A 57,109-nucleotide genomic window follows, 5' to 3' on the forward strand; every position below is an offset into this window, starting at 1 on the left:
GCTCCGCGTGGTCGGTGACCTGAGCGAGGTTGAGCTGGCCGAGCGGGGCGTGCCCGTCGGCTGGCTGATCGAGCTCGAAGCGGCCCGTCGGGTGCTGCGCGTCCGCATCGCCGGCGAGGAACGCTGGGTGGGTGTCGAGGACGCGGCCCGGCTGCGCGACGCGCTCGGTGTCGCGCTGCCGGTCGGGATCGCCGAGGCGTACCTGACACCCGTCGCCGACCCGCTCGCCGACCTGGTGACCCGTTACGCCCGCACCCACGGTCCGTTCGCGGCGGCCAGCTGCGCGGCCCGCTTCGGGCTGGGCGTCGCCGTGGTGGAGCAGGCCCTGCGCCGGCTCGCCGCCACCGGCCGGGTGGTCTCCGGCGAGTTCACCCCGGAGAGCGCGGGCGCGCAGTGGTGCGACGCCGACGTGCTGCGCATGCTGCGGCGCCGTTCCCTGGCCGCGCTGCGCCGCGAGATCGAACCGGTGCCGCCCCGCGCGCTGGCCGCGTTCCTGCCCCGCTGGCAGCAGGTCGGTTCGTCCGCGCGGGGCGTGGAGGCCCTGGCCGCCGCCCTGGAGCAGTTGCAGGGCGTGGCCGTGCCGGCCTCGGCCCTGGAGCGGCTGGTGCTACCCGGCCGGGTCGCCGACTACTCCCCCGCCCAGCTCGACGAGCTGTGCGCCAGCGGCGAGCTGGTGTGGGCCGGCTCCGGCGCGATCTCCGGTGGGGACGGCTGGGTCACCCTGACGTACGCGGACGCCGCGCCGCTGCTGCTCGCCCCGCCGGACGAGGCGCTGGCCGTCACCCCGCTGCACGAGGCGGTGCTCGACGCGCTCGCCGACGGGCAGGCCCTCTTCTTCCGCCCACTCTCGGACCGGGTCGGCTCCACCGACGACGCGGCCCTGAGCAGCGCCATCTGGGACCTGGTCTGGGCGGGGCACCTCACCAACGACACGCTCGCCCCGCTGCGCGCGGTGATCGGCGCCGGTGGCGCACACCGGTCCCGGCCGTCCGCCCCCCGCACCCGCTACCGGCGCCCCGGTCGGGTCGCGATGCCGACCCGGGGCGGGCCGCCCACCGTCGCCGGCCGCTGGTCCCGACTGCCCGACCGCGACCTCGACCCGACCCGGCGCGCCGCCGCGCTCGCCGACGTGCTGCTGGAGCGGCACGGCGTGGTCACCCGCGGCGCGGTGATGGCCGAGCAGGTCACCGGCGGCTTCGCGGCGGTCTACCCGGTGCTGTCCGCGCTGGAGGAGCGCGGCGCGGCCCGGCGCGGCTACTTCGTCGAGGGGCTGGGCGCGGCACAGTTCGCGGTGCCCGGCGCGGTCGACCGCATCCGGGCGCTGGCCGACCCGGCCGACGGAGCCCGGGGCCGAGCCGCCCCCGCGCTGGTGCTCGCCGCGACCGACCCGGCCAACCCGTACGGCGCCGCGCTGCCCTGGCCGGAACGAGCCGTCGACTCGGGCGACGGCGACACCCCGGCGACCGGGCACCGGGCCGGCCGCAAGGCGGGCGCCCTGGTCGTGCTCGTCGACGGCGACCTCGTGCTGTACGTGGAGCGTGGCGGTCGCACCCTGCTGTCCTTCACCGACGACACGGACGCGCTCGCCGCCGCCGGCAAGGCCCTCGCCGACACGGTCCACTCGGGAGCGTTGGGTGCCATCTCGGTGGAGCGTGCCGACGGTGAAGCCGTGCACTCCTCACCGCTGCGGGACGCGCTGACCGCCGCCGGCTTCCGGGCCACCCCGCGCGGCCTCCGCCTCCGCGGCTAACCCACCCACCCCACCCCACCCCATCCCACCCACACCCGCCCCGCCCACCCGCCCACCCGCCCACCCGCCCACCCGCCCACCCGCCCACCCGCCCACCCGCGTCGATCATGCAGTTGTGGTGGTGAATATAAGCGGCATGAGGGGTATGTCAGGCACCACAAGTGCATGATCGACGAGGCGAAGGGGGCGGGGCGGGGGGAGGGGGCGGGGCGGGGGGGGGCGAGGGGAGGGGGCGGGGCGGGCGGGGTCAGGTGAGGGCGGTGAGGACTCGCTCGTAGCGGGGGCGGTCGGCGGCGGGCGTACGGGCCTCCAGGTAGTTGAGCACCACGGCTCCACGCCGGTAGGACTGCCCGGCCCAGATCTCGGCGATCTCGCCCGCGCTCGTGGGGTCGGGGAAGACGTACACGGTCACGCCGTCGGTGGCGATCAACTCGGAGCAGCCCAGGCCGAGGCCGTCGGGGCCGCAGTCGACCGAGCGGTCGCGGGGAGTGCCCACCCTCAACCCGGCGGCCCGGAAGGCGTCGACGACCTGGCGGGCTCCCGGCGCCCCGGCCGGCCGGCGGGGCAGCACCACCGGCGGCGGGCTGCTCGGGCGGCGCTCGGTGGGCTCCTGCACGGCCGGGGCGTCCCCGGCGGGCGGGACCGGCGGGGCGGTCGGGGACGCCGGGGCGTTGGGCGGCGCGGCGACCGTCGACGACGGCGTGGACGGGGTGGACGGGGTGACCCGGGTGGACGGCGGTGCGGCCTCCCGGCGGTCGTCGCCGCCACGGGAGCAGCCTCCGCTCAGGGCGACGACGAGCACCACGACGAGGGACAGGCTCCGACGTGTCACCAGGGCAGTCTGCCGAACCGGCCCGGCCGGAGGCCAGCGGCCACGCGGCCGGCGGCCCTGTCCCATATCCGCCACCGCGGCACCGACTCCGACCCGACGCCGCCTCCACGTCCCGACCGCGCGGGCGAGCCGACGCCGACTCGGCCCCTGCTCGGGACCCCCGGCAGGGGTGTGGCCACTGTGGAGGGACCGGAGAGGTGGCGCGGGTAGCATCCGGCGCCGTCGAGGGGAGGACCACGTGGACGCGATCACCGTGCGGGTGGCCGGGCCGGGTGACCGGGTTGCGGTGGACGCGCTGCACGAACGGGAGTGGGGCGGCCCGTACGTGATCGGCCACGACACGCGGTACGACCTGCGTACGCTGCCGACGCTGGTGGCGGTGGACGGTGCCGGCGCGGTCGTCGGGGCCCTCGCCCACCACCGGGATGGTGACGGGCTGGAGGTCGTGAGCGTGGTGGCCGCGCGACCCGGCGGTGGCGCGGGCACCGCGCTGCTGGACGCGGCGGCCCGGACGGCGCGGGCGGCGGGCCTGGCCCGGCTGTGGCTGATCACGACGAACGACAACCTGCGGGCGCTCCGCTTCTACCAGCGACGCGGGCTGCGGCTGGTCGGGGTGGACCGGGGCGCGGTGGACCGGGCTCGGCGACTCAAGCCGGAGATCCCGCTCATCGGCGAGAACGGCATCCCGCTGCACGACGAGCTGATCCTGGAGCGGCGGCTCGGCCCCGGCGGCGAGGACCAGCTCCCGCCGGACCCGCCACGCATCCAGGTCGGTGCGCCGACGGCGACGACCGCGAGGGTTAGCCTTCCGCCATGCCCGCCGCACCCTGGATCTCACTGACCACCGACTACGGCCTCGCCGACGGCTTCGTCGCCGCCTGCCACGGAGTGATCGCCACGGTCGCGCCGGCCGCCCGGGTCATCGACGTGACGCACCTGGTGCCGCCGGCCGACGTCCGGCGGGGTGCGACCGTGCTCGCCCAGACCGTGCCCTACCTGCCGGTGGGGGTTCACGTGGCGGTGGTCGACCCGGGCGTCGGGACGGCCCGCCGCGGTGTCGCCCTGGCCACCCCGCGCGGGCTGCTGGTGGGCCCCGACAACGGGTTGCTGCTGGACGCCGCCGAGGCGCTGGGCGGGGTGACCGGGGCGGTCGAGCTGACCAACCCGGCGTGGCTGGCCCCGCAGGTGTCCCGGACCTTCCACGGACGGGACATCTTCGCGCCGGTCGCCGCCCGGCTGGCGCTCGGCGCGCCGCTGGTCGATGCCGGCCCGGCGGTCGACCCGGCGGCGCTGGTCCGGCTGCCGGAGCCGGTCGTCCGGGTCGACGCGGACGGTTTCACCGCCGAGGTGCTGACCGTGGACCACTTCGGCAACGTGCAGCTCGCCGCCGCGGCGGACCTGCTGGCCGGGCTGCCGCAGACGGTCCGGGTGACCGCACCGGCGTCGTCAGCCGGCGACGCGACGGCGTCCCGGCCGGGTGTGACCGACCGGGCGGAGCCGCCGACCAGCGACCTGACACCCCGACCGGGAGGGCCCGGTGTCGGCGACGGTGCGGCTGGTTGGTCGGCGGTGCGCGGCCGGACGTTCGGCGACGCGCCGCCCGGCGGCCTGCTTGTCCACACCGACTCGGCCGGCCGGGTGGCGATCGCGGTGAACACCGGCCGGGCGGTCGACCTGCTCGGCGTAGCGGCCGGCGACCTGGTGCGCGTCAGCGGATGACGGGGTCGACGAGGGCCGGTGGGGGTCGCGCGTACCAGCGGCTGGGCGACTCTCGCGGCCCATCCTCGACTGTGGAATGCTGCCCCGGTGGGTGAGCACTCCGTTCCTGTCGCCTGTCCCTGCTGCGCCTCCCGGACCGGTGGTGGCACCTGCCCGGTGTGCTTCTGGACCGACGACGGTCAGACCGACACCGATGCCGACGTGGTCCGGGGCGGGCCCAACGGCGACCTGAGCCTCTCCCACGCCCGGCTCAACTTCGCCGTCTACGGCGCCAGCCACCCGCGCTACCAGGACATGGTGCGCGCGCCGCGCCCGGACGAACTGCCGTGACGTCGACCGTCCGGGGGCGTCGCCGCCCCCGGACGGTCACGCCCGGTCAGCAGCGCGGCACCGCGCCGCCGTAGACCGCCGAGATGTACGCGTGGCTGACGTACTGTCCGGTGGCCAGGCGGTTCCAGCGGTTGGTGGTGCGGTACGGCCCGGTGACCGACTGCCCGGTCACGTAGCACTGGATCGGCACGTTGGCGAGGCGGGCGGCCAGCCCCCGGACCGCGTAGGACGTGCTCGCACCGGTGCGGATGTTGAGCGGTCCGTCACCGACCACGCCGCGCGGCCCGCCGCCGGTCCACAGGTACGCGACGTCGACCCACGCGTTCGTGCTGAGCTGGAGCCCGTCCCAGAACGTCCCGTCGGCCAGGTCGATGCCGGCCGGGTTGAGCACCGTGCGGCCGAACTGGTCGCGGCCCCCGTTGTAGCCGTTCTGGTAGGCGGCCTGCGCCTCGGGGCGGCCCTGCGGCAGGTCCTTCCAGTTCTCCCGGACGGGGCTGGGGTTCCAGTAGTCGTCGCGGGTGTTCCACGGCCCGACGTCCCAGACCGGGGCGTACTCGCAGCGGCTGCCGTTGGTAGTGCAGACCCGGACGGTGTAGTCGCCGGTGTTGAGCGGGGCGAGCCCTCGGCGGGACGGCAGCGCGACGAAGTGGTCGCGGGGCTGGATCTTCCGGCCGTTGGCGGTCACCTCGCCCACCAGCCCGATGCGGGTGGCGAACACGCGGTACGTGAGTCCGGGGGTGGCGGCCGTCACCGCGGCCGCCGAGTCGGCGGTGAGCCGGACCTCGCGAACGGTGGCGGACTGCGCGTCGCGGGCGGTGAGCAGCACCCGGGTCTGCACCCGGGTGACGGGCCGGTCGAAGACGGCATCGGCGCCGCGCCACTCGGTCCAGCCCATCGCGCGCCAGCCGCGTACCTGCACCTCGACGGTGGCGCCCGCCGCGCCCTGGGCGGACACCTCCGCCCGGACCCGGGTGGCGGGGCGCGACAGCGTGCGCGGCGCGCTGACCAGGGTCCCTTCGGCGAGGGCGCTGTGCGGGCTGCGGCCGGAGCGGGCCGCGCTCGGGCGGGCGTCGCGCAGCCGCAGCCCGGCGGCGCCGCGCCGTACGTTGACGTCGTCGCCGTCGACGACGGTGAGATCCGCCCGCCACCGCTCGGCGGAGGCGGCCGGGGCGGAGGCGGGGACGGACGTGACGGTGAGGCCGGTCGTGGCGGCCGGGACGGGGCCGGCGGTGGGCACGAGCGCGACGCTGAGGGCGAGGGTCAGGGTGGCGGCGAGGACGGCGGACCGGATCGGACGATAAGGCAGTGTCATGGGCATTCTCCTCAGAACTCCCTGATACTGCCGGTATCGGTAGATCAATCGGAACCTAGGTACAAATAGCGATACATGCGAATGCTGTTCGGAGGGGGAGAATGGAGGGGTGCCCGAAGGCGACACCGTCTGGAACACCGCCCGCGTCCTGCATCGCGCGTTGGCGGGTGCGACGCTGACCGGCAGCGACTTCCGGGTGCCGCAGCTCGCGACCACCGACCTGACCGGGTGGACCGTGCGCGAGTCGGCCGCTCGCGGCAAGCACCTCCTGCTCCGCCTCGCCGCCCCGACCAGCGCCGCCAACCCCACCCCCACGGTCGGCGGCATCGCGGGGAGCACCGCGCACGACGACACCGCCACGGCCGGCCGCGCGATCGGGGCCGACGCCGCCCACTGGACGCTGCACTCGCACCTGCGGATGGACGGCGCCTGGCGGGCGTACGCGCCGGGAGAACGCTGGGCGGGCCGACCCGCGCACCTGATCCGCGTCGTCCTGCGCAGTCCCGGGGCGGTGGCCGTCGGCTACCACCTGCACGAACTTGCCCTGGTCCCGACCGCCGAGGCGGAGAGGCTGGTCGGCCACCTCGGGCCCGACCTGCTCGGCCCGGACTGGGACGCCGCCGAGGCGGCCCGCCGGTTGGCAGCCCAGCCGGACGCCACCATCGGGGAGGCGCTGCTCGACCAGCGCAGCCTCGCCGGGATCGGCAACCTCTACAAGTGCGAGGTGCTGTTCCTTCGGGGCGTCTCGCCGTGGACGCCGGTGCGCGACGTGCCCGACCTGACCGGTCTGGTGACCCTCGCCCAGCGGCTGCTGGCCGCCAACCGGGGTCGGTGGGCGCAGAGCACCACCGGCTCGCTGCACCGCGGGCAGACCAGCTACGTCTACGGCCGCCGGGCCCAGCCCTGCCGCCGCTGCGGCACCGCCGTGCGCAAGGAGGAGCTGGGCGACCGCGTCACCTACTGGTGCCCGGTCTGCCAGCCGGAACGCCCGGCCGGCTGACCAGCCGCCGTTCCGTCCGCCTGGGACGCAGAAACGGACGATTGGGTAATTCCTAACCGGGCCCTCGGCGTCGCATGCTGCGGTTGGACGCTCACCGATCGTCAGCAGAGCCGGCCCGACCGGGTCGCCACGCCGGGGTGGCGACGGTCGTGCCCCGACCCCGGGGAGAGCCATGGCGATGTTCCGCAGACTCCGGACCACCTGGGCCGACCGCAGCGCGCGCGGCCGCAACGGCCGCACGGCCGAGGCCGACCGTACGGCGACCGTCCCGGTCGCCCGAACCGCGGAGGAGGTGGCCGCCGCACCGGCGAGCCTTGATCCCGCCGCGGTCCCGCGCTGCTTCGGCCCGGTGCCCAACTTCGCCCGCAGCCCGCTTCCGGTCACCGACCCCGACGGTCAGGTGCTGCCCGGCACCGGCCTGCGCAAGTTCGTCGACGCGCTGCCCGGCCCGGGCCCCCTCCGCCGCACCGAACTGGGCGGCTACCTGCCGGTGGCGGTGCCGGACACGATCAGCTATCCGGGGTGCGACTACTACGAGATCGGCCTCCAGCAGTACACCCAGCGCCTGCACCGCGACCTGCCGGCGACCCGGCTGCGCGGCTACCGGCAGCTCAACCTGGGCACCGACGCGGCCGGGCACAACACGGTGGCGCCGCCGGGGCGGCCCTGGCACCTCGGCCCGTTGATCCGGGCCCGGCGGGGGCGCCCGGTGCGGGTCAAGTTCATCAACCAGCTGCCCACCGGCCGGGCCGGCGAGCTCTTCCTGCCCGTCGACGAGACGGTCGAGGGGGCGGGACCGGGGCCGCTGGACGGCCCGGCGCCCTACCCGCAGAACCGCGCGGTGCTGCACCTGGCGGGCGCGCAGACCGGCTGGATCAGCGCGGGCAACCCGTGGCAGTGGGTCACCCCCGCCGGGGAGATCACCCCGTACCCGGCGGGGGTCGGCCTGACCCACGTGCCCGACATGCCGCCGCCGGGTGCCGGCGCGACCACGCTCTACTACCCCAACGAGCAGAGCGGCCGGCTCCTCTGGTTCCACGACAACACGCTCGGGCTGTCCCGGCTGACCGTGTACTCGGGTCAGCTCGCGCTCTACCTGCTCACCGACCCGGCCGAGGAGCAGCTCGTCGCCGATGGGGTGCTGCCCGAGCACGAACTGCCGCTGGTGATCGAGGACAAGACCTTCGTGCCGGACGACGGGCAGCTCGCCGGGGAGGACCCGACGTGGGACCGGGACCGCTGGGGCGCCCGGGGCAGCCTCTGGCATCCGCACGTCTACCAGCCCCGGCAGAACCCGTACCGCAGCGGCGGAACCAACCCGACCGGCCGGTGGGACTACGGCCCGTGGTCGCGTACGGCCGACGGGCCCGATCTGGATGCCCGCCCGGGGGCGGGTGGACCGAACGGGAGCGGCGCCGGTCATCTCGGGCCGGGGCCGGTGCCGAACCCGCACCACGACCCGGTGGCCGCCGTGGAGGAGCCGCCGCTGACCCCGGGCGTGCCGCACCCCAGCGCCGTTCCCGAGGCGTACGGCGACACTCCGCTGGTCAACGGCATCGCGTACCCGTATCTGGAGGTGCAGCCGCGGGCGTACCGGTTCCGGATCCTCAACGCCTGCCTGGACCGCAGCCTCAACCTGCAGCTCTACCGCGCGGCCTCGGACGGTCCGATGTGGGACGACGAGGGTGCCCTGCGCGACGCCGCCGCCGGCGAGGTGCCGATGGTGCCGGCGGTCCGGTCGGCGCAGCGCCCGGCCCAGTGGCCGACCGACGGACGTGAGGGCGGCGTCCCGGACCCGGCCGCCGCCGGGCCGGAGCTGATCCAGGTGGGTAACGACGGTGGGCTGCTGCCCGCGCCCGTGGTGATCCCGAACCGGCCGATCGGCTACCGGTACGACCGGCAGGACCCGACCGTGCTCAACGTCGACGGGCACGCGTTGCTGCTCGCGCCCGGTGAGCGGGCCGACGTGGTGGTGGACTTCTCCGCCGTGCCGCCCGGCGCCACCCTGATCCTCTACAACGACTGCCCCGCACCCCTGCCCGGCTTCGACCCCCGCTACGACCACCACACCGGGGCACCGGACCACAGCGCGGTGGGCGGCGCGCCGCCAACCCGGCCCGGGTACGGCCCGAACACGCGGACACTGCTCCAGTTCCGGGTGAGCGGGGAGCCGGCGCCGCGCTACGACCTGGACCGGCTCCGCGAACGGCTCCCCCGGGCGTACGCGGCCAGCCAGCGCCCGCCGATCGTGCCGCAGCCGGCGTACGACCCGGCGATCGGCACCCGCACGCCCGCCGACACGGTGGTGCCGGTGCACGCCACCACGGTCACCTTCACCCCGGCCGGTGGCGCCGCCCCGGTCACCGTGCCGGTCACGGTGAAGGCGGTGCAGCAGGTCTTCGAGCCCGACTTCGGCCGGCTCACGGGTCGGCTGGGGGTCGCGCACCCGCAGGCCGGCCCGCTCTCCCCCGCCACCCTGCCGCTCGGTCCCACCGACCCGGCGACGGAGATCCTCTTCGCGGCCGACCCGGCCGTGCCGATCGGCGCCCCGGCCGACGGCACGCAGGTGTGGCGGATCGTGGGCAACAGCCGGCAGACCGAGGCGCTCCGCCTGGCCGGGTGCGACCTCCAGGTGGTCAACCGGGTGGGCTGGGACGGGACGATCCGGCCACCGCACGACGGGGAGCTGGGCTGGAAGGAGGTGGTCCGGGTCAACCCCCGGGAGGACCTCGTGGTGGCGCTGCGCCCCGTCGCGCCCATCCTGCCGTTCAAGATCGGCGACAGCGTACGGCTGCTCGACCCCACCCGCCCGGCCGGGACCCGCACCGGTTCGACCCCGGTGAGCCCCGTCGACGGCCGCCCCGCGCTGGTGGTGAACCAGCTGGTCAACCTCGGCTGGGAGTACCGCTGGCACAGCCAGTACGCCGGCCGCCGCGACCAGGGCATGAGCCGTCCGCTCGTGCTCCGCGTGTCGCCCAAGGCCCCCACCGGGCTGACCGCCACACCCGCGCCCGGCTCGTCGACCGCGCTGCCGGCGATCGCGCTGGCCTGGACCGGCAACGGCGGCCGGCCGGCGGCCACCAGCCACCTGCTGCAACGGGCCACCGACCCGACCTTCACCACCGGGGTCACCTCGATCACCGTGGCCGCCGCCGCCACCCGCTACACCGACGCGACGGTCACCCCCGGCGTCACCTACCACTACCGGATCCGGGCCGAGAACGCCGTCAGCTGCTCGTCCTGGTCCAACAGCGTGCCGTCGTCGGTGCAGCTCGCCGCGCCGACCGCGCTCGCCGCGGCGGTGCCACCGGCCGCGCCGCTGCGGATCGCCCTGCGCTGGACGAACCGCTCCTTCGCCACCGGCGTCGACGTGCAGCGGGCCACCAACCCCACCTTCACCAGCGGCCCGGGCACCACGGCGATCGGGGTGGGAGACAACCACCTGGACGCCGCCGTCGCGCCCGACACCACGTACTACTACCGGGTGCGGACCACGTACCTGGGTGCCGCCTCACCCTGGTCGACGGTGGCCACGGTGACCACCCCACCCGTCCCGGCGACGCCGGAGTCGGTGAGCGTCACCGCCGCCGCACCGGGCCCCGACACGGCGACGGTCATCCTCGGCTGGGCGTCGGGCGCGGCGGCCGGGCCGGGTGGCGGCTTCATCGTCCAGCGGGCCCTCGACGCGGACTTCACCCGGGAGCTCGCCACGTTCACCGTGACCGCGCGGGGCTTCACCAACACCGGGCTGGCGCGCGGGGTGACGTACCACTACCGGGTGCGCGCCTTCAACGTGGTCGGCAGCTCCCCGTTCACGGCGGCCGTCGCCGTCGACACCCCACCCTGACCGCGCCGGGCGCGGGGCGCGTGGCTCAGTGGATGCGGGTGGTGCGCAGTGGGTCGCCGACGCCGCGCAGTTCGGCCAGCGCCGACGCCACGCCGTGCAGGAGGTCGGTGGCCTCGGTCAACCGGGACGCGGCCGGGTGGGCGCCGTCCGGCCGCGCGTCCTCCGCCACGTAGCCGGCGGCCGCCACGACCAGCCGCTCGTACGCCGCGACGCCGCTCTCCAGCTGCCCGGCGAGCGCCCGGTGCGCGTCGGCGAGCGGCGGCCGGGCCTCGACCGGGGCCAGCCGCAGCGCCCGCTCCACACCCGCCACCCGGTGCGCCAGGTCCCGCAGCGACTGGTCGGCCGTGGCCGCCTCGGCCGCCGCCGGCTCGGCGAGACCGGTCAGCCGGCTCCGCAGCCCGGCCAGGGTCAGCGCCGCCCGGTCCAGCCGGGCCCACGGCTCGGCCGCGCTGGTGCCCCGCAACGCGACCCGGGCGCGCACCCGGCGTACCTCCGCCAGCACGCCCGGACCCACCGGCAGCCGCTCCACGGCGGCGACCAGCCGGGCCCGGGACCGGGCGGCGGCCTCGGCCGGGTCGAGCGCGGGTGGCGCCGGCTGGGCGGCGAGCGCCCGTAGGTCGATCCAGCGCCAGGTGGCGAGGGCCAGCGCACCGCCCGCGGAGGCCGCCCAGGCCGCGTCGGGCAGACCGAGACCGGCGTACGGGATCAGCACGACCGCCGCGCCACCGAGCCCGCCGCCCAGCACGCTCCAGCGCCGCGCGGAGCGGCGCAGCCGGGCCAGCCGTCGGAAGTACCGCGTACGCTCGTCTGCCACCCTGACCTCCTCGTGCCGGCCGCTCAGCCGGCGGCGGTGGTGTCCCCGGTGCCCCGCTCACGGGCCATGCTGGCGCGGATCTCGTCGAGCCGCGCCGCGGCGGCCGGGTCGCTCGCCGGACCGGTCGGCTGCCCACCCGTGCGCTGCTGCTCCACGCCGGCCCGCTGCTGCGCGCCGAGCTGCTCACCGGCCATGCTGGCCCGGATCTGCTCCAGACGGGCCGAGCCGGCCGAGTCGAGCGTCGCCTTCTGGATCTCCAGCATCCGCCCCTCGGCGGAGTTGCCCGCCAACTCGGCGCGACCCATCGCGTTCGCGTAGCGGCGCTCGATGCGGTCTCGCACCTCGTCCAGCGAGGGGGTGGTGCCGGGGGCGGTCAGCGCCGACATCGACTCCAGCGAGCGGGCCACGCTCTCCTGCATCTTGGCCTGCTCGAGCTGGCTCAGCAGCTTGGCCCGCTCGGCGAGCCGCTGCTGAAGGATCATGGAGTTGTTCTCCACAGCGCGGCGGGCCTGCGCCGCGGCACCGAGCGCCTGGTCGTGCAGCGTCTTCAGGTCCTCGGCGGCCTGCTCCGCGGAGACCAGCTGGGTGGCCAAGGTCTGCGCCGACTGCTCGTAGCGATTCGCCTCGGCGTCATCGCCCTTGGCCCGGGCCTGGTCGGCGAGGACGAGCGCCTGCCGGGCGTTGCCCTGGAGACGCTCGACCTCGGACATCTGCCGGGACAGCTTCATCTCCAGCTGGCGCTGGTTGCCGATCACCGCGGCGGCCTGCTGGACCAGGGCCTGGTGCTGGCGCTGCGACTCCTCGATGGCCTGCTGGATCTGGACCTTGGGATCGGCGTGCTCGTCGATCCGGGCGCCGAAGAGCGCCATCAGGTACTTCCACCCCTTGAGGAACGGGTTCGCCATCTCCGCGGTATCCCCTCAGTAGCGTCGCTCCGCCTCGACGATTGCCGGGCAGGACGACCGGCCGCCACCACGCGGCCCTTCCATCGTCCCAGCCGGACGCCGGACCGGCACCCGAACGACGAGCCGACGGCGGACACCGCGTGCGATCAACCCTACGCGGAGCGCGCCAGGCGGGCCACGGAGCGGAGAACGCGGATCAGGCGGCGCAGACCACGTCGCGGTCGCGCTCGGACGAGCGGACCCGGGTGCTGCGGAGGGTGGCCTTGAGCGGCGAATCCTGGCGGACGGAGACCGCCACCGTGCCGTCCGAGCTGACCTGGCGGACCGCCCGGCCGGTGGCCTTGGCAGCGGGCGCCGCCGGCACCGGGGCCGGCTCGTCCTGCACCGGGACCAGCACGTTGGGCATCTGCTCGGCGAGCGCGACGGTGTCGCTGACCTCGCGGAGCAGCTCGGACAGGCGCGCACCGAGGGCGTCGCAGATCGCGGCCAGCAGCTCGCTGGACGGCTCCTTCTGCCCGCGCTCGATCTCCGAGAGGTAACCGAGGCTGACGTTCGCCGCGGAGGAGACCTCGCGCAGGGTGCGCTGCTGCCCCTGCCGGCGCGCCCGCAGTGCGTCACCGATCACCCGGCGTAGCAGGACCATCGCACCTCCCCCTGAGGGCCGAACTCCGTCCGGACGCCCGCTCGGCCGGACACGGCGGACCGTGTCGGCCCCGAGCGCCGGAGCCTTCCCGCAACCGTACCCGCTGCGGGGCCCGGCGACATCCCGCCCCGCCCGTCGGATCCGGGCACGACCCGTCGGCACCGCCTGCGACCGGCGGCGACGATCGACGTCGGTGCCCGAGGTGTTGTGATCACGACAGCCGGAGCGGCTTCACCCGCCCTTGTCCGCCTCGTGGACGCGTTCGGCCAACAGCCGCAGCGCCTCGATCACCGCGGCGGCCCGCACGTGCGCCCGCCCGCCGTCCAGGTCGAGTTGCCGAACGCTGCTCCCACCCGGCCCGGCCACAGCCACGTAGACCAGACCGACGGGCTTGCCGTCCTGCGGCTCCGGGCCCGCGACCCCGGTCGTGGCGAGCCCCCAGTCGGCGCCGCACCGCTGTCGCCCGCCCTCGGCCAGTGCCATCGCCACGTCCGGGTCGACCGGGCCACGCTCCTCCAGCAGCGACGCCGGTACGCCCGCCAGCGTCGCCTTCAACTCGGTGGCGTAGACAACCATGCCGCCCCGGTAGACGCCGCTCACCCCGGCGATCTCCACGATCGAGGCGGAGAGCAGGCCACCGGTGAGCGACTCGACGGTGGCCAGCGTCTCGTGCCGCTCCGCCAGGCTGTGTACCACCCCGGCGGCCGGGCTACCGACCGGCCGCTCCCCGTTCGCGTCGCTCTCGCTCTCCATACCCGCCACCCTTTCCCGCCCCACCCGGAACAAACCCCACCCCGCCCGCTCCCCGCTCCCCGCTCCCCGCTCCCCGCGATCTTGCACTTACCGCCTCGGCATTTCGCCGGAACCGAACAAGCCGCAGGTACAAACTGCGCGATCGCCCGGCCGGGCGGGGCCGGGGGTACGGGTGAGGTGGTCAGGGGGTGGGGCGGCGGAGGCGGAGGGCCTGGGCCACGTAGTCGAAGCCGGTGACCACCGTCACCACGACGGCGGCGCCCATGATCCAGGGGCCGACCGGCGCGAGGAGGGCGGGCATCGGCCAGAGGTACCAGGCGATGGCGAGGATCTGCAGCGCCGTCTTGATCTTGCCACCCCGGCTGGCCGCGATCACGCCGTGCCGGATCACCCAGAACCGCAGGCCGGTGATGCCCAGTTCCCGGACGAGGATCGCCACGGTCACCCACCAGGGCAGCCGGTCGTACCAGGACAGCAGCACCAGGGCGGCCCCGGTGAGCGCCTTGTCGGCGATCGGGTCGGCGACCTTCCCCACCGAGGTGACCAGCCCGAACCGGCGGGCGATCCAGCCGTCGACCAGGTCGGTCGCCGAGGCGAAGGCGAAGATCAGGCAGGCCGCCATCCGCCAGCCGGCGTGCGTCAGCGCCGAGACGACCACCGTGGCCCCGAACACGGGCACCAGCACCAACCGCAGCGCGGTCAGGGCGTTGGCCGCGTTGAGCAGCGGCACCCGGGGCACGACCCGGGACGGCGTGGACTCCGTCGCCCCGGTCACCGGCGCGCCCCGCTCGGCCCGCCGTGGCGTTCCCGGTCCCCCACCACGTGGCCTCCCCGCGTCGTCCGGGCCCGCCGTCACCGTGCCGCGCCGGGCGCCGCCGAGATCATCTCATCCGGCACGGCGAGCAGGTCGACCCCTTCGGTACCCGTCACCGTCGCGCGTACGAGGTCGCCGGGGCGCAGCGCGGTGAGGTCGACGCCACCGCCCTGCGGGGCGACCAGCGTGGTCGAGCCGTCGACCTCGGGTGCCTGGTGTGCCGCCCGCCCCTCGACGACGCCATTGTCGACCGAGTCGACGAGCACCTCGACCGTCGAGCCGAGCCGCTCCTCGGCTCGCTGCGAGCAGAGCTCGTCGGCGAGCGCGCTGAGCCGGTCGTAGCGGCGCTTGATCGTCGCGGCGGAGACCTTGCCGGGCAGCCCGGCGGCCTCGGTGCCGTCCTCGTCGCTGTAGTCGAACATGCCGATCGCGTCGAGCCGCGCCTCGGTCAGGAAACGGACCAGCTCGTTGACGTCGGCGCGGGTCTCGCCGGGGAAACCGACGATGAAGTTGCTGCGGGCGCCCGCGTCGGGGGCCAGCGCCCGGGCGGAGGCCAGCAACTCCAGGAAGCGGTCGGTGGAGCCGAACCGGCGCATCCGGCGCAGCACGGGCTCGCTGGAGTGCTGGAACGACAGGTCGAAGTAGGGCGCGACGCCGGGCGTGGTGGCGATCGCCTCGACCAGGCCGGGTCGGGTCTCGGCCGGCTGGAGGTAGCTCGCCCGCACCCGGACGATGCCGTCGACCGCGGCGAGCTGCGGCAGCAGCTTCTCCAGCGCCCTCGGGTCGCCCAGGTCCTTCCCGTACGACGTCGAGTTCTCGCTGACCAGCACCAGCTCGCGTACGCCGGTCTTGGCCAGCCACTCCGCCTCGGCGAGCAGCTCGTCCGGCGTACGCGAGACGAACGCCCCGCGGAAGGCGGGGATCGCGCAGAACGCGCAGCGGCGGTCGCAGCCGCTGGCGAGCTTGAGCGAGGCGACCGGGCCGGTGTCCAGCCGGCGGCGCAGCACCTGGCGCAGGTGCGCCGGGGTGTGCTCGTCGGCCTCGACCGCGACCCGGGAGGTGGCGCGGCCGGGCGACACCGTGGTGCCGTGGCCCGGCAGCGACACGGTGGCCTCGCGGCGCTTCACCGGGGTGAGCGGCAGCAGTTCACGCCGGTCGCGGGGGGTGTGCGCGGCCAGCGCCTCACCGGCGACCACGGCGTTCAGCCGCGCGGCGATGTCCGGGTAGTCGTCGAAGCTCAGGACCGCCTGCGCCTCGGGCAGGCTGTCGGCCAGCTCCCGGCCGTAGCGCTCGGCCATGCAGCCGGCGGCGACGACCTTGGCGCCGGTGTCGGCGGCGGCGAGCAGGGTCTGGATCGAGTCCTGCTTGGCCTTCTCCACGAAGCCGCAGGTGTTGACGACCACCACGTCGGCGCCCTCGCCGTCGGTGGTGACCTGCCAGCCGTCGGCGTGCAGCCGGGCGGCCAACTCCTCCGAGTCGACCTCGTTACGGGCGCAGCCGAGGGTCAGCAGGGCGACGCGACGGCCCTCGGCGGGGGACGACTGCGGGCTGGCCGGGCCGGAGTTGGCGACAGGGGAGGTGGCAGACACCATCCGAGGGTACCGGGCCGAGCGGGAAGGCCCGCGTACGGCGGGCGGCGGAATCGACCGGCTCACACCGCCGGACGGGTGCGGCGTCAGGCGGGGGCCGAGCCGGTGACGGCCGAGCCGACCCGGACCAGGTGGTCGAGGAGGAAGACCTCCGTACCGGCCAGGCCCACCGAGCAGAAGAGCGAGATCTGGTCCGCGGTGGTCCGACCGGGCGCGGCGCCGGCCAGCACCGCGCCGAGGTCGCCCAGCCGATCGGCGTACGGGGGTTCGGCCGCGAGCATCGGCGGAACGTACCCGCACGCCTGCGCCGGTGAGTCGGTGACCAGCACGTCGGCGGCCGCCAGCAGGTCCGTCCCGAATTCGGAGCGGTCCCGCTGCTTGAAGCCGACGGTGTTGACGTGGGTGCCCGGGGCGAGGTCGGCCGCGTCGAGCACCGGCGTGGGGCTGGTGGTGGCGAGCACCACCACGTCCCGGTGGGCCACCGCGGCGGCGGCGTCGCCGACCGCGCGGGCCGGCACGCCCAGCTCGGCGCGGACCCGGGCGGCGAACGCCTCCCGGCGGGCGGCGGAGCGGCTGAAGACGGTCACCTCACGCAAGGGGCGCACGGCGGCGGTCGCCCACACCTGCGTCCAGGCCTGCCGGCCGGAGCCGATCACACCGAGCGTCTCGGCGTCCGATCGGGCCAACACGTCGGCCGCCACCCCGCCGAGGGCGCCGGTGCGGCGTGACCCCAGCTCCTCGCCGACCGCCACCGCCCGCACCGCGCCGGTCCGCCCGTCGTGCAGCACGACGAGCTGCTCGGACTCGGGGTGGCCGAAGGTGTCGTAGGAGCGGTAGCCGTACCACTCGCCGGTGAGATGGCCGGCGGTCAACACCATCCGGCCCCCGCCCAGCGGCGCCGAGGCACGGGGCGGGGCGACCAGCCGACCGTCGTACGCGGCCAGCAGGGCGGCGCGCATGGCGTCGACCGTGGTGGCGGCGTCCAGGGCGGCGGACACCTCCGCGTCGGTGAGGAGCAGGGTCATGACGCAAATCCTGCAAGCTGAAGTGAGCTTGAGGTCAACGGGTGGTGGCCGGGTTCACTCGTCGACCGCCGGCGCCGGTGCTAGCGTCGGTCGCGGTGGCCGGTCGGCCACCCCGGACGAGCGGTGGGCGTACCCGGTCAGGCCAAGACGCCCCGACCCCACCCGACTCGTCCCGACCCCGCAGGTCCGGGCGCTCCCGCTGAGGTGACCTCGATGGCCTGGATCGTGTTGGTGCTCTCCGGACTGCTGGAGACCGCGTGGGCGGTCGCCCTGGACCGTAGCGCCGGCTTCAGCCGCCCGCTCCCCTCGGTGATCTTCGGAGTGACGCTGGTGCTCAGCATGTCCGGCCTGGCGTACGCCCTGCGGGAGATCCCGGTCGGCACCGGCTACGCGGTCTGGGTCGGCATCGGCGCGGTCGGCACCGCCGTGGTCGGCATGGTCGCGCTGCACGAGTCGTCGAGCCTGCCCCGGATCGCCTGCCTGCTCCTGGTGATCGCCGGCGTGGTCGGCCTCAAGATCTTCCACTGACCGGCTGCCCGCTCGCACCTGCCGCGCGCCATCGACCCGGATGCGTACCGGCGGGCCACAGTGGGTAGTCAGAGCCGCGACCGACAAGGCTCTCACCTGGAGGACGCCATGGCCGACATTCCCACCACCGCCCGTCCGCGCAGCAGCGCCGCCCGGGTCTGCACGATCCTGGCATTCATCTTCGCCGTCGTGGCGATCTTCCTCGCCCCGGTCCTCTTCGGACTCGTCGGCCTGGTCCTCGGCATCGTCGGCGCGGTTCTCGGCGACAAGCCGCTCGGCTGGTACGCCGCCGGCGCCAGCCTGCTCGGCGCGATCATCGGCGTGGTGCTCGCCGCCGCCATCTTGAACTCCTGACCACGCCGCCGAACCCGTCGATCGGGCCCGCCGCGCCGCGGCGGGCCCGACGCCGTTGCGGTCAGCCCCGGTCGGCCACGCTCACTCGTCGCCGCCGCGCAGGCCCACCAGGACCTCCTCCAACTCGTCCGGCTTGACCAGCACGTCCCGCGCCTTCGAGCCCTCGGACGGCCCGACCACGCCGCGCGTCTCCATGAGGTCCATCAGCCGGCCCGCCTTCGCGAAACCGACCCGCAGCTTGCGCTGGAGCATCGAGGTGGAGCCGAACTGCGAGGTGACCACCAGCTCGACCGCCTGCACGAGCAGGTCGAGGTCGTCGCCGATGTCCTCGTCGATCTTCTTCTTGCCGTCCTGCGCCGGGGCCAGCACGTCCGGACGGAACTCCGGCTCACGCTGGTCCTTGCAGAACTTCACCACGTCGGCGATCTCGCGCTCGGTCACCCAGGCGCCCTGGATGCGGATCGGCTTCGAGGCGCCCATCGGCAGGAACAGCCCGTCGCCCCGGCCGAGCAGCTTCTCCGCGCCCGGCTGGTCGAGGATGACCCGGGAGTCGGCGAGCGACGAGGTGGCGAACGCCAGCCGGGACGGCACGTTCGCCTTGATCAGGCCGGTCACCACGTCGACCGAGGGGCGCTGGGTGGCGAGCACCAGGTGGATGCCGGCGGCCCGGGCGAGCTGGGTGATGCGGACGACCGAGTCCTCCACGTCGCGCGGCGCGACCATCATGAGGTCGGCCAACTCGTCGACGATCACCAGCAGGTACGGGTACGGGCGCATCTCCCGCTCGCTGCCCGGCGGCGCCTTGATCTCGCCGTTGCGGACCTTCCGGTTGAAGTCGTCGATGTGCCGGACCCCGTTCGCGGCGAGGTCGTCGTAGCGCATGTCCATCTCGCGGACGACCCACTCCAGCGAGTCGGCCGCCTTCTTCGCGTTGGTCACGATCGGGGTGACCAGGTGCGGGATGCCCTCGTAGCCGGTCATCTCGACGCGCTTCGGGTCGATCAGCAGCAAGCGCACCTCGTCGGGGGTGGCCCGGGTGAGGATCGACACGAGTAGCGAGTTGAGGCACGACGACTTACCCGCACCGGTCGCGCCCGCGATGAGGATGTGCGGCATCTTGGCCAGGTTGGCCACCACGTAGCCGCCCTCGATGTCCTTGCCCAGCGCCACCACCATCGGGTGGTGGTCGCTGGCCGCCACCCGTGAGCGCAGCACATCGCCGAGCGCGACGTTCTCCGGGTCGGTGTTGGGGATCTCGACACCGACCGCGCTCTTGCCCGGGATCGGGCTGAGGATCCGCACGTCCGGCGACTTCACCGCGTACGCGATGTTGCGGGAGAGCTGGGTGATCCGCTCGACCTTGACGCCCGGGCCCAGCTCGACCTCGTAGCGGGTGACCGTCGGCCCCCGGGTGAACCCGGTGACGGCCGCGTCCACGTCGAACTGGTCGAAGACGCCGGTGAGCGCCGCGATCACCTCGTCGTTGGCCTTGCTGCGGGTCTTCGGCGCCGCGCCGCTGCTGAGCATGTTGGCCGGCGGCAGCGTGTAGTCACCGGCCAGACCGGTCAGCGCGAGCTGCTCGGCGCGGGTGGGCGGGGGCGAGTGCTCCGGCGGCTCGGCCGGCCGGCGGCTGGCCGGGACCTTCGACGGCGACTTGCGGGGCAGGACGAGGGTCTCCTGGAGGTCGGCGCCGTCCAGGTCGTCGTCGAGGTCGTCGGGGTTCAGCGGCGGCGGGATCCGCTTCGCCGGCCGCTTGCGCGCCGGCTTGGCCGGGGTCTGCTCCGCGTCCTCGGTGGACGGCGGGGCGACCAGCGTGCCGGCCAGCAGGCCCAGCCGCTCCGGAACCTTGTTGATCGGGGTGGCGGTCACCACCAGCAGCCCGAAGACGAGCAGCAGAACCAGCAGCGGGACGGCGACCCAGGCGGTGACGGCCCGCTCCAGCAGGCTGCCGACGCCGGCGCCGATCAGGCCGCCGGCGTAGTCGCGGGCGGCCGGGTCGGCGGGCTGTTGACCGATGTGCAGCATCGCGGCGGTGGCGACCAGCATGGAGCCCCAGCCGACCAGCCCGCGCCCCCGGTGCTCCGGGTCGGCGGGCTGCCGCATGAACCGCCAGGCGCCGATCATCAGCAGCACCGGCACCACCACGGAGATCGCGCCGAGGAACAGCCGGACCGAGTCGGCCAGCCGCGCCCCCACCGGCCCGGCGGCGGAGAACCAGATCCCGGCGGCGCTCAGCAGCGCCAGCCCGAAGAGCAGCAGCCCGGCGCCGTCGCGGCGGTGCTCCGGGTCCAGGTCGCGCGCCGAGGCCGCCTGCCGTCCGGCCGCGCGGAACGCCCAGCCGACGCTGTGTGCCAGGCCCATCCACAGGGCGCCGACGGCGCGTCCGACGTAGACGGCCGGACCGGGACGCGGGGCGCGGGTGCGGCGCCGCACGGGCGCGCGCGTGGTCTTCTTCGCCGGCTGGCGGGCGCGGCTGTTCGTCGCACCGCGCGGCGACGCGCCGCGCCGCCGGCTCGCCTGAGAGGTACGGCCCGCCATAGCATCACCGTAACGGCGGGACCCGGCAGAACGCCGCTTTTCCGGGTCGTGTCCGCGCGTCGCAGCACGGACTCCGCCGCATGCCGTGATATCTGCCTCAGAAGGGATGCCCGATGGCGTCGCCGGGAATCGAGGACGGTCCGGACGACCCCCTGGCCGGACATCCACGGAGCCTGCGACCGCTGACCGGCGCGCTGATCGCCGCGGTGCTGGGCAACCGGGGGTACGCGGTGACCGCCGACCCCGACGGCGACCTGTTCGGCCGCTGGGGCGACAGCCTCATCTGGTTCCTGCGCCTCGGCGAGGCCGGCGAGCTGCTCCAGGTCCGCACCATGGTCGGGCCGACCTTCTCCATCGAGCAGGTGCCCGCGCTCTACGCGTTCTGCAACTCGTGGAACCACGACCGGCTCTGGCCGAAGGCGTTCGTGCACGTCGACGACGACGGACGGGCCCGCGTCTACGGCGAGGTGATCACGGACCTGGAGCGCGGCGTCACCCCGCACCAGCTCGACCAGCTCCTGGACTGCGGGATCTCGACCGGTCGTCAGCTCGCCGCCGAGGTGGGCCGGCTCCCCGGCGCGGTGTCGGCGTGACCGGGCGCGAGCGGCGGCGCGGACCGGTCGACGACCTCGCCGACCCGGTCGGCCGGCAGCGCGGGTCGACCGGCCGCGACCGCCACCTGCTCGCCGCGCTGGCCGAGGCCCGCGACCTGCCCGACGGCCCGCCCCGGCTGGTCGAGTTGGAGCGCATCGCGGCGCAGGCCGACGCGGGTGGCGACGACCGGTCCGCGGTGGAGGCCCGGCTCGCGCTGATCGACACCGCCCTGCTGCACGGCGAACGGTGGCGGCTGGTCGAGCCGGTCCGCCGCTGCCTGGCCGTCCTCGACCGCCGCCCGGAGCTGTTCGACGACGCCGAGGTCGACCTGCTGCTGCGCCACCAGCGCTACGCGGTCGAGGCGCTGCTCGGCACCCCCCGCGTCGGGCTGGACCAGGTGCGCTCCGTGGACGACCTGGCCGGCCGGATCGGCGCCGACGCCGAGGCCGTCGCCGAGCTGCGCTGCCGGATCGCCGACCACCTGGGCGACGAGCCGACCGCCCGCGAGTGGTACGACCGCTGGCGCGCCGCCGAGCCCGACCCGGTGAGCGGTTGTCCCGGGTGCGCGCCCGCCCGCCGAGCGGAGCTGCTGGCCGGTTGGGGCGAGTGGCCGGCCGCGCTGGCCGAGCTGCGCGCCGCGCTCGACGGGACGGTGGAGTGCACCGACCAGCCGGAGCGGGCACTGACCGCGGCGCTGCTGCCCTGGCTGCGGACCGGTGAGCCGGAGCGGGCCGCCGTGGCGCACGTTCGCGCGTACCGGCGGCACCGCACGGAACGTGGCGCCTTCGCGTACCTCGCCACGCACCTGCGGTTCTGCGCGCTCGGCGGTCACCCGGGGCGGGGCCTGGACATCCTCGCCGACCAGCTGCCGCGGCTGGACCACCCGCACGACGACCTGACCGCCATGGAGTTCGCCGCGGCCGGCGCGCTGGTGTGCGCGCTCGCCGTCGATGCCGGGCTGGGCGGGCGTACGCTGCGCCGGCCGGCCTTCGGCGACCGGCCGGCGGCGGAGCTCGACGTCGGGACGCTCGGCGCCGTCCTGCTGGGCGTCGCCACCGAGCTGGCCGGGAGCTTCGACGCCCGCAACGGCACCGGGCACCAGACCGGCCGGATCGCCGCCTGGCTGGCCGAACGGCCGGTGGGCAGCGCGGTGCCGCTGCCCGCCGACGACGACCCCGCGACGGCGGGTGACGCACCGGCGGACGACCCCGAGCCGGGTGAACTGGAGCTCGCGCCACTGACCCTGTCGATGATCACCGACGGGCTGGACCGGCGGGGCGACCGGTACGCCGTGGACGCCGACGGCACGGTGGTCGGGCGTTGGGGCACCGCGGTCATCCAGTTCCGGCGGGTCGGCGAGCGCGGCGAGATCCTGCACGCCCGGGCGCTGGCCGGCCGCCGGCTACCCGCCGGCCGACGTGCCGAGGCGTACGCGTTCTGCAATGCCTGGAACCACGATCGGCTGCTACCGAAGGCGTACGTGCACGAGCTGGGCGACGAGTTGCTCCTCGGCGGCGACCTCAGCACCGACCTGGCGCACGGCGTGGCGCCGGCGCAGTTGACGGTGCTGCTCGACGCGGCCGTGACGACCGGTGTCGCGTACGCCGACGCGGTGGCCGCCCTGCCCTGACCCGCGAGGGGTCGGGACGGTTGCAGTCACGACCGCCTCTGACGGTCATCGGACAGCACCGCAACCGGGGTGCCGGCCGGCGGGTGACAGCCACATCACCGCCACCGACCTTCGGGAGCCCACGATGTCGCGTCCACTCCGCGCGTTCAGCGTCGCCGTCACCGCCGGCACGCTGCTCGTCCTGCCCACCTTCACCGCGTCCGCGGGGGCCCACGCCCCGTCCGCGTCCGCCTCGCCGGCCGTCTCGCCGTCCGCCACCACCCAGCTGGGCGTCACCGACTCGCCGAAGGCCACCACCGGGGCCGACGAGCCGTCCATCCTCGCCCGGGCCGACCTCGTCTTCCTCGGCGGTGACCCGTGGCGGCCGTCCGGGCCGCTGGTCATCACCATGCGCAACCTGGGTCCTGCGGCGGCGAAGGGCTTCTTCGTCCTGCGCCTGCCGTCGATGGTGGAGCTGACCGGTCCGGGCGACTGCCGCGCCGCGGGCGGGCCGGGGAAGGGCTGGATCTGCGGCGGGGCGGAGATCGCGGCCGGTGGGACCCGCGAGTACCGGCTGCGGGTCACCTCGTCCGTTCCCGAGGCGGTGTTCGGCGTGGACAGCGCCGGCTCGGTCGCCGGCCGGGACGCGGCCGGCACCACCGAGCGGCCCACCGAGTTCCGGATCAGCTGGCCGGACAAGATCGCGCTGCGGCTGCGGGCCAGCGCGGGTCCGGTCGTCGACGGTACGACCACCGTCACGGCGCGGGTGACCAACGCCAGCACCTTCGCGCTGGGCGGGTACTCGCTGAACGTGACGACGCCGGCGGGTGTCCGGGTGGTCGAGCCGGGCTGCTCGGACAGCGGCCGAATGGACGGCGTGGGCTGCGAACTGCTGCGGACCGGTCCGCTGGCCGCCGGCGCGACCGAGACGGTACGGGTGCGGCTGGCGGTGTCCGGGGGCAGCACGAACGTCCGGCTGTTCCTCGGCCCGGGCAACCGCTACACCAACCGGGACATCTCGGTCACCCTGCGGCTCTCCGGCGCCGCGGCGACGTCCACCGCCACCCCGCCGACCGGTGCGACCGGTACGCCGACGCCCGTCGGGCAGAGCACCGGTGAGCTGCCCCGCACCGGGCCGGCCGGCCTCACGTACGCCCTGGTCGGCGTGGCGCTGCTGGCCATCGGGGCTGGGCTGCTGCTGCTCCGGCGTCGCCTCGCCCGCGGCTGACCCGGCCGGCCGGCAGGCCGACCGGAACGGAGCCGGGCCGGCGCCGACGTACACGGGGACGTCGGCGCCGGCCCGGCGCGGTTCAGCCGGTGGTCAGACCTCGACCACGGTCGGGACGATCATCGGCCGCCGGCGGTACGCGTCGTTGACCCAGCGACCCACCGTCCGGCGCACGATCTGCTGGAGCTGGTGCGGGTCGGTGATCCCGTCCGCGGCGGCCCGGTTGAGCGCCTCGGTGACCAGCGGGATCACCGGGTTGAACGCCTCCGGGTCCTCCGAGAAGCCCTTCGCGGAGACGGTCGGCCCGCCGACCACCTTGCCGGTGACCGAGTCGACCACGACCGTCGCGGCGATGAAGCCGCCGTCGCCGAGGATCCGGCGCTCGGTCAGCAGCGACTCGCTCACGTCACCGACGGCGAGGCCGTCGACGTAGACGTACCGGCTACGGACGTGCCCGACCAGGCTGGCGCGGCCCTCGACCAGGTCGACGACGTCGCCGTCCTCACAGAGCACGACCCGGTCGGGCGCGACGCCCGACTCGACGCCGAGCCGGGCGTGCGCGCGCAGGTGGCGCCACTCGCCGTGCACCGGCATGAGGTTGCTGGGCCGCACCACGTTGAGCAGGTAGAGCAGCTCGCCGGCCGGGGCGTGCCCGGAGACGTGGACCTTGGCCACGTCCTTGTGCACCACCACGGCGCCGGCCCGGGCCAACCGGTTGATCACCCGGTAGACGGAGGTCTCGTTGCCGGGCACCAGCGACGAGGCGAGCACCACGGTGTCGCCGGGGGCGATGGTGATGTGCCGGTGGTCGCCGCTGGCCATCCGGCCGAGCGCGCTCATCGGCTCGCCCTGGGAACCGGTGGACATCAGCACGATCTGCTCGGGCGGCATCGTGGTCGCCTCTTCCAGACCGACGACGAGGCCGGGCGGGATGTTGAGCAGACCCAGGTCGCGGGCGATGCCCATGTTGCGCACCATGGACCGGCCGATCAGGGCGACCTTGCGGCCGTGCTCGGCCGCCGAGTCGAAGACCTGCTGCACCCGGTGCACGTGCGAGGCGAACGAGGCGACGATGATCCGCCCGCGCGCCTTGGCGAAGATCGAGTCGAGGACCGGGCCGATCTCGCGTTCGGGAGTGACGAAGCCGGGGATCTCCGCGTTGGTCGAGTCGGACAGCAGCAGGTCGACGCCCTCGGCGCCGAGCCGGGCGAACCCCGCGAGGTCGGTGATCCGACCGTCCAACGGAAGCTGGTCCATCTTGAAGTCGCCGGTGTGCAGCACCAGGCCGGCCGGGGTACGCACCGCCACCGCGAGCGCGTCCGGGATCGAGTGGTTGACCGCGAAGAACTCGCACTCGAACGGGCCGAGCCGCTCCCGGCCGCCCTCCCGGACGGTCAGCGTGTAGGGCTGGATCCGCCGCTCGGCGAGCTTGGCCTCCACCAGGGCCAGGGTGAACTGCGAGCCGACCAGGGGAATGTCCGGCTTGTGGGCGAGCAGGTACGGCACCGCGCCGATGTGGTCCTCGTGACCGTGGGTGAGCACGATGGCCTGCACGTCGTCGAGGCGGTCCAGGATCGGCCCGAAGTCGGGCAGGATCAGGTCCACGCCGGGTTGCTCGACGTCGGGGAAGAGCACGCCGCAGTCGACCACCAGCAGCTTGCCGTCGTACTCGAAGACGGTCATGTTCCGACCGATGGCGCCGAGCCCGCCGAGCGGGATGATCCGCAGTCCGCCCTCCGGCAACGGCGGGGGGAGTTCCGCCTCGATGTGCGCCTCGGTCACGCGTCCACCTCATTCTGGGACGCCGTCTCCCGGCGTCCGTCGTGTCGTTCGATCATGCAGGGAGCTCCAGATCCGCCGCCGCGCAGTCGGCGCGCAGCTGGGCGATCTCGTCGTCGGTGGCGTCGACCAGCGGAGGGCGGACCGGGCCGGCGGGCAGGCCCGCGGCCGTCAGGCCCGCCTTCACCAGGATGACGCCCTGGGTACGGAAGATGCCGGTGTAGAGGGGCAGCAGCCGTCGGTGCAGGGCGAGCGCGGTCGCGTTGTCCCCCGCGTCGTACGCCTCGATCATCTGCTTGGTCAGCGCACCCGTGAAGTGGGTGGACGTGCCCACCACACCGACCGTGCCGACGGCCAGCGCCGGCAGCGTCAGCGAGTCCTCACCGCTGTAGAAGGCCAGGTTCGTCCGGCTGGTCACCCAACTGGTGGCGGTCAGGTCGCCCTTGGCGTCCTTCACCGCGACGATCCGGGCGTGCTCGGCGAGGCGCACCAACGTCTCGGTGGCGATCGGCACGCCGGCGCGGTGCGGGATGTCGTAGAGCATCACCGGGAGGCCGGTGGCGTCGGCGACCGCGGTGAAGTGGCGCAGCAGCCCGCTCTGCGGCGGCTTGTTGTAGTAAGGCGTGACCACCAGCAGCCCGTGGGCGCCCGCCTTCTCGGCGGCGGTGGCGAGCTCGATGGTGTGCCGGGTGTCGTTGGTGCCGACCCCGGCGACGACCTTCGCCCGGTCACCGACCGCCTCCACCACGGCCCGGATGAGGCGCTCCTTCTCCGCGTCGCTGGTGGTCGGCGACTCGCCGGTGGTGCCGTTGACCACCAGCGCGTCGTTGCCCTGCTCGTCGACCAGGTGGTTGGCCAGCCGGGCGGCGCCGTCGAGGTCGAGCGAACCGTCGGCGGTGAACGGCGTCACCATGGCGGTGAGCACTCGCCCGAAGGGACGGGACACCGCCCGGGCGGGGGTGTCAGGGTGGTCGTGCGTCATGCATCCAACCTAGCGGACGACCACGGAGAGCCCGCCGGGGAAGGGCTCAGGAGACCTCGGCGAGGGGGCTCGTCGCCACCTCGGTGCCGTCCGGCAGGGCGGAGATCACGAAGTCGGCGAAGACGTTCGGGGCCACCTTCTGCAGCTGGCGCAGGCACTCGACGGCCAGCTCCCGGATCTCCACGTCGGCGTGCTCGGTGGCCCGCATCGCGATGAAGTGCCGCCACGCGCGGTAGTTGCCGCTGACCACGATTCGCGTCTCGGTGGCGTTGGGCAGGACCGCCCGGGCCGCCTGCCGGGCCTGCTTGCGCCGAAGGGTGGCGTTCTCCACGTCGGCGAAGCGCTCCTCCAGCCCCTCCAGCAGCTCCGTGTAGGCCCGGACGCTCGCCTCGGCGGCCGCCACGAACTTCTTGTGCAGCTCCGGGTCCTCGGCGATCACCGCGGGCTCGACCATGGCGGCGTCCCGCTCCGGGACGTACCGCTGGGACAGCTGGGAGTAGGAGAAGTGCCGGTGCCGGATCAGCTCGTGGGTGAAGGAGCGGGAGACCCCGGTGAAGTAGAAGGTCACCGAGCCGTGCTCCAGCACGGAGAGGTGGCCGACCTCGAGAATGTGCGCGAGGTAACCGGCGTTGGTCGCGGTCGCCGGGTTGGGCTTGCGCCAGGACTGGTAGCAGGCGCGGCCGGCGAACTCCGCGAGCGCCTGACCCCCCTCGGCGTCGGTCGACCAGGGCACGTCGTCCGGCGCCTCGAAGTGGGTCCACGCGATCAACTTCACCTGGGGCTGCACCATCTCCGGCATGCCTGGGACTGTAGTGCCCTCCGGCCCGGGGCCCAACTAGCCCCGATCCCACGTGTCCTTGATCTCCAGGGGTCCACCCGATCGGCGCCGGACGTCCGGTCCGGCGGGGGTGCCGGCGCCACCGCGGGGTTGGTGCGGGCCCTGTCGAGCTGCCCCAGATCCGGGGCAGCTCGACAGCACGCAAGCAGCTCGACAGCACGCAAGCTGGACGTCGAACGACGCCGACGCCCCCCATCCGACCGAACGACGGCGCCGACGGCAGACAGGGCCGGGCGAGCGGGAAGCGGCGTCGGCGGGGTCAGACGTACAGCGAGGTGAAGGGCGCCCAGGGAAGGTTGCGCAGCACCGAGAAGGCCAGCCACACGGCCAGGAAGCCGCTGATGACCTTGCTGCTGATCTGCAGCTCCGGCAGACGCCAGCCGAACGCCTGCCGGCCCGCCCAGGCGACGAAGAGGTAGGCCAGGAAGGGCAGCGCGAAGACGAAGAGGAAGTGGTGGCGGGCGGCGGCCGGGAGGTCACCGTGCAGCACGTACCAGAGCGCGCGGGTGCCGCCGCAGCCCGGGCAGTCCAGCCCGGTGGTGAGCTTCAGCAGGCAGGTGGGCGCGGCGTCCGGGTCCGAGCGGGTCGGGTCGCTGATCAGCGCGTAGCCGATGCCGGCCGCGACGCAGCCGAGCGCCGCGAGCGGAACCGCCCAGCGGGGCGAACGGTCGTAGAGCCGGACGACGAACCGCGTGAGCCGGTCGGGCTCGGGAGTCGGGTAGATCGGCGGCGCACCGGCCGGCCAGCCGGGGGGCGGCGTGCCGTCGGCGGACCAATCCGGCGACGGGACCGCGCCGACCAGCGCCGCGGCGGGTGGGGCGTCCGGCGCGCCGGGTGGCGGCGTGGCCGGTCCGTCAACGCTCGTCACGCGCTCACCGTACACCGGCGACGCCCACCAGCGCGGCGGCGAGCGGGCCGGCCAGATCGCCGGCGACGGGCGGCGCGACCGAGTCGAGGCCGAGCCAGCCGGCGAGCCGGTAGAGCTCGGCGGCGAGCGCGATCGCGGTCTCGCCGGGCTCGGCGCCGGGCTCGACCCACGCGGCCGGCACCAGCAGCGTCCCGGCCTTCCGGTCGGCCTTCAGGTCGACCCGCGCGGTGAACCGCTCGCCCTGCAGGAAGGGCAGCACGTAGTAGCCGTGGACCCGCTGGGGCGCCGGGACGTAGATCTCGATGCGGTAGCTGAAGTCGAAGAGCCGCTCGGTGCGGTTGCGTTCCCAGACCAGCGGATCGAACGGGCTGACCAGGGTGTTGCCCCGCACCCACCGCGGCAGCCGGGCCTCGGCGTGCAGCCAGGCCGGCTGCCGCCAGCCCGCCACGGTGACCGGCAGCAGCTCGCCGGCCTCGGCCAGCTCGGCGATCGCCTGCCGGGCACCGGCCACCGGGAGGCGGAAGTAGTCGCGCAGCTCCGGCTCGGCGGCCACCCCGAGCGACCGGGCGGCGATCGCCACCAGCGTGCGGTAGGCCTCGGCGTCGGTCGGCGTCGGCGCGTCGAGCGCGGCGGCGGGAAGCACCCGCTCGGGCAGGTCGTAGCGGCGGGCGAAGGAGGGGGTGCGCTCGGCGGCGCTCACCTCACCGGCCCAGAACAGGTATTCCAGGGCCCGCTTCACCGCCGACCAGTTCCACCCCCAGTTGCCGGTCTCCCGGGGCGCGTCGTGCTCGATCTCCGCCGCGGTCAGCGGGCCCCGCGCGGCCACCTCGTCGCGCACCCAGGCCACCAGCTCGGGCTGCTCCTGGGCGATCCGCCGCATGCCGCCCCACGACTCGTCGTGCGCCCGGGCCATGCGCCACCGCAGCGCCGCGTGCAGGCCGACCGGGACCAGGGAGGCCTCGTGCCCCCAGTATTCGAACAGCTCCCGCGGCCGGCGGTAGGCGGCCGTGTCGAGCAGCGCCGTCGGATAGGGCCCGAGCCGGCTGTAGAGCGGCAGGTAGTGGGCGCGCTGGAGGACGTTGACCGAGTCCATCTGGATGAGGCCGACCCGGTCGAGGACCCGCCGCAGGTGCCGGCGGGTCGGCACGCCTCCGGGCGCCGGGTCGGCGAAGCCCTGGGCGGCCAGGGCCACCCGGCGGGCCTGGGCGAGGGAGAGCGATTCCGGTGCGGTCATCGTCGGCGACCCTACGTCATGGGTACGACGCCACCGCGGGATGCTGGATTTGCCGGCCGATGGGGCATAGAACGGTGCAATGCTCACCATCCGCCCCGAGGAGCCGGACGACGCCGAAGCGGTCGCCCGGGTGCACGTGCACGGCTGGCAGACCGGTTACGCCGGCTTCATGCCCGACGAGGTGCTGCGGCGGCTCAACGTGGCGGCCTGGGCCCAGCGCCGGCGCGACGTCGGCACGGCCGACCCCGAGCACCCGTTCACCACCCTGCTCGCCGAGACGACCGACGGACGGATCGTCGGGTTCACGTCGTTCGGGCCGTACCGCATCGAGCAGGACCGCGCGGACCTCGACCCGACGTGGGGCGAGGTGCTCGCCCTCTTCGTCGAGCCCGACCACTGGGGCGACGGCACCGCCCGTACGCTGCTGGCCGCCGCGCGGGACGGGCTGGCCGCGCGCGGCTGGTCGGCGTACCGGGCGTGGGTGCTGGCGGAGAACCAGCGGGCCCGCCGGTTCTGCGCGCGAGCCGGACTGTCACCCGACGGTGAACGGTCGACCTATCCGGTGCCGCTCTCCGACGGGCGTCCCCCCGTCGACCTGGTCGAGCTGCGCTACACCGGCCGCCTCGACGGGTGACCCACCCGGCGCCACCGCCCGGCGCACCGGCAGGAACGCGAGCAGCGCGAGGCTGATCCAGACGTAGGTGTTGCTGCCCAGGAAGCCGTCGACGCCGGTGAAGTCCTTCTCCCAGAACCAGACGATGCGGCTGCTCAGCAGCGCGTACCCGACGAGGGCGGCGACCAGCAGGAGACGGCGCCGGCGGCTGCCGCCGGGCGCCGCCATGGCGTTGTCGACCAGCAGGATCAGCGCCGGGAGCAGCCAGACCAGGTGGTGCACCCAGGTGACCGGGCTCACCAGGCACATCACCGCGCCGGTGAGCGCGAGGCCGGTCGCCTCGTCGCCCGCCGCGACGGCGGCGCGGGAGCGCCAGGCCCACAGGGCCAGCGTGCCGAGCACCAGGACCAGCCAGGCGACGGTGCTGGGGTGCTGCGGATCGAGCCGGGCGACGACGCCGCGCAGCGACTGGTTGGAGACGAAGGCCAACTCCCCCACCCGGCCGGTGTTCCACAGCGCCTCGGTCCAGAACTCGCGGGACGCGTTCGGGAAGAGGGCCCCGGCGAGCAGTGAGGCGCCCGCCGCCGTGGCCATCGCGGTGAACGCCGCCCGCCAGCGCCGGGTGACCAGCAGGTAGACGATGAAGATGCCCGGGGTCAGCTTGATGGCCGTGGCCAGCCCGATGCCGATCCCGGCCCAGCGGTTGCCCGCCGGCAGCAGCCGGAGCAGGTCGACCGCGACCAGGAAGAGCAGCAGCATGTTGACCTGGCCGAAGTTGACCGTCTCGCGCATCGGCTCGAAGGCGGCGGCCAGGCAGAGCGCGACGGCGAGGGCGTACCAGCGGGTCCAGCCGGCCCGCCGCGCGATCGGGTCGATCAGCCACCAGAAGACCAGCGCGGTCACCACGACGGTGGCCGTGACGCTGATCGCGATCGCGGCCGCCCACGGCACGTACGCCATCGGCAGCATGACCAGCGCGGCGAACGGCGGGTAGGTGAAGCCGTACTGGGTGAGCGGGCGCAGGTAGTCGTAGATCTCCCCGCCGCCGTGCACCCAGAAGTTCAGGGCGCCGTAGTAGACCTGGAGATCGAAGAAGCCGTGCCGCACGGCGGCGACGGAGAGGAACGCGGCGACCGCGACGGCGAGCAGCAGCACGCTGACGGCCTGCCAGATCGCCCTACCGGCACCCTGCGCCACCGCCGCCTCCTCCGCCCTGCGTAGGCTCACGTCCCATGGCTCTCGGGTACGTCCGCCCGGCGCGTCCCGAGGACGCCGGCGAGATCGCACGCATCCAGCTCGCGACCTGGCGGGTCGCGTACCGCCGGATCCTGCCCCGGCACGTCCTCGACAACCTGGACGAGGCGTGGTTCGCGCGACGGTGGGCCGCGGCGGTGCAGGAGCCGCCCTCCGGCACCCACCGCGTGCTGGTCGCCGTCGAACAGGCCGAGCAATCGTATCTTGTGGGATTCGCCGCCTCCGGCCCGGCCGATGCGGAGGCCCTCGCGCCCGGCGAGCCCGCCGACGCGCTGGGCACGGACGTCGTGGCCGTCACCGATCTGCTGGTGGAGCCGCGCTGGGGCCGACGGGGTCACGGCAGCCGGCTGCTCGCCGCGAGCGTGGACCTGTGGCGGGAGGACGGCTTCGGTCGGGCGGTGGCGTGGGCGTTCGACGGCGACGAGGCGACCCGGGCGTTCCTGACCAGCACCGGCTGGGAGCCGGACGGCGCGGCGCGCGCCCTGGACGTGGACGACATGCTCGTCCCGCAGCTGCGGCTGCACGTGGCGGTCCCGACCGAACCGGTCGCGGAGAACTGACCGGCGGTCCCGGGCTCCGCCGGGACCGCCACCGACCACACCCCCGATCGAGCGGGGGCCGGTCAGCCCTTGTCCGAGCCGTCGTTGGCGTCGCGGACGAAGTAACGCTGGAAGATCACGAAGATGATCGCCACGGGGATCGTGGCGAGCAGCGCCGCGCCGAGCTTCAGCGGGTATTCGCTGCCCTTGCCGAGCGACCCGCTGACCAGGTCGGCGAGCCCGCGCGGCAGGGTGAACAGGTCCGGGTCCTGCACCGCGACGAGGCTGTGCGGGAACTCGTTCCAGGAGCCCTGGAACGACAGGATGGTCAGGGTGATCAGGGCCGGCTTCGCCATCGGCAGCACCACCGACCAGAAGGTGCGGAAGATGCTGGCGCCGTCGATCCGGGCCGCCTCCTCGACGCTGACCGGGATCGACTCGAAGAACTGCTTCATGATGAACACGCCGGCCGCGTCGGCGAGCAGCGGCACGATCAGCCCGGCGTAGCTGTTGTAGATCCCGAGCTGGTTGAGCACCAGGAACTTCGGGATGAGCAGCACCACGCCGGGGACCGCCATCACCGCGATCACCGCGGCGAACAGCCCGGAACGCCCCCGGAACCGCAGCCGGGCCAGCGCGTACCCGGCGAGCGAGTCGAAGAAGACCCGGCCGGCCGTTACCAGCACGGTGACCAGCAGCGAGTTGCCGAGCCAGAGCGGGAAGTTCGTCCCGGCGAAGATGCGCTCGAAGCCGGCCAGGCTCAGCGGGTCCGGGAAAGGCGAGAGCGGGTTCGCCGCCGCGTCCGGCTCGGTCTTGAGCGAGTTGCCGAGCTGGATGACGAACGGGTAGAGGAAGACCAGGGCGAAGAAGACCAGCGTGGCGTACCCCAGGAAACGGGACACCAGGGTGCGGGCGCCGCGGTTCCGGCGCCGCGCGGGCGCCGCCGTGGCCGCCGGGCGGTCGGTCAGCACGGCCATGTCACGACCCCTCCGGTACACGTCGACGCCACCAGCCGCGCCGCCGGGCGACCGGATCCCGGTCGGCCATCACCCGGCGCTGGATCAGGGTGAGCACGATGATGATCAGGAACAGCACGAACGAGATGGCCGCGCCGGAGCCGTAGTCGAAGTCGCGGAACGCGGTCCGGTACGACAGGTAGGCCGGGGTGAGGGTGGTCTTGGCCGGATCGCCCTGGCTCATCACGTACACCTGGTCGAAGACCTGCCAGGAGCCGATCAGACCGAGGGTGAGCACCAGGAACGTGGTCGGCTTGATCATCGGGAGGGTGACGTGGCGGAAGCGCTGCCACCGGCTCGCCCCGTCGAGGGTGCTCGCCTCGTCGAGCGTCACCGGCACGTTCTGCAACGCGGCCAGGAACATCAGCATGAAGGTGCCGGAGGTCGTCCAGACCACCAGCGTGATGATCGAGACCATCGCGACGCTCGGCCCGGAGAGCCACTCCCACCAGGTGAGCCCGAACGGGCCGCCCGAGGTCAGCGCGCCGGGCGGGTCGTCCACCCCGAACACGCCGAGCAGCAGGTGCAGGACGCCACGCGAGTCGGCGAACCACTCCGGACCGTCGATGCCGACGAAGCGGAGCAGGTTGTTGACCGCGCCGGAGTTGGCGAACAGGAACAGGAAGACCACGCTGATCGCGACCGAGCTGGTGACCGAGGGGAAGTAGAAGGCGCTGCGGAAGAAGCTCTTCCCCTTGAGCATCCGGTTGTTGACCACGAGCGCGAGGCCGAGGGCGAGCACGGTCTGCGCCGGCACCACGATCGCCACGTAGTACATGTTGTTGCGGATGCTGGTCATGAAGTCGCGCCGGTCCAGCCCGTCCTCGGTGAACAGCCGCGTGTAGTTGTCGGCGCCAACGAACGGCACCTTGCCGGTGAACGGGCTCCCCTGGCCGTTCCAGTCGGTCAGGCTCACCCAGAGCGCCATCAGGATCGGCAGCAGCAGGAACAGCCCGAGGATGACGATCACCGGCGCCACGAAGAGCCAGCCGGCCAGGTTCTCGTCGCCGCGGGTGCCGCGTCCGCGCCGCCGGGGCGCGTCGCCGCGCGCGGTGGCCGGCGCCGTCACGACCTCGGTCGCCATCTCACTTCCTTCCCTCTCTCGGGATGACGGGGCGGGGCCCTCCGGTGCGGAGGGCCCCGCCGTGCCGTCAGCTGCCGCCGAGCGCCGCCTTGGCGTTCTTGTCGAAGTTCGCCAGGATCGTCTTCGGGTCGCCGGTGGCCAGGCTCTGCAGGCTGGCCTCCAGGTCACGCAGCACGCTGTCCATCTTCGGCGCGTTCACCGGGCCCTGCGCGTACGCGGCACCGTCGATGAAGGGCTTGTCCGCCGGGAAGGCGCTGCTGTACTGGTCGCGCACCGACTGGCGGGACGGCATGACACCGAACGCGGTGGCGAAGGCCATCTGCTGCTCGCCGCTGGTCATCGCCTCGACGAACTTGATCGCCTGGTCCTTGTACTTCGACTTCGCCGCGATGCCCCAGCACTGGGTGAAGGACAGGGTGCCCTGCCCCTTCGGGCCGGCCGGCAGCGGGACGACCTTGTACTTCACGTTCGGGAAGTCGTTCTGCAGCGCGCCCTTGATCCAGTTGCCCTCGATCGTCATGACGGCCTTGCCCTTGCCGAAGGCCTCGCCGGACCAGCCGGCGTCGAGCTGCTTCGGGTACTTGGCCAGGCCCTCGGTGAGGAGGGTCTTGACGTACTGGAGGGCGGCGACGTTCTCCGGCGTGTCGGCGGTGGCCTGCTTGCCGTCCTTGCTCACCAGCCAGCCGCCGTTCTGCACCAGGAAGGCGCCGATCCGGTCGCGGGTGTCGCCGAGGGCCAGCGCGACCTGACCCTTCGCCTTGATCTTGCGCGCGGTGGCGGTGAGCTGGTCCCAGTTGGTCGGCACGTCGGCGTCGGTCAGGCCGGCCTTCGCCCACAGGTCCGTGTTGATCTCGAGGGCCAGGGTGGAGAAGTCCTTCGGCGCGCAGTAGAGCTTGCCGTCGTAGGTGAACGTGGTGCGCAGGCTCTCGTAGAAGTCACCGGTGTTGCTGATCTTGTCGCCGTACGGCTCGAGCGCGCCCACGGCCGCGTAGTCGGCGAACCGGGTGGCGTCGACGTAGAAGACGTCCGGCGGGGTGCCGCCGGCCAGCGCCTGGCCGAGCTGCTGGGTGAGGTCCTGCGCCGGGGTGACGGTGGCGGTGTTGCCCGAGGAGCCGGCCCACTTCGCCGCCGCGTCCTGCACCGCCTTGGTCTCGGCCTCGCCGGAGGAGCCGATCAGGATCTGCAGGTTGGCCGGCCCGCTGGACTGGGCGGCGTCACCCGAGTTGTCGTCGAAGCCGCTGCCGCAGGCGGCGGAGCCGAGCAGGGCGACGGCGGCGAGGCCGGCCACCGCCGCCCGGGTGAGGTGTCGAGGTGCCATCGGATTCTCCTGTGGGGGTGGGTAAGGGTTCACGCGGTGTGCCGCAGCGCCAGCGAGGGCTGGAGCAGCACGGGGTCGGGAGTCTGGTGGTCGCCGTCGAGGACGGCGGTGAGCAGGTCCACGCAGCGGGCGGCGGCCTCGGCGAGGGGCTGGCTGACGCTGGTGAGCCCCACCGCGGCGGCGACCGGGGTGTCGTCGAAACCGATCAGCGCGACGGCGGCCTCGGCCGCCCGGACGGCCTGGAGCGCGCCGAAGGCGAGCGAGTCACTGGCGCAGACCACGGCGGTCGGTGGGTCGGCGACGACGAGCAGGTCGCGCATGAGGCGCTCCCCCTCGGCGATGCCGTCCTCGGTCGCACGGTCCAGCCCGCTCGGGTCGGCACCGGCGGCGCGGAGCGTCTCCCGCCAGCCGGAGCGCCGGTCGTCACCGACACCGGAGCCTTGTGGCCAGCCGAGGAAGCCGATCCGCCGGTGGCCGCCGGCCAGCAGGTGGGCGGTGGCCAGCGCCGTGCCGGCCGCGCCGTCGACGTCGACCCAGGGGTGGGCGGTCAGGTCGTCCCACGGCCGGCCGAACGTCACGAACGCCACGCCCCGTTCGGCCAGCCAGGCCGTACGCGGGTCGCCGTGGTCGGTGCCGGTGAGCACGAAACCGTCCAGGTCGTACGCGCTGAGCAGGTCGTCGTACGCGGCGATCTCGCTCTCGTCGTCGCCGGCGGTGTAGAGCATGGTGCGGTAGCCGGCCGCCTCGGCGGTCTCGGTGAGACCGTGCAGGAAGCGGTCGAGCACCGACCCGTTGATGCCGTCGCGCGTCGGTTCGATACGGACGGCGATCAGGCGGGAGCGGCCGGTACGCATCTGACGCGCGGCCTGGCTCACCCGGTAGCCGAGACTGTCGATCGCCTCCTGGACCCGCTGGCGGGTCTCCTCCCGCACGATGTGCGGGGCGTTGAGGACGTTGGAGACGGTCTGGCGGCTGACGCGGGCCTGCCGGGCCACGGTCGCGATGGTCACCTTTTCGGCCACAAAATCCCTCTCGCCATCTTGAACGATCCAATTTGGATAGGGCAGGATTAGATCGTTCAAGTTTCTGGAATGTTTCGCACTTTGCACCGCCCGGGACGAGTTGTCAAGACATCCGTCCCGCCCCGACAGAATCTGGAGCCGCACCGTGACCGAACGCCTGCTGCAACCCCTGCTGCACGAGCTCGTGGGGGCAGTCCTTGCCCCCACCAGCGCACTGGGGGACGCGACCGGGCAGATCCGACCGGCCGGCGTGCAGGGCGTCTTCCACGCCGACGCCCGGGTGCTCTCCCGCGCCGTGCTGCGCGTCGACGACCGGGAGCCGGAAGGAGTCAGCCACGCCACTGACGGCGCGCACGGCGTTCGCTTCGTCGGCCTCACCCGCTGGCTCGGCGACCCCACGCCCGACCCGACCGTCCGCGTCGACCGCCGACGCCGCCTCGTCCCCGGCGGGCTCACCGAGGAGGTCCGGATCGTCTCCACCGCCTCGGTGCCGGTGCGGGCGACCGTGAGCGTCGAGCTGGCCTGCGACCTGGCCCCGATCGAGGTGGTCAAGTCCGGCGGTACCGCCGAGCCGCTGGCCGCCAAGGCCGGCCAGCCCGGCCAGCTCACGTGGGCCGCCGACGGCATCACCGTGACCGTGTCCGGTGCCGACGCCGAGGTCGAGGCCGACGGCGACCGGGCCGCCGCCCCCCGGCTGACCTGGCCGATCGAGCTGCCGCCTCGCGGGTCGACCGTCCTGCGCTGGCGGCTCGCCGTCGAGGACCCACGCGCCGTGGTGATCTGCCCGCCCGGCGAGCCGACGTGGTCCCGTCCCGAGCTGCGGGCCGACGACCGGCGGCTGGTACGGCTGCTGGACCGCAGCCTCGACGACCTGCGCGGGCTGCGGCTGGCCGAGCCCGCCGCGCCGCAGGACGTCTTCCTCGCCGCCGGGGTGCCGTGGTTCCTCACCCTCTTCGGGCGGGACAGCCTGTGGGCCGCCCGGATGCTGCTGCCGCTCGGCACCGACCTGGCCGCCGGCACCCTGCGCGTGCTGGCCCGCCGCCAGGGCACCCGGGTCGACCCGACCACCGGCGAGGCACCCGGCAAGATCCTCCACGAGCTGCGGCGCGACGAGTTCGCGCTGCCGGACAATGGGCTGCGGCTACCCCCGGCCTACTACGGCACGGTCGACGCCACCATGCTCTGGGTCAACCTGCTGCACGACGCGTGGCGGTGGGGCCTCCCCGCCGACCAGGTCGCGCCGCTCCTGCCCCACCTGGACGCGGCGCTCGGCTGGCTCGCCGACCACGCCGACGCCGACGGTGACGGCCTGGTCGAGTACGTCGACACCACCGGACACGGCCTGGCCAACCAGGGCTGGAAGGACTCCGGAGACGCCGTCCGATTCCGCGACGGCAGCCTGGCCGCGCCGCCGATCGTCCTGGCCGAGGTGCAGGGTTACGCCCACGAGGCCGCGGTGAACGCCGCCGCCCTGCTCGACGCGTTCGGCGGTCCCGGCGCCGACCGCTGGCGCGAGTACGCCGACCGGCTCGCCCGCCGGTTCCGCTCCGCGTTCTGGGTGGACGGGCCGCACGGCCCTCAGCCGGCACTGGCCCTGGACCGGGACAAGCGCCCGGTCGACTCACTGACCAGCAACATCGGCCACCTGCTCGGCACCGGGCTGCTCTCCGGCGAGGAGGAGGCACAGGTGGCGCGGCTGCTCGGCACCGAGGCGCTGGCCGGCGGGTTCGGGCTGCGCACCATGTCCACCGACGACGCCGGGTTCAGCCCGCTGTCGTACCACTGCGGTTCGATCTGGGCGCACGACACCGCGATCGTGCTCGCGGGCCTGGCCCGGGCCGGGTTCCGCGACGCCGCGCTCGGCCTGGCCGACGGCCTGCTCGGCGCGGCCGAGGCGTTCGACTACCGCCTGCCCGAGCTCTACGGCGGGGACGACCGGTCCCTCGGCCGACCGGTGCCCTACCCGGCGGCGTGCCGTCCGCAGGCCTGGGCGGCGGCCGGGGCGGTGCTGCTGCTGCAGGCGGCCACCGGCCTCTACCCCGACGTGCCCGGTGGCACGGTCCGGCTGGCACCGCTGGCCGGCCCCGAGCTGGGCGCGGTGGCGGTCGACCGACTGACGCTCGCCGGCGCCCCGGTCGGTGTGGCGGTCGACCGCAGCGGCCACCCGACGATCACCAACCTCCCCGCCAACCTGACAGTGGCCACCGCGACCCTCCCCACCCAACGCCCGGCCCCGTCCGCAACCCCCGCCTGACCCTGACCACCCCACCCCTCCGGTTGATCATGAAGTTGTCGCCGGCCGCCTCGGCGTGTCGCGGCAACAACTTCCTGATCACCGGGGGTGGGTCGGGGGTGGGGGCGGCGGGGAGGTCAGCTCGGCGATGATCTCGTCGTCCTCGATCTCGCCGGTGGGACGGAAGCCCAGGGCCGTGTAGAGGGCGGCGGCCGCCGTGTTCTCCGGGTGGTACGACAGCCGCACCGGCGGATTCCCCGCCCGCGCGGCCAGCCAACCGGCCAACGTCGACACCGTCGCCGCGCCGATCCCCCGCCCCTGCTCCGGGGCGTCGATCACCATGCCGCCGATCCAGTGCGACCCGTCGTCGTCCACGCCCCACATGACGTGCCCGACGACCGTCTCGTCGGCGTAGACCGCGAGCGACGTCCACACGTCCTCACGACTGGTCAGCAGCAGGTAGCGGGCCGCCAGCGCGGCCACCCAGGCGCGCTGGTCGTCGCGGGGCGCGACGTCGGCCACCGCCCGCCAGTTGTCGTCGTCGACCGGGCGGAGGGTGACCCGGCGCCCGACCCGGTCGTGATGCGCAGCGTCGATCATCGGGGCAGCCTAGGGATGCCCCGATGACCGACGCGAGCCGATTTCTAGCCGAGCAGCGGGTCCAGGCCCAGCGTGAGACCGGGCCGGCCGGGCACCGCGCGCACGGCGAGCAGCACGCCGGGCATGAACGAGACCCGGTCGTACGAGTCGTGCCGGATGGTCAGCGTCTCACCGGTGGTGCCGAACAGCACCTCCTGGTGCGCGACCAGGCCGGTGGCGCGTACGGCGTGCACGCGTACCCCGTCGATGTCGGCGCCCCGGGCGCCCGCCACCTCGTCCTTGGTCGCGTCGGGCACCGGGCCGAGACCGGCCTCGGCGCGGGCCCGGGCGATCTGCCGGGCGGTGTGGGTCGCCGTGCCGCTGGGGGCGTCGAGCTTGCGCGGGTGGTGCTGCTCGATGATCTCGACCGACTCGAAGTGCCGGGCCGCACGCGCCGCGAACTGCATCATCAGGACCGCGCCGATGCCGAAGTTCGGCGCGATCACCACGCCGACGCCCGGCTTGGCGGCCAGCCAGTCGCGCACCTGCTCCAGGCGCTGCTCGGTGAAGCCGGTGGTGCCGACCACCGCGTGGATGCCCCGCTCGACGCACCACTGGAGGTTGCTCATGACGACGTCCGGGGTGGTGAAGTCGACGACCACGTGGGCACCGGCGTCGGAGACGGCCGTCAGGTCGTCGCCCTGGTCGACCGTCGCGACCAGCTCCAGATCGGACGCCGCGTCGACGGCCTTGCACACCTCGGCGCCCATCCGGCCCCGGGCACCCAGGACACCGACCCGCAGCGGCTGGGCGGCGCTCTTCACCTGCTCGTCAGTCACGGCCCACAACCTATCCCACCCCCGAGACCCGAACCCCCGAGGCCCGAAAGCCCGCCCCTCACGCCGCCTCTGCTCCACCCACTCCGACGATCATGCAGTTGTGCGGGTGCACGACAGTCACGAAGGTGCTGAAGACAGGCACCACAGGTGCATGATCGACGCCGGTGGCGGACGGGCGGCGGGCGAGGGTGCGGGTCAGCGGGTGGGGAAGTCGGTGCGGGTGAACGGGCCGACCACGGCCAGGGACATCTCGCGGCCGAGCAGCTCGGCGGCGAGGGCGTTGACGTCGTCGACGGTCACCGCGTCCACCCGGGCGAGCAGGTCGTCCACCGGCATCAGGTCACCGTAGAGCAGCTCACCCTTGGCCAGCCGGCTCATCCGCGAGCCGGTGTCCTCCAGGCCCAGCACGAACGACCCCTTGGACATGCCCTTGCCCCGGGCCACCTCGGCCGCGGTCAGCCCACCCGCGGCCACCCGCGCCAACTCGGCGCGGGTCAGGTCGAGCACCTCGTCCACCTTGCCCGGAGCGCAGCCGGCGTAGACGGCGAAGATGCCGGTGTCGGCGTACTGGCTGGCGTAGGAGTAGACCGAGTAGGCCAGGCCGCGCTGCTCCCGGATCTCCTGGAACAGCCGGCTGGACATCCCCCCGCCCAGCACGTTGTTGAGTACCCCGAGCGCGAAACGACGCTCGTCGGTGCGGTCGATGCCGGGGCAGCCGAGGATCAGGTGCGCCTGCTCGGTCTCCTTCGACTCGACCAGGGTGGTGGCGGGCCGGGTGCGTACGGCCGGCGTGGCCGCCCGCGGCGACGCCGGCTCGGCCTTCTCGGTGTCCAGCGGGCTGCCGCGCAGCGCCTGCCGGACCAGCTTCACCACGGCCGCGTGGTCCAGGTTGCCGGCGGCCGCCACCACGATCTGCGGCGCGGTGTAGCGGCGGCGGTAGAAGCTCTGGATCTGCCGACGGCTCATCGGCGTGACCGTCTCCTCGGTGCCGGAGATCAGCCGGCCCAGCGGGTGGTCGCCGTAGACGGCCCGGGAGAAGAGGTCGTGCACCTCGTCACCGGGCTCGTCGTCGTGCATGGCGATCTCCTCGAGGATCACGCCCCGCTCGGTCTCCACGTCCGCCGGTTCCAGGACGGAGTCGGCGACCAGGTCGCACATCACGTCGATCGCCAGCGGCAGGTCCTCGTCCAGCACGCGGGCGTAGTAGCAGGTGTACTCCTTGGTGGTGAAGGCGTTCGTCTCGCCGCCCACCGCCTCGATCGCCGAGGAGATCTCCAACGCGCTGCGCTTGCGGGTGCCCTTGAAGAGCAGGTGCTCCAGGAAGTGCGCGGCGCCCGACTGGGTGCCGGTCTCGTCGCGGGAGCCCACCGCCACCCAGATCCCGAACGACACGCTGCGCATCGTCGGGATGGCCTCGGTGAGCACACGCAGACCGCTGGGGAGCACGGTACGGCGTACCGTGCCGCCCAGCGGATCGTCGGCGATGGTGCGGGTCACCGCACGCCCGGCGCGGCCACCGGCCTCGGCGGCCCAAGCGGCGGAACCGGCGCGGGTCGCCCCGCCCGGGAACGACACCACCCCCCGTCGATCCGGCGGAAACGGCGCACGAACGGCCCGACTCACGTGTTGCTCCCAGATCGACGAGGGGTGGTGGTGATGCTGTGGTGTGGGACGGATCAGCTGTGCCGGGTCCGACGACGCGGACGATCGCCGCCCTCGCCACCCTCGCCGCCGCCCTGGCCACGGTCACCGCGCTCCGGGCCCCGGCTGCCGCCGCGCTCCCGGTCACCGCGGTCGCGCGGGCCCCGGTCGCCCCGGTCCCGGCCGGCCGGACGCTCGGCGGCGCCCTCCTCGGCGGCCGGCGCCTCGGCGCCCTCCGGGCGGACCTTGTCCAGGTAGATCTTGCCCCGCTGGTCGATGTCGGCGATCTCCACCTCGACGCGGTCACCCACGTTGAGGAAGTCCTCCACCTTCTCGACCCGCTTGCCGTCGCCGACCTTGGAGATGTGCAGCAGACCGTCGCGGCCCGGCAGCAGCGAGACGAACGCGCCGAACGCGGCCGTCTTCACCACGGTGCCGAGGAACCGGTCGCCCACCTTCGGCAGGGTCGGGTTGGCGATCGCGTTGATCCGCTCCACCGCGGCCTGGGCCGACGGGCCGTTGGTCGCGCCGACGTAGATCGTGCCGTCGTCCTCGATGGAGATCTCGGCGCCGGTCTCGTCCTGGATGGCGTTGATGGTCTGACCCTTCGGGCCGATCACCATGCCGATCTTGTCCACCGGGATCTTGACGGTGGTGACCCGCGGCGCGTAGTCGCTCATCGCGGCGGGGCCCTCGATCGCCGCCTGCATCACGTCGAGGATCGTGTGCCGGGCCTCGTGCGCCTGCTGCAGCGCACCGGCCAGCACGTCCGACGGGATGCCGTCGAGCTTGGTGTCGAGCTGCAGCGCGGTCACGAAGTCCCGCGTGCCGGCGACCTTGAAGTCCATGTCACCGAACGCGTCCTCGGCACCGAGGATGTCGGTCAGCGTCACGTACTGGGTCTTGCCGTCGACCTCGTCGGAGATGAGGCCCATGGCGATGCCGGCCACCGGCGCCTTGAGCGGCACACCGGCGGAGAGCAGGCCCAGCGTGGAGGCGCAGACCGAGCCCATCGAGGTCGAGCCGTTCGAGCCGAGCGCCTCGGAGACCTGCCGGATCGCGTAGGGGAACTCCTCACGCGAGGGCAGCACCGGGATCAGCGCCCGCTCGGCGAGCGCGCCGTGGCCGATCTCCCGACGCTTCGGCGAGCCGACCCGGCCGGTCTCACCGGTCGAGTACGGCGGGAAGTTGTAGTTGTGCATGTAGCGCTTGGACTTCTCCGGGGAGAGGGTGTCCAGCGACTGCTCCATGCGCAGCATGTTGAGGGTGGTGACGCCCAGGATCTGGGTCTCGCCGCGCTCGAAGAGCGCCGAGCCGTGCACCCGGGGCAGCACGCCGACCTCGGCGGTCAGCGGGCGGATGTCCCGCGGGCCGCGGCCGTCGATGCGGACCTGCTCGCGCAGCACCCGGCTGCGGACCTCGGCCTTGGTCAGCGAGCGGAACGCGGCGCTGACCTCCTTCTCCCGACCCTCGAAGCGCTCACCGAGCTCCTCGGTGACCCGGGCCTTCACCCGGTCGAGCGCCTCCTCGCGGTCCGCCTTACCGGCGATCTTGAGCGCCTCGCCGACGTCGGCGCGGGCCACGTCGGCCACCGCGTCGTAGACGTCGTCCTGGTAGTCGAGGAAGACCGGGAACTCGGCGACCGGCTTGGCGGCCACCTCGGCCAGCTCGCTCTGCGCCCGGCACAGCTCACGGATGGCGGGCTTGGCGGCCTCCAGGCCGCTGGCCACGACCTCCTCGGTCGGGGCGGTGGCCCCGCCGGCGACCAGGGCGACGGTGTGCTCGGTGGCCTCGGCCTCGACCATCATGATCGCGACGTCGCCGTCCGGCAGCGCGCGACCGGCCACCACCATGTCGAAGGTGGCCCGGGTCAGCTCCTCGTGGGTCGGGAAGGCGACCCACTGGCCGTCGATGTGCGCCATGCGGGTCGCACCGATCGGGCCGGAGAACGGCAGGCCGGAGAGCTTGGTCGACATCGACGCGGCGTTGATCGCGACGACGTCGTAGGGGTGCTGCGGGTCGAGCGCGAGGACGGTCTCGACGACCTGGACCTCGTTGCGCAGGCCCTTGACGAACGACGGGCGCAGCGGCCGGTCGATCAGGCGGCAGGTGAGGATCGCGTCCTCGCTGGGACGACCCTCGCGGCGGAAGAACGAGCCGGGGATGCGACCCGCGGCGTACATGCGCTCCTCGACGTCCACCGTCAGCGGGAAGAAGTCGAACGACTCCCGAGGCTGCTTGCTCGCGGTGGTGGCGGAGAGGACGACGGTCTCGCCCAGCTGGGCGATCACGGAACCGGCGGCCTGACGGGCCAGGCGGCCGGTGGAGAAGGTGATCTCACGGGTGCCGAAGGACCCGTTGTCGATCACGGCGGTGCGGGATTCGGTGCCGAGGTTGGTCTCGGTCATGGTGCTGTCGTGCTCCTTCGCGTCGGGGGCCCGCGACACGGGAGCTGCCCAGACGGCCGGTCTTCGATCGAAGCGCCCGGGTGGCCGGCGAACTGCCGGGGTGCCCGGGGGCCACTACCGGAGACCGGTGCGCTGACCGGCTCCCTCTCGAATGGTCGAGCGGCCCTTTTCTTCTGTGGTGCCGAACGGGGGAGCGGCCCATACCGGGCCACTCCCCCGTCACGTCACCGGCGCAGACCGAGCCGCTCGATGAGCGACCGGTAGCGGTTGATGTCCTTCTTCTGGACGTAGTTGAGCAGCCGACGGCGACGGCCGACCAGCAGCAGCAGCCCACGGCGGCTGTGGTGGTCGTGCTTGTGCACCTTCAGGTGCTCGGTGAGCTCGGCGATCCGCTTGGTGAGGACCGCGACCTGCACCTCCGGCGAACCGGTGTCGCCCTCGGCGGTCGCGTACTCCGCGCGGATCTTGGCCTTGGCTTCCTGGTCGAGCGCCATGTTCTCCCTGTTTCGATGGGTTGATCAACAATGTCCGTCGTCCCGTCCGATGGACCGGACGCGGACCGGTTCCTCGCACCCGCGGCGTCGAGCAGGCACGCGAGGCCCCACGTCGGTCGTCCGACGTCCCCGCCAGACTACCAGTTACCGCCGGAACCGCCCGGCCAAGGGCGGCGCGCCCGGTTCGCGCCACGCTGGCCGGAGGCGTGGGAGCGCGCCCGGATCAGCTCAACGCGCGGCGCGTCCGCTCCACGTCCTGGTGCATCTGCGCGATCAGCGGCTCGATCGAGTCGTACCGGACCTGACCCCGCAGGTGCGCCGCGAAGTCCAGCGCCAACCGCTCGCCGTAGAGGTCGCCGTCGAAGTCCAGGGCGTACGCCTCGACCCGCCGCTCCCGGCCCGAGAAGGTCGGGTTGGTGCCCACCGAGACGGCGGCCATCAGCGGCTCCCGCTGGCCCCGGCGGATCAGGCGGGCCGCGTACACGCCGTCGGCGGGGATCGCCGCGTAGCGGTGCAGGAGCAGGTTGGCCGTGGGGAAGCCGAGCTCGCGCCCGCGCTGGTCGCCCCGGACCACCACGCCCTCCACCCGGTGCGGCCGACCGAGCGCGGCCGCCGCGGCACCCACGTCCCCCGCGTCCACGCACGAACGGATGTAGGTGGACGAGAAGACGGTGCCGGCGGCGGCGACCAGCGGGGCGGCCTCGACCCCGAAGCCGAACGTGCGACCCAGCCGCTCCAGCAGGGCCACGTCGCCGGCCGCCCGGTGCCCGAAGCGGAAGTTGTCGCCCACGACCACCTGCGCGGCGTGCAAATGCTCCACGAGCACGTCGTGCACGAACGCCTCGGCCGACAGCCGGGAGAACTCGGGAGTGAACGGCACCACGCAGAGCACGTCGGCGCCGAGGGCCTCGATCAGCTCGGCCTTGCGGGCCGGCTCGGTGAGCACCGCCGGGTGCGAACCGGGGCGCACCACCTCGGCCGGGTGCGGGTCGAACGTGACGACCACCGACTGCACGCCCAGCTCACGGGCCCGGGCGACGGTGTGGCCGATGGTGGCCTGGTGCCCCTTGTGCACGCCGTCGAAGACCCCGATGGTGACGACGGACCGCCCCCAGCCACCGGGCGCCGCGTCGTACCCCCGCCACCGCTGCATGCCGCTCCTTCCCTGCCCTCCGACCGGCACCCCGCCGGCCGGCTCCCGCTCCCGCCGTCAGGCCGGGGCCAGCACGATCTCCGCGCGGGCCCGGCCCTCCCGCTCGCTGACGATAGCGACCAGGCCGCCGGCCGGATCGAACACGGCGTACGGCCCGGCGATGCCGGTCGCCTCCAGCGGGCCGCCGTGCGAGAGCACGACGGCCTCGGCGGAGGTCGCGTCGCGGCGCGGGAAGAACCGGTCGGCCGCCGCGGCGAGCGGCAGCGTGACCACCTCGGGCGCGCGCTGCTCCAGCTCGTCGAGGGTCGCGGCCTCGGCCAGCGTGAAGCCACCCACGGCCGTACGCCGCAGCGCGGTCAGGTGCCCGCCCACGCCCAGGGCCAGGCCGGCGTCCCGGGCGATGGCCCGGATGTAGGTGCCGGACGAACAGGTCACGTCGACGTCCACGTCGACCACGTCCGGCTCGTCCCGCCGGACGGCGAGCAGCTCCAGGCGGGACACGGTCACCCGGCGGGCCGGCAGTTCGACGCTCTCCCCCTCGCGCACCCGCTTGTACGCCCGCTGACCGTTGATCTTGATGGCGCTCACCGCGCTGGGCACCTGGTCGATCTCGCCGGTCAGGGCCGCCAGCGCGTCCCGGATCGCCGCGTCGGTGACCAGACCGGCCGGGGTGGTGGCGATCACATCCCCCTCGGCGTCGTCGGTGACGGTGGCCTGACCGAGCCGGATCGTGGCCGTGTAGCTCTTGCCCGCACCGATCACGTACGTCAGCAGGCGGGTGGCCCGGCCCACCCCGATGACCAGCACCCCGGTCGCCATCGGGTCGAGGGTGCCGCCGTGGCCCACCCGACGGGTCCGGGCCAGCCGGCGGATCCGCGCCACCACGTCGTGCGACGTCATGCCGCTGGGCTTGTCGACAACGATCAGACCGTCTGCGCTCACGTCGTCCAAGCCTGCCAGACGCTCCTCGGGGAGCCCGGCACGGCCGGCCACCTGTGGCGGGGGTCGGGTGATCGGCCCGGGCGGGACCGGCCGAACCGGTCGCGTCGGGGGCCCGCGGGATTTCCGGTCGGCGCGGACGGGGCCCCGATGCAATGATCATCCGTCGCTCGCCGTCCGCCTGGAGCCTGGATGACCACCACCGAACCCCCCGCCCCGTCCCCGACGCCGGTCCCGGACGCGCCTCAGGACCCTGGTGTCCGGGTGCCGGACTGGATGCGGGAGCCCCGGACGGAGCACGCCCTGACCCGCGGCGAGCGGCTCCGGCTGGGCTGGGAGGAGCACGGCGGCAAGGTGCTCGGCGGCGTCGGCGCACTGATGACCCTGGCCCTGGTCGCGGTGCTCGGGGTGGGCCTGCTGGGCTTCCGCCAGCGGATGCACGGCGGGGAGCCGCTGCGCCCCCGCGCCGACCGCGCCGTCGCCACCCGGCCGACCGACGCGAGTGGCAACTCCCTCGGCGTCTACCTGGGAACACCTGCGGAGTCCTTCGCGGTGGGCGAGGACGCCATCGTGCTCCCCCCGGCCCGGGCCACCGGGCCGTTCAGCGCGAGCCAGGTCGGGGACGCGCTGGAGCGGGTACGGCAGGCGATCGTCGCCGCGCGGCTCGCCCCGGCGATGGTGGCCGCCGCCGAACCGGAACCGTTCCTCGCCCTGCTCGCCCCGGACGACCGCGACGAGGTCCAGGCGGATCTGGCCGACGGCGCCTCGCTCAACTACGCGACCCGGGTCGCCCCCGACGCCGATCCCGACTGGGCGGCGGGCGACGGCATCCGTGGCCGGGGGACGGTCACCTACCGCGCGACCACCGACGCCGACGGCATCCGCGTGATCGAGATCACCACGAGCTTCCTCTGGGTCTACTCCTTCGACCTGTGGCAGGCCCAGAAGTACCCGCCCGGGGCGGAGCTGGTCACGGTCCGCGACCGGGTGGTGTGGCACGTGCCGCACCCCGACGACGTAGCGCCGGCCTCCCGGGGCCTGTGGGTGCAGGCGGCGACCGGCACCGTCCAGAACGGCAACTGCGCCGCGATCCGGCGCGGCTACCTCGCGTTGCAGGAGAAGAATCGGTTCGCCCCGCCGAGGCCGCAGCCGACCGGCGACGTCTACCAGCCGGACTGGCGTCCGGGCGACGGGGTGCAGTGCTGAGGCCGGTCGGGGTCAGCGGACCGCGCCGACCACCGCCCAGCCGCCGGAGCGCAACCGCAGCAGCAGCGCGACCAGCCGGAGCACCACGAACAGGGTGAGCCCGGCCCAGATGCCGCCCAGCCCCAGGTTCAGCCCGTACGCGAGCCAGATCGCCGGCAGGAACCCGCCCAGCGCCGCCACCACGGTGAGGTTGCGCAGGTAGCGGACGTCGCCGGCGCCGATCAGCACGCCGTCGAGGGCGAAGACGACCCCGGCCAGAGGCTGCATCGCCACGAACCACGGCCACGCCACCATCGCCTGCTCGCGGACCAGCGGATCGGAGCTGAACCAACCGGGCACCACCCCGGCACCGGCCGCGATCAGCAGCCCGAACGCGACGCCGCAGACGCCGCCGAGCAGCCCGATCCGGCGGGCCAACGCCCGGGCGTAGCCGTCGTCACCGGCGCCGAGCGCCGCACCGACCAGGGACTGGGCGGCGATGGCGAGCGCGTCGAGCACCAGCGCCGTGAAGAACCACAGTTGCAGCGCGATCTGGTGGGCACCCACCGCCGCCGCGCCGAACCGGGCCGCCACCGCGGTCGCGGACAGGAAGCTGGCCTGGAACGCCGCGCCCCGGATCAGCAGGTCGCGGCTGAGCACCAACTGCTGCCGGATCAGCCGGGGGCGGGGCCGCAGCGGCACCCGCTCCGCCACCAGGGCGGCGGCGAACAGCGTCCCGCCGAGGGTCTGCGCGACGGCGTTGGCGACCGCCGACCCGGTCAGGCCGAACCCGAGGGGGTAGACCAGCAGCGGGCAGAGCAGCGCGGACAGCAGGTTGGGCCCGAGCACGAAGAGCAGCGGGCGACGGGTGTCCTGGATGCCGCGCAGCCAGCCGTTGCCGGCGGCGGCGAGCAGGAGACCGGGGGCGCCGAGCGCCGCGATCCGCAGCCACTGCGCGGCGGCGTCGGCCACCTCGCCCGGGCCGCCCACGAGCGTACGCGCCAGCGCGCCACCGCCGACCTGCATGCCGAGCGCCACCAGCACTCCGACACCGAATGCCAGCCAGGACGCCTGGACGCCCTCGGCCACGGCGGCGGCCCGGTCCCCCGCCCCGAAGCGGCGGGCCGACCGCCCCGTCGTGCCGTACGCGACGACGGTGCCGAGCCACGCGGTGAGCGTCATGACCGTGCCGCCGACGGCGAGCGCGGCCAGCGGCACCCGGCCGAGGTGACCGACCACGGCCGTGTCGACCAGCACGTAGAGCGGCTCGGCGGCGAGCACCACGAGCGCGGGCAGGGCGAGCGCGGCGATCCGTCTCGGTGAGGCGGCGATGTGGGCGGCGATGGTCTGACTCATCGCCGCCGATCCTGGCACGATCCCAGTAAGGATCGCAAGGCGGCTCACAACTTACGGGCGACCCCGCTCGGCGTTGCTCGACTCAGGTTCCGGGGAAGGCCACCCGCGCACAGCGTCGGGGTCAGGGCTGCGACGGTGGACGGGCGGTGACGCTGTCGGCGCGGCGCGTCGGCGGCGTCACCGCCGGTCGGTCTTCGTCACTGACGGGTGTCCATCGACGTCTGCAGCGCGCGGCGGGCCTGCTCGCGGGCCTCGTCGGTGGTCTCGGGCTTGGGCTTGCTCGGCATCGTGGTGCTCCCTTCCAGGGTGCGAGCCACCGTCGGGCGGCGGCCCTCACGGGCGGTCCTGCTGTGCGCCCTCGACGGCGGCCCGGGGTCACCGGAGCGGCCGGCTGGGCAGCGTGAGCCCGGGTCGGTCGACCCTGGAGGAGGGCGGCACCGGGTGTGGCACCACCCCCGTGACCTGCGCCGATCATGCGGCGCAGCCCTACCCAAATTAGCGTTCAGTCAGCCGCCCGGCGCGCCGATCCCGCGATCTGGACAGTCGGGCGGGCGACGTCAACGGGCCAGGAAGTGCCAGCCCAGCCACCACCAGAAGCCGAAGAGTCCGATCCGGCCCACCGGCACCGGGCCCACCTCGTAGCGCATGACATACGCGCACACCGCACCGAGCGTGGGAATGCGGGAGCCCTCGCGACGCGCCAGCCACTCGACGACGGCGAAGAGCGCCAGCGCGGCGAGGAAGCCGGCGATGGCCAGCACCCGCATCATCGCCGCACCAGTCCCCAGAACGCCGCCAGCCAGGCGAACCAGGCCGCCGAGCGGACGAGATGGTCCTCCAGCAGCGGGTCGGCCAGCCGGGAGAAGGTGGGAAACTCGTCGCCCACCGAGAGCACGAAGGTGGCGCCCTCGAAGACCCCGAAGACCACCACCGGCAGGGCCCACCAGACCGCTCCGGCGCCGAGACGGGTCGGTGCCGGCCGGCGCGGCACCCGGTTGCTCAGACCGAGCCAGATCAGCACGCCGCCGGTGCCGAGCGTGTAGAGGTTGGCCTCGGTGGAGAAGGACGCGAACCGGCCGCCCACGAGGGAGAGGCAGACCAGCACGGGCACGGCCAGGGCGGGACGGTCCCAGGTGCGGGACGCCTCGACGGTGAGGTCGCGGGGCTGTTCCATTCGGTGATTCTCCCCGTACGCAGCGCGTCCGGGAAGGGCGGCGACACCCGGAGCTGACCCGGAGGTACGCGCGCGGTCAGGCGCTGGTGGTCGGCAGCAACGCCCCGTCGAGCTGGCCGCGGATCCGCTCGACCACCTCGTCGGCCGCGCCCCGGCCGGTGAAGCCGGCGGCGAACCGGTGCCCGCCCCCGCCGAGCGCGACCGCTACCCGGCTCACGTCCACCCCGCCCTTGCTGCGCATCGACACCGCCCACTCGGCCGGCCCGGTCTGCTTCAACACGCAGCTGACGTCGGCCTCGGCCGTGCAGCGCACCGAGTCGATCAACGCCTCCAGCACGTACGGACGCTGGTCGTGGCGGGCCAGGTCGTCCTGGGTCGCCCACGTCCACACCAGACCACGGCCACCGGCCGCCGACTGGTCCAGCCGGGCGCGGCCGAGCACCTCGCCGAAGAGCCGGACGGCACCGAACGGCCGGGTGTCGAAGACCCGCCGGGAGATCTCCCCGGGCCGGATGCCGGTGGCGAGCAGCCGGGCGGCCAGGTGGTGCACGGCGGGCGTGGTCGCCTCGAACCGGAACGAGCCGGTGTCGGTGGTCAACGCGACGTAGAGGCACTCGGCGATCTCGGCGTCCAGCGCCACCCCGAGCCGGGTCAGCAGCTGCTCGGCGACCACGGAGGTGGCCGCGGCGCGCGGGTCCACCAGGTTGACGCCGCCGAAGCGGGTGTTGGAGGCGTGGTGGTCGAGCACCAGCGCGGCACCCGCGGTGTCCAACCGGTCGACCAGCTCACCGAGCCGCGACTCGCTCGCCGCGTCGAAGCAGATCACCAGGTCGGGGTCGGGGTACGCCGCGGTGGACGGCACGAGCAGGTCGAGCCCCGGCAGCCCGCGGAGCGGCTCGGGCACCTCCGGCGGGCCGGGGAAGGTCGCCTGGATCCGGCGTACGCCCCGGCGCAGTAGGCCGAGCCCGAAGCCCAGCATGCTGCCCAGCGCGTCCCCGTCCGGGTTGACGTGACACACCAGCAGCACCCGCGCGTCGGACGGCAACTCCCGGAGCACCGCCTCGGCGGCGGCCCAGTCGGCGTCGCCCGGGCCGCCGTCGTCGAACCGGGCCGCCTCGACGACGGCACCGGCCGGGCCGGCCGCCCCGGTCACCGCCGGTCCCCGCCGGCGGGCGGGTTGTCGTCCTCGGCGTCGGTCCCGGTCTCGGTGTCCTCGTCCTCGTCCTCGTCCAGCCGGTACGGCTGCGCGTCGCCCGCGTACTGCGCCTGGGCGGCGAGCCGCTGCACCTCGGCGTCCGCGTTGCGGGCGGCGGCGAGCAGGTCGTCGATGTGCTTGACCTGGTCCTGCACGTCGTCGAGGACGAACGTCAGCGTCGGCGAGTGGCGCAGCCCCAGGGCCTTGCCGACCGTGCTGCGCAGCATGCCCTTGGCGCTCTCCAGGGCGGCGGCGGTGCCCGACTGGGCCGCGGCGTCGCCGAGCACCGTGTAGAAGACCGTGGCGTCGCGCAGGTCGGCGGTGATCCGGGCGTCGGTGATGGTGATCATGCCGAGTCGCGGGTCCTTGATCTGGCTCCGCACCACCGACGCGACCAGTTCACGCACCCGCTCCGCGTGCCGGCGTACCTTGGCCGGATCCGTCATCTCCGCCACCTCCACGGTGTCCCGCTCCCGACCGGGGCGGGCGGCGCGGGCGCCGCCGGACCCCGACCGGCCAACATTTCGAACACTACCCGCGCTACCCGGTCGGGCGCGCGTTGCCGCCGGTGGCGCCACGACCGGGGCGGGCCGCCCCGGTCGGACGCCCGGACCTCGGGCGGCGTCAGTCCTCCGCGCCGTACAGCCGCCGGCGCACCGAGAGCGACTCGGTCTCCGGACGGCCGGCCACGAGGCGCTCGCAGGAGTCCAGCACCTCCTGGACGTGCGCCGCCTCGGCGGCCACCACGGCCACGGCTATCTCCGCCCGACCGTGCAGGTCGAGCGCTCCCACCTCGGCGGCCGACACCTCGAAGCGGCGCAGCGCCGCCACGATCGGCCGTACGTATGATCTCTTCGCCTTGAGCGACCGTGAGTCGCCTGGCAGCAGCAGGTCGAAGACCGCGGTTCCGGTGAACATCGCCCCGGACGATACCCGCACCCCGCCCCGCATGATCAAGGGGTTTACGCCGTTCGGCGTAAACCCCTTGATCAGCGTTTCAGCGCACGGTCAGGCGCGCGGCTTCTCCCGCATCTCGAAGGTCTCGATGATGTCGCCGACCTGGACGTTGTTGAAACCGCCCAGCGTCAGACCACACTCGAAGCCCTCGCGGACCTCCGTCGCGTCGTCCTTGAATCGCTTCAAGGAGCTGATCGTGAGGTTGTCCGCCACGACCGCCCCGTCCCGCAGCAGCCGCGCCTTGGCGTTGCGGCGGATGAGGCCGGACCGGACGATGCAGCCGGAGATGTTGCCGATCTTGGACGAGCGGAAGACGTCGCGGATCTCCGCGGTGCCCAGCTCGACCTCCTCGTACTCCGGCTTGAGTAGGCCCTTGAGCGCGGCGTCGATCTCCTCGATGGCCTGGTAGATGACCGTGTAGTACCGGATCTCCACGCCCTCGCGGTCGGCGATCTCCCGGACCTTGTTGGCGGCCCGGACGTTGAAGCCGATGATCGTGACCGCCTCGGACGAGGCGCTCGCGAGCATGACGTCGCTCTCGGTGATCGCACCGACGCCCCGGTGGATGATCCTGAGCTGGACCTCCTCGGGGATGTCGAGGTTGAACAGGGCATCCTCGAGGGCCTCCACCGAACCGGAGACGTCGCCCTTGAGCACCAGGTTGAGCGAGGTCTTCTCGCCCTCCTTGAGCTGCTCCATGAGCGTCTCGAGAGTGGCCCGACCGCGGGAGTTGGCGAAGGACGCCGCCCGCCGCCGTGCCTGCCGCTGCTCGGCGATCTGCCGCACCGTGCGGTCGTCCTCGGCCGCCAGGAACGTGTCGCCGGCACCCGGCACCGCGGTCAGACCGAGCACCAGGACCGGACGGGCCGGACCCGCCTCGGCGACCTGGTTGCCGTTCTCGTCGAGCATCGCCCGGACCCGGCCGTGCGCCCCACCGGCGACGATCGAGTCGCCGGCCCGCAGGGTGCCCTTCTGCACCAGCACCGTCGCCACCGCGCCGCGACCCTTGTCGAGGTGCGCCTCGATGGCCACACCCTGCGCCGGCCCGTCGATCGGAGCGGTCAGCTCCAGCGACGCGTCGGCGGTCAGCAGCACGGCCTCGAGCAGGTCCTCGATGCCGATGCCCGGCTTCGCGGCCACGTTGACGAACATCGTGTCGCCGCCGTACTCCTCGGCGACCAGGCCGTACTCGGTCAGCTGCTGGCGGACCTTGTCCGGGTTCGCCTCCGGCTTGTCGACCTTGTTGACCGCCACCACGATCGGCACGTCGGCCGCCTTGGCGTGGTTGAGCGCCTCGATCGTCTGCGGCATCACGCCGTCGTCGGCCGCGACCACCAGGATCACGATGTCCGTGACCTGGGCACCACGGGCACGCATGGCGGTGAACGCCTCGTGACCCGGGGTGTCGATGAAGGTGATCGCCCGGTCCTCGCCGTCGTGCGGGACGTGGACCTGGTAGGCGCCGATGTGCTGGGTGATGCCACCCGCCTCGCCGGCCACCACGTTCGCCTTACGGATCGCGTCGAGCAGCTTGGTCTTACCGTGGTCGACGTGACCCATGACGGTCACGACCGGCGGCCGGCTGACCAGGCGGTCCTCGGCGACCTCGGCGTCGAGGTCGATGTTGAACTGCGCGAGCAGCTCGCGGTCCTCGTCCTCCGGGCTGACGATCTGCACGTCGAAGCCGAGGTGCTCACCCAGCAGCAGCAGGGTGTCGTCGGAGCACGACTGGGTCGCGGTGACCATCTCGCCCAGGTTGAACATCTCCTGGACCAGCGAACCCGGGTTGGCGTTGATCTTGTCGGCGAAGTCCGACAGCGACGCGCCACGGGAGAGCCGGACGACCTGACCCTGACCCCGGGGAGCACCCGAGCTCATGGTCGGGGCCGACAGGTTGTCGAACTCCTGTCTGCGCTGCTTCTTGGACTTGCGACCACGCGTCGGCCGGCCACCCGGACGCCCGAAGGCACCCGCGGCGCCGCCGCCACGGCCGCGACCACCGGCACCCGGACGGCCGCCACCGCCGGCGGGAGCACCGCCGGGACGGAAACCGCCGCCGGGAGCACCGCCGCCGCCACCGGGACCGCCACGGTAGCCACCGCCACCGCCGCCGCCACCGGGACCGCCACGGTAGCCACCGCCACCGCCGCCGCCACCGGGACCGCCGCGGAAGCCACCGCCACCGCCGCCGGGACGACCGGCGCCACCGCCGGGACGACCGGCGCCACCGGGGCCGGGACGGCCCGTGGACGGACGCTGGCTCGGCATGGAGGCCGGGCTGGGCCGGGGCGGCATGGAGGCCGGGCTCGGCCGCGGCGGCATACCCGCCGGGCTGGGCCGCGGGCCACCGGCACCGGCCGCCGGGGGCCGCTGCTGCTGCTGACCGCCGGAGATGCCGAACGGGTTGTTACCGGCGCCACGCGCCGGCGGACGCCCACCCGGACGGGCACCCGGGCCCGGGGCCGGGGTGGGACGACCGGCGGCCGGCGAACCGGGCCGGGGCGGCATCGCGCCCGGACCGGGCCGCGGGCCCGGACGGGTCGACGGGCCACCATCGGCCGGGGGCTCCCGACGCACGTTCTCCCGCTGCTGCTGGCGAGCGGCCTGCGCGGCCTTGACCGCGGCCTCCTGCTCGGCCTTCAGCGCGGCGGCACGCGCCTCGGCGGCCGCCACCTCGATGTCGTGGGCGCTCGCCGGCTTCGCGACCGGGGTCGCGGTCTGCGGCGGGCCCGGAACCGGACCCTTCGGCTTGGGCCCGGGGGCCGGCGCGGCCGGCCGCCGCGGCGGCATCGGCTTGGCCGAGACCCGGGGCGCGCCCGGGGTCGGGCTCGGCGCCGGAGACGGCGTCGGGCTGGGCGCCGCCGACGGAGCGGCGGGCGCCGCCGAGCCGGCGGACGCGACGAATGCGCTCCGCAGCCGTCGGGCGACGGGCGCCTCGACGGTGCTGGACGCGGACTTAACGAACTCGCCCATTTCCTTCAGCTTGGCGAGAACGGTCTTGCTTTCGACCCCGAGCTCTTTCGCAAGCTCGTGTACGCGGGCCTTGCCTGCCACTGCACTCCTCACTCCGAGGTCGTGCGGGCAGCACCCGCAGCGACCTCACTCGTGCACTTGAAGCCTGGTCATTTCTGCGACTTCATCGTGTGCTCATGTCGGTCGTCCTACCTTGCTAGCGACCCGCGTCCGGTCGGGTGACCGGACGTCGTGGTTGACGCATCGATGTGCTCCGCGAGCGCACCGTGGTCGAGGACCCCGGTGACGCGCAACGCACGCCCGAAGGCGCGCCGCCGCACCGCCTGCGCGAAGCAGGCCGGATCCGGGTGCAGGTTCGCTCCCCGACCCGGCAGTCTGCGGGCCGGATCGGCCCGGAGGCTGTGACCAGCCTCGTCACCGACCGCGACGATCCGCAGCAGTTCGCCGGCCGGCGCTCGTTGCCGGCAACCCACACAGGTGCGTTCCGGCCGCGCGCGTCGTGCCACTGAGAAAGTCTACCCCTAGCTGCCGGAGATCGCGCCGCCCGGCTCCGGGACGTGATCAGCCCCGCCCCGTGCGGGCGGGGCGCTCTGCTCCGCGTCGGACCGGATGTCGATGCGCCAACCGGTCAACCGGGCCGCGAGTCGGGCGTTCTGCCCCTCGCGGCCGATCGCCAGCGAGAGCTGGAAATCCGGCACGGTCACCCGGGCGGTCCGGGTGGCCAGGTCGACCACCTCGACCCGCAGGGCCTTGGCCGGCGACAACGCGTTGCCGACGAAGGTCGCCGGGTCGTCCGACCAGTCGATGATGTCGATCTTCTCACCGTGCAGCTCGCTCATCACGGCTCGGACCCGCTGCCCCATCGGGCCGATGCAGGCGCCCTTGGCGTTCACGCCCGGGGTCGTGGAGCGCACCGCGATCTTCGTACGGTGACCTGCCTCACGCGCGATGGCGCCGATCTCGACGGTCCCGTCCGCGATCTCCGGCACCTCGAGCGCGAAGAGCTTCTTCACCAGCGCGGGATGCGAGCGGGACAACGTGATCTGCGGACCGCGCATCCCCTTCGCCACGTGCACCACCACGCAGCGGATGCGCTCGCCGTGCGCGTAGCGCTCACCGGGCACCTGCTCGGACTGCGGCAGGACGCCCTCCAGCTTGCCGAGGTCGACGCTGACGATGCCCTTCTCGGCACGCGCCTCGTGCGCCTGCACCACGCCGGTGACCAGGTCACCGTCGCGGCCCACGTACTCGC

General features: G+C 74.1%; 50 protein-coding genes, 1 pseudogene and 1 riboswitch (2 of these 52 only partly in view). Of the genes and pseudogenes, 15 read left to right on the forward strand and 36 right to left on the reverse strand.

Annotated elements, in window-relative coordinates; genetic code table 11:
- A protein-coding gene (locus ACIBTV_RS09755; protein ID WP_396703604.1) for a DEAD/DEAH box helicase crosses the window boundary here: on the forward strand, positions 1-1,750 show its end. Its footprint begins 3,023 nt before the window's first position; only the last 1,750 of its 4,773 coding nucleotides appear in the window; its start codon lies beyond the left edge, outside the window; the stop codon is at positions 1,748-1,750.
- A 247-nt stretch (positions 1,751-1,997) separates the two neighbouring features.
- Here the strand turns inward: ACIBTV_RS09755 and ACIBTV_RS09760 are convergent, their stop codons facing one another.
- Entirely contained in the window at positions 1,998-2,582 is a 585-nt protein-coding gene (locus tag ACIBTV_RS09760) for a hypothetical protein (protein ID WP_396703605.1), read from the reverse strand.
- A gap of 238 nt (positions 2,583-2,820) precedes the next feature.
- On the opposite strand from ACIBTV_RS09760, the gene ACIBTV_RS09765 reads away from it, so the two are divergent.
- The 3 genes from ACIBTV_RS09765 (at position 2,821) to ACIBTV_RS09775 (ending at position 4,631) form a co-directional block, all read left to right on the forward strand.
- Entirely contained in the window at positions 2,821-3,423 is a 603-nt protein-coding gene (locus ACIBTV_RS09765; RefSeq protein ID WP_396703606.1) for a GNAT family N-acetyltransferase, read from the forward strand.
- Positions 3,396-4,301, forward strand: a complete 906-nt coding sequence (locus ACIBTV_RS09770) for an S-adenosyl-l-methionine hydroxide adenosyltransferase family protein (RefSeq protein WP_396703607.1) — start codon at positions 3,396-3,398, stop codon at positions 4,299-4,301. The genes ACIBTV_RS09765 and ACIBTV_RS09770 overlap by 28 nt, the downstream gene beginning before the upstream one ends.
- Positions 4,302-4,388: 87 nt before the next feature.
- Complete coding sequence (locus ACIBTV_RS09775) at positions 4,389-4,631, forward strand: CPCC family cysteine-rich protein (protein ID WP_396703608.1); 243 nt, start codon at positions 4,389-4,391, stop codon at positions 4,629-4,631.
- Between the two features lie 46 nt (positions 4,632-4,677).
- Here ACIBTV_RS09775 and ACIBTV_RS09780 read toward each other — a convergent pair whose 3' ends face one another.
- Positions 4,678-5,943: a hypothetical protein gene (locus tag ACIBTV_RS09780; RefSeq protein WP_396703609.1), complete on the reverse strand. Its 1,266-nt coding sequence runs from the start codon at positions 5,941-5,943 to the stop codon at positions 4,678-4,680.
- Positions 5,944-6,052: 109 nt separating this feature from the next.
- Between ACIBTV_RS09780 and ACIBTV_RS09785 the strand changes: the two genes are divergently transcribed.
- Positions 6,053-6,943, forward strand: coding sequence for a zinc finger domain-containing protein (locus ACIBTV_RS09785; protein WP_396703610.1), 891 nt, complete (start codon positions 6,053-6,055; stop codon positions 6,941-6,943).
- A 172-nt stretch (positions 6,944-7,115) separates the two neighbouring features.
- Positions 7,116-10,790 (forward strand): hypothetical protein, encoded by a 3,675-nt coding sequence (locus tag ACIBTV_RS09790; RefSeq protein WP_396703611.1) that lies wholly within the window; start codon positions 7,116-7,118, stop codon positions 10,788-10,790.
- Between the two features lie 25 nt (positions 10,791-10,815).
- Here the strand turns inward: ACIBTV_RS09790 and ACIBTV_RS09795 are convergent, their stop codons facing one another.
- From ACIBTV_RS09795 to ACIBTV_RS09825, 7 genes are all read right to left on the reverse strand, one after another.
- Entirely contained in the window at positions 10,816-11,604 is a 789-nt protein-coding gene (locus tag ACIBTV_RS09795; RefSeq protein ID WP_396703612.1) for a hypothetical protein, read from the reverse strand.
- Positions 11,605-11,627: 23 nt separating this feature from the next.
- Positions 11,628-12,509, reverse strand: coding sequence for a PspA/IM30 family protein (locus ACIBTV_RS09800; protein WP_396703613.1), 882 nt, complete (start codon positions 12,507-12,509; stop codon positions 11,628-11,630).
- 196 nt (positions 12,510-12,705) lie between these two features.
- Entirely contained in the window at positions 12,706-13,152 is a 447-nt protein-coding gene (locus tag ACIBTV_RS09805) for a helix-turn-helix domain-containing protein (RefSeq protein WP_396703614.1), read from the reverse strand.
- Positions 13,153-13,383: 231 nt separating this feature from the next.
- Positions 13,384-13,905 (reverse strand): CinA family protein, encoded by a 522-nt coding sequence (locus ACIBTV_RS09810; RefSeq protein WP_396703615.1) that lies wholly within the window; start codon positions 13,903-13,905, stop codon positions 13,384-13,386.
- 181 nt (positions 13,906-14,086) lie between these two features.
- A complete protein-coding gene (gene pgsA, locus ACIBTV_RS09815; RefSeq protein WP_396703616.1) occupies positions 14,087-14,680 on the reverse strand; it encodes a CDP-diacylglycerol--glycerol-3-phosphate 3-phosphatidyltransferase in 594 nt (197 codons plus the stop codon).
- A 77-nt stretch (positions 14,681-14,757) separates the two neighbouring features.
- Positions 14,758-16,311: a 30S ribosomal protein S12 methylthiotransferase RimO gene (rimO, locus tag ACIBTV_RS09820; protein WP_396703617.1), complete on the reverse strand. Its 1,554-nt coding sequence runs from the start codon at positions 16,309-16,311 to the stop codon at positions 14,758-14,760.
- An 83-nt stretch (positions 16,312-16,394) separates the two neighbouring features.
- Positions 16,395-17,333, reverse strand: coding sequence for an ornithine cyclodeaminase family protein (locus ACIBTV_RS09825; RefSeq protein WP_396703618.1), 939 nt, complete (start codon positions 17,331-17,333; stop codon positions 16,395-16,397).
- Positions 17,334-17,425: 92 nt separating this feature from the next.
- Positions 17,426-17,490, forward strand: a riboswitch (guanidine-III (ykkC-III) riboswitch).
- Between the two features lie 56 nt (positions 17,491-17,546).
- Between ACIBTV_RS09825 and ACIBTV_RS09830 the strand changes: the two genes are divergently transcribed.
- Positions 17,547-17,861, forward strand: coding sequence for a DMT family transporter (locus ACIBTV_RS09830; protein ID WP_396703619.1), 315 nt, complete (start codon positions 17,547-17,549; stop codon positions 17,859-17,861).
- A 108-nt stretch (positions 17,862-17,969) separates the two neighbouring features.
- On the forward strand, positions 17,970-18,215 hold the full coding sequence (locus tag ACIBTV_RS09835) for a hypothetical protein (RefSeq protein ID WP_396703620.1): 246 nt from the start codon (positions 17,970-17,972) through the stop codon (positions 18,213-18,215).
- An 81-nt stretch (positions 18,216-18,296) separates the two neighbouring features.
- Here the strand turns inward: ACIBTV_RS09835 and ACIBTV_RS09840 are convergent, their stop codons facing one another.
- Positions 18,297-20,753 (reverse strand): DNA translocase FtsK 4TM domain-containing protein, encoded by a 2,457-nt coding sequence (locus ACIBTV_RS09840; protein ID WP_396703621.1) that lies wholly within the window; start codon positions 20,751-20,753, stop codon positions 18,297-18,299.
- 113 nt (positions 20,754-20,866) lie between these two features.
- On the opposite strand from ACIBTV_RS09840, the gene ACIBTV_RS09845 reads away from it, so the two are divergent.
- The 3 genes from ACIBTV_RS09845 (at position 20,867) to ACIBTV_RS09855 (ending at position 24,184) form a co-directional block, all read left to right on the forward strand.
- A complete protein-coding gene (locus tag ACIBTV_RS09845; protein ID WP_396703622.1) occupies positions 20,867-21,346 on the forward strand; it encodes a YbjN domain-containing protein in 480 nt (159 codons plus the stop codon).
- Complete coding sequence (locus ACIBTV_RS09850; RefSeq protein WP_396703623.1) at positions 21,343-22,977, forward strand: YbjN domain-containing protein; 1,635 nt, start codon at positions 21,343-21,345, stop codon at positions 22,975-22,977. The genes ACIBTV_RS09845 and ACIBTV_RS09850 overlap by 4 nt, the downstream gene beginning before the upstream one ends.
- Positions 22,978-23,101: 124 nt before the next feature.
- Positions 23,102-24,184 carry an LPXTG cell wall anchor domain-containing protein gene (locus ACIBTV_RS09855; protein ID WP_396703624.1) on the forward strand — a complete coding sequence of 361 codons (1,083 nt, stop codon included), beginning with the start codon at positions 23,102-23,104 and terminating at the stop codon, positions 24,182-24,184.
- A gap of 93 nt (positions 24,185-24,277) precedes the next feature.
- On the opposite strand, the gene ACIBTV_RS09860 is transcribed toward ACIBTV_RS09855, so the two are convergent.
- The 5 genes from ACIBTV_RS09860 to ACIBTV_RS09880 form a co-directional block, all read right to left on the reverse strand.
- Entirely contained in the window at positions 24,278-25,966 is a 1,689-nt protein-coding gene (locus ACIBTV_RS09860) for a ribonuclease J (RefSeq protein ID WP_396703625.1), read from the reverse strand.
- A 52-nt stretch (positions 25,967-26,018) separates the two neighbouring features.
- On the reverse strand, positions 26,019-26,945 hold the full coding sequence (gene dapA / locus ACIBTV_RS09865; RefSeq protein WP_396703626.1) for a 4-hydroxy-tetrahydrodipicolinate synthase: 927 nt from the start codon (positions 26,943-26,945) through the stop codon (positions 26,019-26,021).
- A 46-nt stretch (positions 26,946-26,991) separates the two neighbouring features.
- On the reverse strand, positions 26,992-27,735 hold the full coding sequence (thyX, locus tag ACIBTV_RS09870; RefSeq protein WP_396703770.1) for an FAD-dependent thymidylate synthase: 744 nt from the start codon (positions 27,733-27,735) through the stop codon (positions 26,992-26,994).
- 307 nt (positions 27,736-28,042) lie between these two features.
- Complete coding sequence (locus ACIBTV_RS09875; RefSeq protein WP_396703771.1) at positions 28,043-28,585, reverse strand: DUF2752 domain-containing protein; 543 nt, start codon at positions 28,583-28,585, stop codon at positions 28,043-28,045.
- A gap of 70 nt (positions 28,586-28,655) precedes the next feature.
- Entirely contained in the window at positions 28,656-29,885 is a 1,230-nt protein-coding gene (locus ACIBTV_RS09880; RefSeq protein ID WP_396703627.1) for a winged helix-turn-helix domain-containing protein, read from the reverse strand.
- Positions 29,886-29,964: 79 nt separating this feature from the next.
- Between ACIBTV_RS09880 and ACIBTV_RS09885 the strand changes: the two genes are divergently transcribed.
- The gene (locus ACIBTV_RS09885; RefSeq protein WP_396703628.1) at positions 29,965-30,519 is read left to right on the forward strand and encodes a GNAT family N-acetyltransferase; all 555 of its coding nucleotides are present in this window, start codon (positions 29,965-29,967) and stop codon (positions 30,517-30,519) included.
- Here ACIBTV_RS09885 and ACIBTV_RS09890 read toward each other — a convergent pair.
- Positions 30,418-31,695 carry a glycosyltransferase 87 family protein gene (locus tag ACIBTV_RS09890; RefSeq protein ID WP_396703772.1) on the reverse strand — a complete coding sequence of 426 codons (1,278 nt, stop codon included), beginning with the start codon at positions 31,693-31,695 and terminating at the stop codon, positions 30,418-30,420. The two genes, ACIBTV_RS09885 and ACIBTV_RS09890, sit on opposite strands and share 102 nt — an antisense overlap.
- Positions 31,696-31,730: 35 nt before the next feature.
- Here ACIBTV_RS09890 and ACIBTV_RS09895 point away from each other — a divergent pair, with 35 nt between their 5' ends.
- Complete coding sequence (locus ACIBTV_RS09895; RefSeq protein ID WP_396703629.1) at positions 31,731-32,312, forward strand: GNAT family N-acetyltransferase; 582 nt, start codon at positions 31,731-31,733, stop codon at positions 32,310-32,312.
- A 62-nt stretch (positions 32,313-32,374) separates the two neighbouring features.
- Here the strand turns inward: ACIBTV_RS09895 and ACIBTV_RS09900 are convergent, their stop codons facing one another.
- The 4 genes from ACIBTV_RS09900 to ACIBTV_RS09915 all read right to left on the reverse strand — a co-directional run bounded on the left by ACIBTV_RS09900 (position 32,375) and on the right by ACIBTV_RS09915 (position 36,731).
- On the reverse strand, positions 32,375-33,268 hold the full coding sequence (locus ACIBTV_RS09900) for a carbohydrate ABC transporter permease (RefSeq protein WP_396703630.1): 894 nt from the start codon (positions 33,266-33,268) through the stop codon (positions 32,375-32,377).
- A 1-nt stretch (position 33,269) separates the two neighbouring features.
- The gene (locus ACIBTV_RS09905; protein ID WP_396703631.1) at positions 33,270-34,391 is read right to left on the reverse strand and encodes a carbohydrate ABC transporter permease; all 1,122 of its coding nucleotides are present in this window, start codon (positions 34,389-34,391) and stop codon (positions 33,270-33,272) included.
- A 67-nt stretch (positions 34,392-34,458) separates the two neighbouring features.
- Positions 34,459-35,709, reverse strand: a complete 1,251-nt coding sequence (locus ACIBTV_RS09910) for an extracellular solute-binding protein (RefSeq protein WP_396703632.1) — start codon at positions 35,707-35,709, stop codon at positions 34,459-34,461.
- Positions 35,710-35,738: 29 nt separating this feature from the next.
- Positions 35,739-36,731, reverse strand: coding sequence for a LacI family DNA-binding transcriptional regulator (locus ACIBTV_RS09915; RefSeq protein WP_396703633.1), 993 nt, complete (start codon positions 36,729-36,731; stop codon positions 35,739-35,741).
- Between the two features lie 145 nt (positions 36,732-36,876).
- Here ACIBTV_RS09915 and ACIBTV_RS09920 point away from each other — a divergent pair, with 145 nt between their 5' ends.
- Positions 36,877-38,985 carry a glycogen debranching N-terminal domain-containing protein gene (locus ACIBTV_RS09920; RefSeq protein ID WP_396703634.1) on the forward strand — a complete coding sequence of 703 codons (2,109 nt, stop codon included), beginning with the start codon at positions 36,877-36,879 and terminating at the stop codon, positions 38,983-38,985.
- Between the two features lie 78 nt (positions 38,986-39,063).
- Here the strand turns inward: ACIBTV_RS09920 and ACIBTV_RS09925 are convergent, their stop codons facing one another.
- The 7 genes from ACIBTV_RS09925 to truB all read right to left on the reverse strand — a co-directional run bounded on the left by ACIBTV_RS09925 (position 39,064) and on the right by truB (position 47,020).
- The gene (locus ACIBTV_RS09925; RefSeq protein WP_396703635.1) at positions 39,064-39,564 is read right to left on the reverse strand and encodes a GNAT family N-acetyltransferase; all 501 of its coding nucleotides are present in this window, start codon (positions 39,562-39,564) and stop codon (positions 39,064-39,066) included.
- A 44-nt stretch (positions 39,565-39,608) separates the two neighbouring features.
- Entirely contained in the window at positions 39,609-40,382 is a 774-nt protein-coding gene (dapB, locus tag ACIBTV_RS09930) for a 4-hydroxy-tetrahydrodipicolinate reductase (protein WP_396703636.1), read from the reverse strand.
- A 195-nt stretch (positions 40,383-40,577) separates the two neighbouring features.
- Positions 40,578-42,005 carry a M16 family metallopeptidase gene (locus tag ACIBTV_RS09935; RefSeq protein WP_396703637.1) on the reverse strand — a complete coding sequence of 476 codons (1,428 nt, stop codon included), beginning with the start codon at positions 42,003-42,005 and terminating at the stop codon, positions 40,578-40,580.
- Positions 42,006-42,058: 53 nt separating this feature from the next.
- Positions 42,059-44,431, reverse strand: coding sequence for a polyribonucleotide nucleotidyltransferase (locus tag ACIBTV_RS09940; protein ID WP_396703638.1), 2,373 nt, complete (start codon positions 44,429-44,431; stop codon positions 42,059-42,061).
- Between the two features lie 224 nt (positions 44,432-44,655).
- Positions 44,656-44,925, reverse strand: a complete 270-nt coding sequence (rpsO, locus tag ACIBTV_RS09945) for a 30S ribosomal protein S15 (protein ID WP_043962418.1) — start codon at positions 44,923-44,925, stop codon at positions 44,656-44,658.
- Between the two features lie 223 nt (positions 44,926-45,148).
- Positions 45,149-46,078 (reverse strand): bifunctional riboflavin kinase/FAD synthetase, encoded by a 930-nt coding sequence (locus ACIBTV_RS09950; RefSeq protein ID WP_396703639.1) that lies wholly within the window; start codon positions 46,076-46,078, stop codon positions 45,149-45,151.
- A gap of 57 nt (positions 46,079-46,135) precedes the next feature.
- Positions 46,136-47,020, reverse strand: coding sequence for a tRNA pseudouridine(55) synthase TruB (gene truB / locus ACIBTV_RS09955; RefSeq protein ID WP_396703640.1), 885 nt, complete (start codon positions 47,018-47,020; stop codon positions 46,136-46,138).
- A gap of 189 nt (positions 47,021-47,209) precedes the next feature.
- On the opposite strand from truB, the gene ACIBTV_RS09960 reads away from it, so the two are divergent.
- Complete coding sequence (locus ACIBTV_RS09960; RefSeq protein WP_396703641.1) at positions 47,210-48,223, forward strand: hypothetical protein; 1,014 nt, start codon at positions 47,210-47,212, stop codon at positions 48,221-48,223.
- A 12-nt stretch (positions 48,224-48,235) separates the two neighbouring features.
- Here the strand turns inward: ACIBTV_RS09960 and ACIBTV_RS09965 are convergent, their stop codons facing one another.
- The 9 genes and pseudogenes from ACIBTV_RS09965 to nusA form a co-directional block, all read right to left on the reverse strand.
- Positions 48,236-49,558: an MATE family efflux transporter gene (locus tag ACIBTV_RS09965; RefSeq protein ID WP_396703642.1), complete on the reverse strand. Its 1,323-nt coding sequence runs from the start codon at positions 49,556-49,558 to the stop codon at positions 48,236-48,238.
- A 557-nt stretch (positions 49,559-50,115) separates the two neighbouring features.
- Positions 50,116-50,325, reverse strand: coding sequence for a DUF6186 family protein (locus ACIBTV_RS09970; RefSeq protein ID WP_396703773.1), 210 nt, complete (start codon positions 50,323-50,325; stop codon positions 50,116-50,118).
- The gene (locus ACIBTV_RS09975) at positions 50,325-50,732 is read right to left on the reverse strand and encodes a hypothetical protein (protein WP_396703643.1); all 408 of its coding nucleotides are present in this window, start codon (positions 50,730-50,732) and stop codon (positions 50,325-50,327) included. The genes ACIBTV_RS09970 and ACIBTV_RS09975 overlap by 1 nt, the downstream gene beginning before the upstream one ends.
- 76 nt (positions 50,733-50,808) lie before the next feature.
- Positions 50,809-51,789, reverse strand: coding sequence for a bifunctional oligoribonuclease/PAP phosphatase NrnA (locus ACIBTV_RS09980; RefSeq protein ID WP_396703774.1), 981 nt, complete (start codon positions 51,787-51,789; stop codon positions 50,809-50,811).
- 92 nt (positions 51,790-51,881) lie between these two features.
- Positions 51,882-52,373: a 30S ribosome-binding factor RbfA gene (rbfA, locus tag ACIBTV_RS09985; RefSeq protein WP_396703644.1), complete on the reverse strand. Its 492-nt coding sequence runs from the start codon at positions 52,371-52,373 to the stop codon at positions 51,882-51,884.
- A 178-nt stretch (positions 52,374-52,551) separates the two neighbouring features.
- Complete coding sequence (locus tag ACIBTV_RS09990; RefSeq protein ID WP_396703645.1) at positions 52,552-52,845, reverse strand: DUF503 domain-containing protein; 294 nt, start codon at positions 52,843-52,845, stop codon at positions 52,552-52,554.
- A 90-nt stretch (positions 52,846-52,935) separates the two neighbouring features.
- Complete coding sequence (gene infB, locus ACIBTV_RS09995; protein ID WP_396703646.1) at positions 52,936-55,938, reverse strand: translation initiation factor IF-2; 3,003 nt, start codon at positions 55,936-55,938, stop codon at positions 52,936-52,938.
- 93 nt (positions 55,939-56,031) lie between these two features.
- A pseudogene (locus ACIBTV_RS10000) lies at positions 56,032-56,363 on the reverse strand (YlxR family protein).
- Positions 56,364-56,378: 15 nt separating this feature from the next.
- A protein-coding gene (gene nusA, locus ACIBTV_RS10005; RefSeq protein WP_396703647.1) for a transcription termination factor NusA crosses the window boundary here: on the reverse strand, positions 56,379-57,109 show its 3' portion. 313 nt of this gene lie beyond the right edge of the window; only the last 731 of its 1,044 coding nucleotides appear in the window; its start codon lies off the right edge, out of view; it ends in the stop codon at positions 56,379-56,381.

This window comes from Micromonospora sp. NPDC049366 (assembly GCF_044466625.1).
Classification (GTDB): Bacteria; Actinomycetota; Actinomycetes; order Mycobacteriales; family Micromonosporaceae; genus Micromonospora.

Bases quoted from the DNA above. Each gene is read 5' to 3' on its own strand.
- ACIBTV_RS09805 (WP_396703614.1), bottom strand. From the start codon at position 13,152: ATGGTCCTGCTACGCCGGGTGATCGGTGACGCACTGCGGGCGCGCCGG.
- ACIBTV_RS09905 (WP_396703631.1), bottom strand. From the start codon at position 34,391: ATGGCGACCGAGGTCGTGACGGCGCCGGCCACCGCGCGCGGCGACGCG.
- ACIBTV_RS09925 (WP_396703635.1), bottom strand. From the start codon at position 39,564: ATGATCGACGCTGCGCATCACGACCGGGTCGGGCGCCGGGTCACCCTC.
- ACIBTV_RS09975 (WP_396703643.1), bottom strand. From the start codon at position 50,732: ATGGAACAGCCCCGCGACCTCACCGTCGAGGCGTCCCGCACCTGGGAC.
- ACIBTV_RS09845 (WP_396703622.1), top strand. From the start codon at position 20,867: ATGGCGTCGCCGGGAATCGAGGACGGTCCGGACGACCCCCTGGCCGGA.
- ACIBTV_RS09810 (WP_396703615.1), bottom strand. From the start codon at position 13,905: ATGGAGAGCGAGAGCGACGCGAACGGGGAGCGGCCGGTCGGTAGCCCG.
- ACIBTV_RS09895 (WP_396703629.1), top strand. From the start codon at position 31,731: ATGGCTCTCGGGTACGTCCGCCCGGCGCGTCCCGAGGACGCCGGCGAG.
- rpsO (WP_043962418.1), bottom strand. From the start codon at position 44,925: ATGGCGCTCGACCAGGAAGCCAAGGCCAAGATCCGCGCGGAGTACGCG.
- ACIBTV_RS09900 (WP_396703630.1), bottom strand. From the start codon at position 33,268: ATGGCCGTGCTGACCGACCGCCCGGCGGCCACGGCGGCGCCCGCGCGG.
- ACIBTV_RS09825 (WP_396703618.1), bottom strand. From the start codon at position 17,333: ATGACCCTGCTCCTCACCGACGCGGAGGTGTCCGCCGCCCTGGACGCC.
- ACIBTV_RS09970 (WP_396703773.1), bottom strand. From the start codon at position 50,325: ATGCGGGTGCTGGCCATCGCCGGCTTCCTCGCCGCGCTGGCGCTCTTC.
- ACIBTV_RS09990 (WP_396703645.1), bottom strand. From the start codon at position 52,845: ATGTTCACCGGAACCGCGGTCTTCGACCTGCTGCTGCCAGGCGACTCA.
- ACIBTV_RS09910 (WP_396703632.1), bottom strand. From the start codon at position 35,709: ATGGCACCTCGACACCTCACCCGGGCGGCGGTGGCCGGCCTCGCCGCC.
- ACIBTV_RS09960 (WP_396703641.1), top strand. From the start codon at position 47,210: ATGACCACCACCGAACCCCCCGCCCCGTCCCCGACGCCGGTCCCGGAC.
- ACIBTV_RS09770 (WP_396703607.1), top strand. From the start codon at position 3,396: ATGCCCGCCGCACCCTGGATCTCACTGACCACCGACTACGGCCTCGCC.
- ACIBTV_RS09830 (WP_396703619.1), top strand. From the start codon at position 17,547: ATGGCCTGGATCGTGTTGGTGCTCTCCGGACTGCTGGAGACCGCGTGG.
- ACIBTV_RS09780 (WP_396703609.1), bottom strand. From the start codon at position 5,943: ATGACACTGCCTTATCGTCCGATCCGGTCCGCCGTCCTCGCCGCCACC.
- ACIBTV_RS09835 (WP_396703620.1), top strand. From the start codon at position 17,970: ATGGCCGACATTCCCACCACCGCCCGTCCGCGCAGCAGCGCCGCCCGG.
- rbfA (WP_396703644.1), bottom strand. From the start codon at position 52,373: ATGACGGATCCGGCCAAGGTACGCCGGCACGCGGAGCGGGTGCGTGAA.
- ACIBTV_RS09880 (WP_396703627.1), bottom strand. From the start codon at position 29,885: ATGACCGCACCGGAATCGCTCTCCCTCGCCCAGGCCCGCCGGGTGGCC.
- ACIBTV_RS09965 (WP_396703642.1), bottom strand. From the start codon at position 49,558: ATGAGTCAGACCATCGCCGCCCACATCGCCGCCTCACCGAGACGGATC.
- ACIBTV_RS09800 (WP_396703613.1), bottom strand. From the start codon at position 12,509: ATGGCGAACCCGTTCCTCAAGGGGTGGAAGTACCTGATGGCGCTCTTC.
- ACIBTV_RS09855 (WP_396703624.1), top strand. From the start codon at position 23,102: ATGTCGCGTCCACTCCGCGCGTTCAGCGTCGCCGTCACCGCCGGCACG.
- ACIBTV_RS09840 (WP_396703621.1), bottom strand. From the start codon at position 20,753: ATGGCGGGCCGTACCTCTCAGGCGAGCCGGCGGCGCGGCGCGTCGCCG.
- ACIBTV_RS09950 (WP_396703639.1), bottom strand. From the start codon at position 46,078: ATGCAGCGGTGGCGGGGGTACGACGCGGCGCCCGGTGGCTGGGGGCGG.
- thyX (WP_396703770.1), bottom strand. From the start codon at position 27,735: ATGGTGCAGCCCCAGGTGAAGTTGATCGCGTGGACCCACTTCGAGGCG.
- ACIBTV_RS09790 (WP_396703611.1), top strand. From the start codon at position 7,116: ATGGCGATGTTCCGCAGACTCCGGACCACCTGGGCCGACCGCAGCGCG.
- dapA (WP_396703626.1), bottom strand. From the start codon at position 26,945: ATGACGCACGACCACCCTGACACCCCCGCCCGGGCGGTGTCCCGTCCC.
- ACIBTV_RS09885 (WP_396703628.1), top strand. From the start codon at position 29,965: ATGCTCACCATCCGCCCCGAGGAGCCGGACGACGCCGAAGCGGTCGCC.
- rimO (WP_396703617.1), bottom strand. From the start codon at position 16,311: ATGGTGTCTGCCACCTCCCCTGTCGCCAACTCCGGCCCGGCCAGCCCG.
- ACIBTV_RS09940 (WP_396703638.1), bottom strand. From the start codon at position 44,431: ATGACCGAGACCAACCTCGGCACCGAATCCCGCACCGCCGTGATCGAC.